The 57671-nt window shown below is 71.8% G+C and carries 46 protein-coding genes and 1 pseudogene (2 of these 47 running past the window's edge); 32 read left to right on the top strand and 15 right to left on the bottom strand.

All coding sequences use genetic code 11. The features are described 5' to 3' along the window. The 6 genes from dxr to KME66_RS07050 all read left to right on the top strand — a co-directional run. Positions 1 to 608 carry the end of a 1-deoxy-D-xylulose-5-phosphate reductoisomerase gene (gene dxr, locus KME66_RS07075; RefSeq protein WP_073213721.1) on the top strand. 646 nt of this gene lie to the left of the window's left edge, so the window shows 608 of its 1254 coding nt (coding positions 647–1254); its start codon lies off the left edge, out of view; its stop codon occupies positions 606 to 608. Then, complete coding sequence (locus tag KME66_RS07070; RefSeq protein ID WP_073213719.1) at positions 605 to 1915, top strand: RIP metalloprotease; 1311 nt, start codon at positions 605 to 607, stop codon at positions 1913 to 1915. Before dxr ends, KME66_RS07070 begins: the two co-directional genes overlap by 4 nt. A 191-nt stretch (positions 1916 to 2106) precedes the next feature. Continuing rightward, complete coding sequence (ispG, locus tag KME66_RS07065; protein WP_073213717.1) at positions 2107 to 3264, top strand: flavodoxin-dependent (E)-4-hydroxy-3-methylbut-2-enyl-diphosphate synthase; 1158 nt, start codon at positions 2107 to 2109, stop codon at positions 3262 to 3264. Positions 3265 to 3551: 287 nt separating this feature from the next. Next, positions 3552 to 4397, top strand: coding sequence for a GNAT family N-acetyltransferase (locus tag KME66_RS07060; RefSeq protein WP_073213715.1), 846 nt, complete (start codon positions 3552 to 3554; stop codon positions 4395 to 4397). A 46-nt stretch (positions 4398 to 4443) separates the two neighbouring features. Continuing rightward, the gene (locus KME66_RS07055; RefSeq protein WP_216320217.1) at positions 4444 to 5043 is read left to right on the top strand and encodes a GNAT family N-acetyltransferase; all 600 of its coding nucleotides are present in this window, start codon (positions 4444 to 4446) and stop codon (positions 5041 to 5043) included. Positions 5044 to 5079: 36 nt separating this feature from the next. Next, on the top strand, positions 5080 to 6783 hold the full coding sequence (locus tag KME66_RS07050) for a proline--tRNA ligase (protein ID WP_073213709.1): 1704 nt from the start codon (positions 5080 to 5082) through the stop codon (positions 6781 to 6783). A 244-nt stretch (positions 6784 to 7027) separates the two neighbouring features. Here KME66_RS07050 and KME66_RS07045 read toward each other — a convergent pair whose 3' ends face one another. The 3 genes from KME66_RS07045 to KME66_RS07035 are packed head-to-tail and all read right to left on the bottom strand — an operon-like array spanning position 7028 to position 9056. Next, positions 7028 to 7957, bottom strand: coding sequence for an aminoglycoside phosphotransferase family protein (locus KME66_RS07045; protein ID WP_216320215.1), 930 nt, complete (start codon positions 7955 to 7957; stop codon positions 7028 to 7030). A 32-nt stretch (positions 7958 to 7989) separates the two neighbouring features. After that, positions 7990 to 8508, bottom strand: coding sequence for a ferritin-like domain-containing protein (locus KME66_RS07040; protein ID WP_216320213.1), 519 nt, complete (start codon positions 8506 to 8508; stop codon positions 7990 to 7992). Next, positions 8505 to 9056 carry a hypothetical protein gene (locus KME66_RS07035; RefSeq protein WP_073213699.1) on the bottom strand — a complete coding sequence of 184 codons (552 nt, stop codon included), beginning with the start codon at positions 9054 to 9056 and terminating at the stop codon, positions 8505 to 8507. The genes KME66_RS07040 and KME66_RS07035 overlap by 4 nt, the downstream gene beginning before the upstream one ends. A 176-nt stretch (positions 9057 to 9232) precedes the next feature. On the opposite strand from KME66_RS07035, the gene rimP reads away from it, so the two are divergent. From rimP to KME66_RS06985, 10 genes and pseudogenes are all read left to right on the top strand, one after another. Beyond that, the gene (gene rimP / locus KME66_RS07030) at positions 9233 to 9736 is read left to right on the top strand and encodes a ribosome maturation factor RimP (RefSeq protein WP_073213696.1); all 504 of its coding nucleotides are present in this window, start codon (positions 9233 to 9235) and stop codon (positions 9734 to 9736) included. 2 nt (positions 9737 to 9738) lie between these two features. Further along, a complete protein-coding gene (nusA, locus tag KME66_RS07025; RefSeq protein ID WP_073213693.1) occupies positions 9739 to 10779 on the top strand; it encodes a transcription termination factor NusA in 1041 nt (346 codons plus the stop codon). Positions 10780 to 10892: 113 nt separating this feature from the next. Beyond that, a complete protein-coding gene (locus KME66_RS07020) occupies positions 10893 to 11171 on the top strand; it encodes a YlxR family protein (protein ID WP_178378903.1) in 279 nt (92 codons plus the stop codon). Between the two features lie 148 nt (positions 11172 to 11319). Further along, positions 11320 to 14407 (top strand): annotated as a pseudogene (infB, locus tag KME66_RS07015) (translation initiation factor IF-2). A 177-nt stretch (positions 14408 to 14584) separates the two neighbouring features. After that, positions 14585 to 14878, top strand: a complete 294-nt coding sequence (locus KME66_RS07010; RefSeq protein ID WP_030588044.1) for a DUF503 domain-containing protein — start codon at positions 14585 to 14587, stop codon at positions 14876 to 14878. A gap of 36 nt (positions 14879 to 14914) precedes the next feature. Continuing rightward, the gene (rbfA, locus tag KME66_RS07005; protein WP_073213685.1) at positions 14915 to 15397 is read left to right on the top strand and encodes a 30S ribosome-binding factor RbfA; all 483 of its coding nucleotides are present in this window, start codon (positions 14915 to 14917) and stop codon (positions 15395 to 15397) included. After that, a complete protein-coding gene (gene truB, locus KME66_RS07000) occupies positions 15394 to 16350 on the top strand; it encodes a tRNA pseudouridine(55) synthase TruB (RefSeq protein WP_253208251.1) in 957 nt (318 codons plus the stop codon). The genes rbfA and truB overlap by 4 nt, the downstream gene beginning before the upstream one ends. Positions 16351 to 16618: 268 nt before the next feature. Next, positions 16619 to 20170, top strand: coding sequence for a serine protease (locus KME66_RS06995; protein WP_216320211.1), 3552 nt, complete (start codon positions 16619 to 16621; stop codon positions 20168 to 20170). A gap of 43 nt (positions 20171 to 20213) precedes the next feature. Next, positions 20214 to 21170, top strand: coding sequence for a bifunctional riboflavin kinase/FAD synthetase (locus KME66_RS06990; RefSeq protein WP_216320209.1), 957 nt, complete (start codon positions 20214 to 20216; stop codon positions 21168 to 21170). Positions 21171 to 21218: 48 nt separating this feature from the next. Next, complete coding sequence (locus KME66_RS06985; RefSeq protein ID WP_216320208.1) at positions 21219 to 22349, top strand: XdhC/CoxI family protein; 1131 nt, start codon at positions 21219 to 21221, stop codon at positions 22347 to 22349. Positions 22350 to 22481: 132 nt separating this feature from the next. Here the strand turns inward: KME66_RS06985 and KME66_RS06980 are convergent, their stop codons facing one another. From KME66_RS06980 to eccE, 9 genes are all read right to left on the bottom strand, one after another. Then, positions 22482 to 23552 (bottom strand): ABC transporter ATP-binding protein, encoded by a 1071-nt coding sequence (locus KME66_RS06980; protein WP_253208250.1) that lies wholly within the window; start codon positions 23550 to 23552, stop codon positions 22482 to 22484. Continuing rightward, positions 23549 to 24628: an ABC transporter ATP-binding protein gene (locus KME66_RS06975; RefSeq protein ID WP_216320205.1), complete on the bottom strand. Its 1080-nt coding sequence runs from the start codon at positions 24626 to 24628 to the stop codon at positions 23549 to 23551. Before KME66_RS06975 ends, KME66_RS06980 begins: the two co-directional genes overlap by 4 nt. Then, complete coding sequence (locus tag KME66_RS06970) at positions 24625 to 25590, bottom strand: ABC transporter permease (RefSeq protein WP_216320203.1); 966 nt, start codon at positions 25588 to 25590, stop codon at positions 24625 to 24627. Before KME66_RS06970 ends, KME66_RS06975 begins: the two co-directional genes overlap by 4 nt. Continuing rightward, a complete protein-coding gene (locus tag KME66_RS06965; protein WP_216320200.1) occupies positions 25587 to 26678 on the bottom strand; it encodes an ABC transporter permease in 1092 nt (363 codons plus the stop codon). The genes KME66_RS06970 and KME66_RS06965 overlap by 4 nt, the downstream gene beginning before the upstream one ends. A 3-nt stretch (positions 26679 to 26681) precedes the next feature. After that, positions 26682 to 28559, bottom strand: coding sequence for an ABC transporter substrate-binding protein (locus KME66_RS06960; protein ID WP_216320196.1), 1878 nt, complete (start codon positions 28557 to 28559; stop codon positions 26682 to 26684). Positions 28560 to 28774: 215 nt separating this feature from the next. Continuing rightward, positions 28775 to 31966: an SCO5717 family growth-regulating ATPase gene (locus KME66_RS06955; RefSeq protein WP_216320194.1), complete on the bottom strand. Its 3192-nt coding sequence runs from the start codon at positions 31964 to 31966 to the stop codon at positions 28775 to 28777. Between the two features lie 380 nt (positions 31967 to 32346). Further along, entirely contained in the window at positions 32347 to 32580 is a 234-nt protein-coding gene (locus KME66_RS06950; RefSeq protein WP_010061864.1) for a DUF397 domain-containing protein, read from the bottom strand. Positions 32581 to 32684: 104 nt separating this feature from the next. Continuing rightward, positions 32685 to 33395 carry a hypothetical protein gene (locus KME66_RS06945; RefSeq protein WP_216320192.1) on the bottom strand — a complete coding sequence of 237 codons (711 nt, stop codon included), beginning with the start codon at positions 33393 to 33395 and terminating at the stop codon, positions 32685 to 32687. Next, a complete protein-coding gene (eccE, locus tag KME66_RS06940; protein WP_216320177.1) occupies positions 33392 to 34756 on the bottom strand; it encodes a type VII secretion protein EccE in 1365 nt (454 codons plus the stop codon). The genes KME66_RS06945 and eccE overlap by 4 nt, the downstream gene beginning before the upstream one ends. Before the next feature lie 195 nt (positions 34757 to 34951). On the opposite strand from eccE, the gene eccB reads away from it, so the two are divergent. The 7 genes from eccB (at position 34952) to KME66_RS06905 (ending at position 42042) form a co-directional block, all read left to right on the top strand. Continuing rightward, positions 34952 to 36478, top strand: a complete 1527-nt coding sequence (eccB, locus tag KME66_RS06935) for a type VII secretion protein EccB (protein WP_216320174.1) — start codon at positions 34952 to 34954, stop codon at positions 36476 to 36478. 2 nt (positions 36479 to 36480) lie between these two features. Further along, on the top strand, positions 36481 to 37755 hold the full coding sequence (mycP, locus tag KME66_RS06930) for a type VII secretion-associated serine protease mycosin (protein WP_216320171.1): 1275 nt from the start codon (positions 36481 to 36483) through the stop codon (positions 37753 to 37755). 169 nt (positions 37756 to 37924) lie between these two features. Next, a complete protein-coding gene (locus tag KME66_RS06925) occupies positions 37925 to 38380 on the top strand; it encodes a hypothetical protein (RefSeq protein WP_073213647.1) in 456 nt (151 codons plus the stop codon). Then, positions 38377 to 40023 (top strand): hypothetical protein, encoded by a 1647-nt coding sequence (locus KME66_RS06920; protein WP_216320168.1) that lies wholly within the window; start codon positions 38377 to 38379, stop codon positions 40021 to 40023. Before KME66_RS06925 ends, KME66_RS06920 begins: the two co-directional genes overlap by 4 nt. A 28-nt stretch (positions 40024 to 40051) precedes the next feature. Then, a complete protein-coding gene (locus KME66_RS06915; protein WP_216320165.1) occupies positions 40052 to 41293 on the top strand; it encodes a S8 family serine peptidase in 1242 nt (413 codons plus the stop codon). 74 nt (positions 41294 to 41367) lie between these two features. After that, positions 41368 to 41709, top strand: a complete 342-nt coding sequence (locus tag KME66_RS06910) for a WXG100 family type VII secretion target (RefSeq protein WP_073213642.1) — start codon at positions 41368 to 41370, stop codon at positions 41707 to 41709. A gap of 36 nt (positions 41710 to 41745) precedes the next feature. Continuing rightward, positions 41746 to 42042, top strand: a complete 297-nt coding sequence (locus tag KME66_RS06905) for a WXG100 family type VII secretion target (protein WP_216320162.1) — start codon at positions 41746 to 41748, stop codon at positions 42040 to 42042. A 425-nt stretch (positions 42043 to 42467) separates the two neighbouring features. Here the strand turns inward: KME66_RS06905 and eccCa are convergent, their stop codons facing one another. Continuing rightward, complete coding sequence (gene eccCa, locus KME66_RS06900) at positions 42468 to 46433, bottom strand: type VII secretion protein EccCa (protein WP_073213636.1); 3966 nt, start codon at positions 46431 to 46433, stop codon at positions 42468 to 42470. A 343-nt stretch (positions 46434 to 46776) separates the two neighbouring features. On the opposite strand from eccCa, the gene eccD reads away from it, so the two are divergent. From eccD to KME66_RS06870, 6 genes are all read left to right on the top strand, one after another. After that, positions 46777 to 48279: a type VII secretion integral membrane protein EccD gene (gene eccD, locus KME66_RS06895; protein WP_216320161.1), complete on the top strand. Its 1503-nt coding sequence runs from the start codon at positions 46777 to 46779 to the stop codon at positions 48277 to 48279. Positions 48280 to 48577: 298 nt separating this feature from the next. Next, positions 48578 to 48868, top strand: a complete 291-nt coding sequence (gene rpsO / locus KME66_RS06890) for a 30S ribosomal protein S15 (RefSeq protein WP_073213633.1) — start codon at positions 48578 to 48580, stop codon at positions 48866 to 48868. A 335-nt stretch (positions 48869 to 49203) separates the two neighbouring features. Continuing rightward, positions 49204 to 51417, top strand: coding sequence for a polyribonucleotide nucleotidyltransferase (locus KME66_RS06885; RefSeq protein WP_216329129.1), 2214 nt, complete (start codon positions 49204 to 49206; stop codon positions 51415 to 51417). Continuing rightward, complete coding sequence (locus KME66_RS06880) at positions 51414 to 52793, top strand: pitrilysin family protein (protein WP_216320159.1); 1380 nt, start codon at positions 51414 to 51416, stop codon at positions 52791 to 52793. The genes KME66_RS06885 and KME66_RS06880 overlap by 4 nt, the downstream gene beginning before the upstream one ends. A gap of 35 nt (positions 52794 to 52828) precedes the next feature. Beyond that, positions 52829 to 53581, top strand: coding sequence for a 4-hydroxy-tetrahydrodipicolinate reductase (gene dapB, locus KME66_RS06875; protein WP_073213624.1), 753 nt, complete (start codon positions 52829 to 52831; stop codon positions 53579 to 53581). An 11-nt stretch (positions 53582 to 53592) separates the two neighbouring features. Further along, entirely contained in the window at positions 53593 to 54066 is a 474-nt protein-coding gene (locus tag KME66_RS06870) for a tetratricopeptide repeat protein (RefSeq protein ID WP_216320157.1), read from the top strand. A gap of 114 nt (positions 54067 to 54180) precedes the next feature. Here KME66_RS06870 and KME66_RS06865 read toward each other — a convergent pair whose 3' ends face one another. Continuing rightward, the gene (locus KME66_RS06865) at positions 54181 to 54732 is read right to left on the bottom strand and encodes a hypothetical protein (protein WP_073213617.1); all 552 of its coding nucleotides are present in this window, start codon (positions 54730 to 54732) and stop codon (positions 54181 to 54183) included. 109 nt (positions 54733 to 54841) lie between these two features. Next, positions 54842 to 55081, bottom strand: a complete 240-nt coding sequence (locus KME66_RS06860) for a hypothetical protein (protein WP_073213614.1) — start codon at positions 55079 to 55081, stop codon at positions 54842 to 54844. Positions 55082 to 55288: 207 nt separating this feature from the next. Here KME66_RS06860 and thyX point away from each other — a divergent pair, with 207 nt between their 5' ends. From thyX to KME66_RS06845, 3 genes are all read left to right on the top strand, one after another. Continuing rightward, a complete protein-coding gene (gene thyX, locus KME66_RS06855) occupies positions 55289 to 56026 on the top strand; it encodes an FAD-dependent thymidylate synthase (RefSeq protein ID WP_006128002.1) in 738 nt (245 codons plus the stop codon). 151 nt (positions 56027 to 56177) lie between these two features. Then, the gene (gene dapA / locus KME66_RS06850) at positions 56178 to 57077 is read left to right on the top strand and encodes a 4-hydroxy-tetrahydrodipicolinate synthase (RefSeq protein WP_216320155.1); all 900 of its coding nucleotides are present in this window, start codon (positions 56178 to 56180) and stop codon (positions 57075 to 57077) included. A gap of 139 nt (positions 57078 to 57216) precedes the next feature. Next, on the top strand, positions 57217 to 57671 hold the 5' portion of the coding sequence (locus KME66_RS06845; protein ID WP_073213608.1) for a ribonuclease J. It continues 1231 nt past the right edge of the window; 455 of the gene's 1686 nt are visible here — the first part of the coding sequence; it begins with the start codon at positions 57217 to 57219; its stop codon lies beyond the right edge, outside the window.

The raw sequence follows: 57671 nt of genomic DNA, 5'->3' as shown, positions 1-57671 counted from the left end.
AGCAGGCACTCGCCCACCCGACCTGGGCCATGGGACCGGTCATCACGATCAACTCCGCGACCCTGGTCAACAAGGGCCTGGAGGTCATCGAGGCACATCTCCTCTACGACATCCCGTTCGACCGGATCGAGGTGGTCGTCCACCCGCAGTCCTACGTCCACTCGATGGTGGAATTCAGCGACGGCTCCACGCTCGCCCAGGCCACCCCGCCGGACATGCGCGGCCCCATCGCCATCGGCCTCGGCTGGCCCGAGCGGGTCCCGGACGCGGCCCCCGCCTTCGACTGGTCGAAGGCCTCCACCTGGGAGTTCTTCCCCCTGGACACCGACGCCTTCCCGTCCGTCGGTCTCGCCCGGCACGTCGGCGGGCTCGGCGGCACCGCACCCGCCGTCTTCAACGCGGCCAACGAGGAATGCGTCGACGCGTTCCTGGCCGGACAGCTGCCCTTCAACGGAATCATGGATACGGTCACGGCTGTGGTGTCCGAACACGGCACCCCCGCCCCGGGAACCTCGCTCAGCGTCGCGGACGTCCTCGAAGCGGAAACGTGGGCCCGCGCGCGGGCCCGGGAACTCTCGGCGAAAGCGACAGCGGAGGCGCACGCATGAGTCTGACCTCGATCCTGCTGACGGTCCTGGGGATCGCCGTCTTCGTCGTGGGCCTGCTCTTCTCCATCGCCTGGCACGAGCTGGGCCACCTCTCCACGGCCAAGATGTTCGGCATCCGGGTCCCGCAGTACATGGTCGGCTTCGGCCCGACGCTCTGGTCGAAGAAGAAGGGCGACACGGAGTACGGCATCAAGGCCATCCCGGCCGGCGGCTACATCCGCATGATCGGGATGTTCCCGCCGGGCCCCGACGGCCGTCTCGAAGCCCGCTCCACCTCCCCGTGGCGCGGCATGATCGAGGACGCCCGCTCCGCCGCCTTCGAGGAGCTGCAGCCCGGCGACGAGAAGCGCCTCTTCTACACGCGCAAGCCGTGGAAGCGCGTCATCGTCATGTTCGCCGGTCCCTTCATGAACCTGATCCTCGCGGTCGCCATCTTCATGGGCGTCGCGATGACCTTCGGCTTCCAGACCCAGACCACCGAGGTCGGCGGTGTCCAGCAGTGCGTGATCGCGCAGAGCGAGAAGCGCGACACCTGCCGGAGCGGCGACCCCGTCTCGCCCGCCAAGGCCGCCGGGCTCCAGGAGGGTGACCGGATCGTCGCCTTCGACGGTACGAAGGTCGACGACTGGGCGACGCTCTCGGACCGCATCCGCCAGACCATCGGCCCCGCCACCATCGTCGTCGAGCGCGGTGGCGAGGAGGTCACGCTCAACGCGGTGCTGCGCGAGAACGCCGTCGCCAAGAAGGACGGCGACGGCGAGGTCGTCCCGGACGAGTTCGTCAAGGCCGGCTACCTCGGCTTCGCCGCCCGGACCGAGATCGTGCCGCTCTCCTTCGGCGACTCCGTCGTCCGCATGGGCGACATGATCGAGAACGGCGTCGACTCCATCATCGCCCTGCCCTCCAAGATCCCCGCCCTCTGGGACGCCGCCTTCAGCGACGGCGAACGGGCCGACGACTCGCCGGTCGGCGTGGTCGGCGCGGCCCGGATCGGCGGCGAGGTGATGAACCTCGACATCCCCGCGCAGAACCAGGTCGCGATGATGCTGTTCCTGCTCGCCGGGTTCAACCTCTCGCTCTTCCTGTTCAACATGCTCCCGCTGCTCCCGCTGGACGGCGGGCACATCGCGGGCGCGCTGTGGGAGTCGCTGCGGCGCAATGTGGCCAAGGTCTTCCGGCGCCCCGACCCCGGGCCGTTCGACGTGGCCCGGCTGATGCCGGTCGCCTATGTGGTCGCCGGACTCTTCATCTGCTTCACGCTGCTGGTCCTGGTGGCCGACATCGTGAACCCGGTGAAAATCAGCTGACCGTCCCACGCACCCCTTCGGCCCCCGCTGTCCCACCGGTGCCGGCCGGGCACACACGTCGTGTCCGGCCGGTCACCGATGGGTGGACATGTCGACACGGGTGCGTCCCTCCGGCCTCCGGTGCCGTAACCTCGAAGCCTGGAGCCCGCCGATCTCGGGACCTTGATCCACACCTTGGGGATGCACAGCGCATGACTGCGATTTCTCTCGGAATGCCGGCCGTTCCGACCAAGCTCGCCGACCGCAGGGTCAGCCGACAGATCCAGGTCGGCACGGTCGCGGTCGGCGGCGACGCACCCGTTTCCGTGCAGTCGATGACGACGACCCGTACGTCGGACATCGGTGCCACGCTCCAGCAGATCGCCGAGCTGACGGCGTCCGGCTGCCAGATCGTCCGCGTCGCCTGTCCCACGCAGGACGACGCCGACGCGCTCGCCACCATCGCGAAGAAGTCGCAGATCCCGGTGATCGCCGACATCCACTTCCAGCCGAAGTACGTCTTCGCCGCGATCGACGCCGGCTGCGCGGCCGTCCGGGTCAACCCGGGCAACATCAAGCAGTTCGACGACAAGGTCAAGGAGATCGCCAAGGCGGCCTCCGAGACCCGCACCCCGATCCGGATCGGCGTCAACGCCGGCTCCCTGGACGCGCGGCTCCTGAAGAAGTACGGCAAGGCCACCCCCGAGGCCCTCGTCGAGTCCGCCCTGTGGGAGGCGTCCCTCTTCGAGGAGCACGGCTTCGGCGACATCAAGATCTCGGTCAAGCACAACGACCCGGTCGTCATGGTCAACGCCTACCGCCAGCTCGCCGCCCAGAGCGACTACCCGCTCCACCTCGGCGTCACCGAGGCCGGACCGGCCTTCCAGGGCACCATCAAGTCCGCCGTCGCGTTCGGCGCCCTGCTCTCCGAGGGCATCGGCGACACCATCCGCGTCTCCCTCTCGGCCCCGCCGGCCGAGGAGGTCAAGGTCGGCCTGCAGATCCTGGAGGCGCTGAACCTCAAGCAGCGCCGCCTGGAGATCGTCTCCTGCCCGTCCTGCGGCCGCGCCCAGGTCGACGTCTACAAGCTCGCCGACCAGGTCAGTGCCGGCCTGGAGGGCATGGAGGTCCCGCTGCGCGTCGCGGTCATGGGCTGCGTCGTCAACGGCCCCGGCGAAGCCCGCGAGGCAGACCTCGGCGTCGCCTCCGGCAACGGCAAGGGCCAGATCTTCGTGAAGGGCGAGGTCATCAAGACCGTGCCCGAGTCGAAGATCGTCGAGACCCTCATCGAAGAGGCACTGAAGATCGCCGAGCAGATGGAGAAGGACGGCATCACGTCCGGCGAACCCCAGGTGTCCATCGGCGCCTGACCGGACCCCGGGCGCCCATCCGCGCCCTACCGGACCCCAGGTGTCCATCCGCGCCCTACCGGACCCCTGGCGTCCATCGGCGCCCGAGCCGCGCCCTTCCGCACCTCCGCCGCCCCGCCGGGCTCCACCGGGCTTCTCGTCACACCGCCGCCTGACGGCACGTGACGACAGGCCCGGCCCGGCGGGGCGGCGGCGTCCGCCGAGACCGTCTCCCGGACCCGAGCGGTGTTCGAGGGGTTTGTCGGTTACAGTGCGGAAATCAGCAGACCGTATGGTGAGGCCCCCTCGTGTTGACGCACACCACCACCCGGGTCCTCGAACCCAGCGACCTCGGCGCCGCACTCGCCCTCCTCGAGAGCGAGCCCGTCGCCAACGCCTTCGTGACCTCCCGCGTGCAGGTCGCGGGGCTCGACCCCTGGCGCCTCGGCGGCGAGATGTGGGGCTGGTACGCCGACGGCAGGCTCCGCTCCCTGTGCTACTCCGGCGCCAACCTCGTCCCCATCTGCGCCGGACCCGAAGCCGTCCGCGCCTTCGCCGAGCGGGCCCGCAGGGCCGGCCGCCGGTGCTCCTCCATCGTCGGCCCCGCCGAACCCACCACCCAGCTGTGGCGGCTCCTGGAACCCAGCTGGGGCCCCGCCCGCGAGGTCCGGGGCAACCAGCCCCTGATGGTCACCGAGAGCCTGCCCGCCGACATCACGCCCGATCCGCTCGTCCGCCGCATCCGCAAGGACGAGATGGAGGTCCTGATGCCGGCCTGCGTCGCGATGTTCACCGAAGAGGTCGGCGTCTCCCCGCTCGCCGGCGACGGCGGCCTCCTCTACCAGGCCCGCGTCGCCGAACTCGTCAGCACCGGCCGCTCCTTCGCCCGCATCGACGACGGCAAGGTCGTCTTCAAGGCGGAGATCGGCGCGGCCACCCCCCAGGCATGCCAGATCCAGGGCGTCTGGGTCGCCCCCGAACACCGCGGCAAGGGCCTCTCCGAAACGGGCATGGCCGCCGTCCTGCGCTACGCCCTGGCGGACGTCGCCCCCGTCGTCAGCCTGTACGTGAACGACTACAACACCCCCGCCCGCAAGGCCTACCACCGCGTCGGCTTCCGCGAGGTCGGGGCGTTCATGAGCGTCCTGTTCTGAACCGCCGCGCGTACCCGGCGCCCACCCCGGCCAGTAGGGTTCCGGCATGGCAGCCCCCGCAGAAGGCCCCCCAGCACCCGACACCGAGATCGGTCCCGTCGACCTCGCCGCCCGCGTCGACGAGGCCCTGAACGTCCAGGCGGCCGCCTTCGGACTCAGCCAGGACGAGATCGACGTACGCCGCCACATCGTCCTCAGGCACCTGGAGCACCCCCGTGCCCGGGCGCTCGGCGCCACCACTCCCGACGGGCGGCTCGTCGGCTTCGTCTACGGGCTGCCCAACGACCGCACCCAGTGGTGGTCCACCGTCGTCGAGCCCTGTCTGCGGGCCAACGGGACCGACGGCTGGCTCGACGACTCCTTCGTCATCACCGAACTCCACGTCCACCCCGACCACCAGCAGCGCGGCATCGGCCGCACCCTGATCACCACCATCACCGACGCCGTCGACCACCCCCGGTCGATCCTCTCGGCGATCGACCGGGACAGCCCGGCCCGCGCCCTGTACCGCTCGCTCGGCTACCGGGACCTGGCCCGCCAGGTGGTCTTTCCGAGCGCCCCGCTCCCGTACGCGGTCATGGGAGCGCCCCTGCCGCTGCTGCGCCCGGGCCGAATGGATTTCCGCCCGCCCGCGCCGCCCGGTTAACCTCGGGCTCACCACTTTCGCGAGCAGGAGTTCACCATGGCCCAGGTCCAGCGCATGTCCCGATTGATGATCAAGACACTGCGCGACGACCCGGCGGACGCCGAGACGCTCAGCCACAAGCTGCTGGTCCGCGCCGGATACGTACGCCGCAACGCGGCCGGCATCTGGAGCTGGCTGCCGCTCGGCAAGAAGGTCCTGGACAACATCTCCCACGTGGTCCGCGAGGAGATGGACGCCATCGGCGCCCAGGAGGTCCTGCTCCCCGCCCTGCTGCCCAAGGAGCCCTACGAGGCGTCCGGCCGCTGGGAGGAGTACGGCGACCTGCTCTTCCGCCTCAAGGACCGCAAGGGCGGCGACTACCTCCTCGGCCCGACCCACGAGGAGATCTTCACGCAGACCGTCAAGGACCAGTGCACGTCCTACAAGGACCTGCCGGTGATGCTCTACCAGATCCAGACGAAGTACCGCGACGAGGCCCGCCCCCGCTCCGGCGTGCTCCGCGGCCGCGAGTTCCAGATGAAGGACTCGTACAGCTTCGACACCACCGACGAGGGCCTCGCGCACTCCTACGCCCTGCACCGGGCCGCGTACATCAAGATCTTCGAGCGCCTGGGCCTGGACCACCGCGTCGTCTCCGCCGTCTCCGGCGCGATGGGCGGCTCCGCCTCCGAGGAGTTCCTCGCCCCCGCCGCCGCCGGTGAGGACACCTTCGCCGACTGCCCGAACTGCGACTACGCGGCCAACACCGAGGCCGTGACCTTCGCGCTCGCCCCGGTCGACGGCTCGGCGCACGGCGCGGTCGAGGAGCTGGACACCCCCGACACCCCGACCATCGAGACCCTCGCCGAGCACCTGGGCGTCCCCGCCTCCGCCACCCTGAAGAACCTGCTGGTCAAGGTGGACGGCGAGATCGTCGCCGTCGGCGTTCCCGGCCACCGCGAGGTCGACCTCGGCAAGCTGGGCGAGCACCTGGCCCCCGCCGTCGTCGAGCTGGTCACCGCCGAGGACTTCGTCGGCCGCGACGACCTCGTCCGCGGTTACGTCGGCCCCCAGGGCCTGGAGAAGGTCCGCTACCTCGCCGACCCCCGCGTCGCCCCCGGAACCTCCTGGATCACCGGGGCCAACAAGGAGGGCAAGCACGCGAGGAACGTCGTCGCGGGCCGCGATTTCGAGGTCGACGAGTACCTGGACGTCGTCGTCGTCGAGGAGGGCGACCCCTGCCCCACGTGCGGCACCGGCCTCGTCCTGGACCGCGCCATCGAGATCGGCCACATCTTCCAGCTCGGCCGCAAGTACGCCGACACTTTCCAGCTCGACGTGCTCGGCCAGCAGGGCAAGCCCGTCCGCGTCACGATGGGCTCGTACGGCATCGGCGTCTCCCGCGCCGTGGCCGCCCTCACCGAGCAGACCGCCGACGACAAGGGCCTGTGCTGGCCCCGCGAGATCGCCCCGGCCGACGTCCACGTCGTCGCCGCGGGCAAGGCCCTCCAGACCGAGCTGGCCCTCGACGTCGCGGAGAAGCTCAACGCGGCGGGCCTGCGGGTCCTGGTGGACGACCGCCCCGGCGTCTCGCCCGGCGTGAAGTTCACCGACTCCGAGCTGATCGGCGTGCCGAAGATCCTGGTCGCCGGGCGCCGCTCCGCCGACGGCGTCCTGGAGCTGAAGGACCGCCGCACCGGCGAGCGCGAGGAACTGACCGTCGACGAGGCGATCGCCCGGCTGACGGCCGACCTGGCCTGATCACCCGACGGCGAAGGCCCCCGCGCACGGGTTGCGCGGGGGCCTTCGGCTCACCGGTGAGCCGGCAGCCGGCCGACGCGGTGCCGCGCCGGGCACCTGAGCAGATCCGCGCTGTGCTGGGGGTTCCGGCCGGTCCGCGCCGCATCGGAGGGCTTCGGCCGGTCCGCCCCGGGCGGGGGTTCCATGCCCGGCCGGGGCTGTGCGGTGCCGGAGGGGCGTAGCCCGTCCCGCCGTGCCGGAGGGCCTACAGCCAGCCCGCGAACTCCAGGTTCACTTCGCCCATCTGGCGTCGCCCCTCGGCCAGTGCCCGCGTGCCCGACTCGACCGCCCGGAACAGCGTCCAGCCGTGCAGCCGCGCCTGCTCCACCTCCAGCGACTCCGCCAGCTTCTTGACCCGCCGCCGCGCCGTCGCCGGGCCGCCGGGGGAGGCGATGAGATCCTCCGCCCGGTCCCGCACCAGCCGCGCCAGGTCGTAGGCGCGCTCGCCCACCAGCGGCTCGGGGCCCACCGTCAGCCACGGCGCCCGCTCACCGGACAGCACCTTGCTCTGCCGGAAGTTGCCGTGCAGCAGAAGGCGCTCGGGCTCGCCCCCGACCAGCTCCGCCCGGACCGCGAGCGCCGCGTCCACCAGCGCTGCCACCTCCGGGTCGGCCGCGGCCGCCGACCGCATCCCGTCGCTCTGCGCCCCGGTCCGCTCCGCCACGGTCGCGAAGCCGTGCCCGGCGGGCGGCTCCACCCACAGCCGGCGCAGCGTGCCCGCCGCCTCCAGCTGGGCCTTCGCCTCCGGCAGCGAGCGCAGCGACATCTCGGGGTGCAGCCGCTCCAGCAGCAGCGCCCCGGACGCGCCGAGCTGCTCGCCGGCCGGCTCCGGGGTGTCCAGCGGCTTCACCGCGCCCCAGCCGTTCCAGTGCTCCAACGCCGCACGCTCCAGATCCGGTCCGGCGACGGGCGGGGCGATCTTCAGGGCGGCCGGCGTTCCGTCGGCCCGCCGCACCAGGACCACCAGGGAACTGCGCCCGCCGGGGGCGGCCACCCGCTCCACCGTGAGGCCGTCCCCGGCGGCGAGCGCCCGCTCGGTCAGCGCGGGGAGCCCGGCCAGCCAGTCGGCCGCCGCGGCGTCCCCGTACATCTCACCGAGTGCGCGCACCAGGCGCTGCGGCGGTTCGCAACCCATACGTCGTGTGTTCCCTTTCCCGATCCTCCGGATCAGCGCGTTCCGTCCGCGCCCGCGGCCTCCACCGGGCCCGTCGCGGCCGTGTCCGCACCGGTGGCCCGCTCGGCGAGCCCCGGAAAGGCTACGTTGCCGCCCCGCCACCGGGCCGACCGCACCGCGGCCTCCCGCAGCGCGCCCGCCGCGTCCTTGCGCCGAGCGCCCTCGGTGGCCCGTACGAGATCGGCGTAGGCACCCGCGACCCGGTCCTCCAGGACCGCGGCGAGCCGCACCGCCGCCGGCCCGTCCGGCACGGCGAACGGCAGGGCGTACGCGGCGTTCGAGGCGACCGGGCGCCCGCCCAGGTCCCGTGCGGTGCGCGCCAGCGCGTCCCGGCGGGCCCGGTGGGCGTCGTACGCCGCGCGGGCCTCGGAGCCCGGCTTCCCGTCGAGCCGGCCGCCGAGCACGCCGTACCCGTACACCGCCGCGTGCTCGGCGGCCAGGGCGGCCTGGACGGCGGTCAGCTCGGGGGGGTCGGCGTCGTCCTCGGCCGGGCGCACGGAACGGGTGCTCATACGGCTGTCTCCTCGGCCAGTTCGGTCAGCAGGTAGGCGTGCGCCGCCGCGGCAGCCGCCACCGAGGCCAGCAGCCGGGCCAGCTCCGGGCCGGCGGTCAGGAGGGCCTCGGCGTACCCGTCGGCCCGCCGTCGCTCGGCCGCGGCCAGCTCCCGCACCGCGGCCTTCGGGTCGGCGGACACCGGACCGGGGGGCGCCGGCGGGGCGTCGCTCCTCGGCGCCCCCTTCTTCGGATCGTCCTTCGCGTGCGGCGGTGCCAGCGCCTTCCCGTGCTCGGCCACGGCGGCCCGCAGCGGCATGAGACCCGCCGCCGTGGCCGGATGCGCCTCGGCCACCAGGTCGTACCGGGCGAGCAGCCGGGCGCCGTCGCGTACGGCCTTCTCGCGCAGCGCCGACTCGGCCTTCGTGCCTGCGGCCCGCGCGCCGGACTGCGCGGGCTTCCCCCCGGTGCCTTCGTCGTCGCCCCCGCAGCCGGTCAGCACCGCACCCAGGGTGAGGGCTCCCGTCGCGGTGAGCGCCCCCCTGCGCGTCGTCCCCGTGCGCCGCACGTTTCTCCTTCGGGCCTGGACCGGTCCTGACAGGATCTGTCCTGATGTGATCACCGCAGGCGAGCGTACCCGTGGCCGAGCGGCAGGCGGACGGCAACACCCCTGGCGACCGGATACCCTTTGACCTGACGCACGACGATCCCCACAACAGCACACGCGGCCGAGGAGTCACCCGGATGAGCACCACCCAGAGCGAAAGGCTGCGCGGGCTGCTGGAACCGCTCGTCAGCGCGCAGCAACTGGACCTCGAGGAGATCGAGGTGTCCCGGGCCGGCCGCCGAGGAGTGCTGCGGGTCATCGTGGACTCCGACGAGGGCGTGGAGCTGGACGCCTGTGCGGAGCTGAGCCGCGTGATCTCCCAGAAGCTGGACGAGACCGACGCGATGGGCGAGGGCGAGTACGTCCTCGAAGTCAGCTCCCCCGGCGCGGACCGCCCGCTGACCGAGCACCGCCACTACGTACGCGCCACCGGCCGGCTGGCCAGATTCCACCTGACGGGCGGCGGCTCCGGTGAGCTGGTCGCCCGCATCCTCGCCGTCGACGAGGACGGGCTCGACCTCGAAGTGCCCGGAGTCAAGGGCCGCAAGCCCACCGCCCGCCGCCTCGCCTTCGACGAGATCGCCAAGGCGCGCGTGGAGATCGAATTCAACCGCAAGGACAAGAAGGAAGAGGAGGCGTAGCCGTGGACATCGATGTGAAGCTTCTGAAGGGCTTGGCGCAGGACAAGGAGATCCCCTTCGACGTGCTCGTCGGGGCGATCGAGTCGGCCCTCCTCATCGCGTACCACCGCACCGACGGCAGCTACCGCCGCGCGCGCGTGAAGCTCGACGAGAACGGCCACGTCACCGTGTGGGCCATGGAGGACCCGGCCGACCTCGAAGAGGGCCAGGAGCCCAAGGAGTTCGACGACACCCCCTCCGGATTCGGCCGTATCGCCGCGACCACCGCCAAGCAGGTCATCCTGCAGCGGCTGCGCGACGCCGAGGACGACAAGACCTTCGGTGAGTACGCCGGCCACGAGGGCGACGTCGTCACCGGCGTCGTCCAGCAGGGCAAGGACCCCAAGAACGTCCTGGTCGACATCGGCAAGCTGGAAGCCATCCTTCCGGTCCAGGAGCAGGTCCCGGGCGAGGAGTACACGCACGGCCTGCGCCTGCGGACGTATGTCGTCCGGGTCGCCAAGGGCGTCCGCGGCCCGTCGGTGACGCTCTCGCGCACCCACCCGAACCTGGTGAAGAAGCTCTTCGCGCTGGAGGTCCCGGAGATCGCGGACGGCTCGGTGGTCATCGAGGCCATCGCCCGCGAGGCCGGCCACCGGACCAAGATCGCCGTCCGGTCCGCGCGGGCCGGCCTGAACCCCAAGGGCGCCTGCATCGGTCCGATGGGCAGCCGGGTGCGCAACGTGATGGCCGAGCTGCACGGCGAGAAGATCGACATCGTGGACTGGTCCGACGACCCGGCCGAGATGGTCGCCAACGCGCTCTCGCCCGCCCGGGTGAGCAAGGTCGAGATCGTCGACCTCGGCGCGCGCTCGGCCCGGGTCACCGTGCCGGACTACCAGCTGTCCCTGGCGATCGGCAAGGAGGGGCAGAACGCCCGCCTCGCCGCCCGTCTCACCGGCTGGCGGATCGACATCCGGCCGGACACCGAGACGGACGAGGAGCGGGAGAACGCCGACCGCGAGCGGGCCGAGCGGGCCCGGGAGCGCTCGGAAAGGCGTTGACCCGGAGCCGCTCCAGGGAATAGATCTTGGACGTACGCCGCTGAGATCACGACAACATCCGTTCGATTTTTGCCCCCCAGGGGTGAGGTCGGTACGGGGAGGTAGACTTGAGCGTGTCTGGCCGGACGCGAGCCCGCGCTTGCCCCGAGCGAACCTGTGTGGGATGCCGGGAGCGAGCGGCCAAGAGCGAGCTGCTGCGCATCGTGGTGGACGAGGGCGCCTGCGCCCCTGATCCACGCGGTACGCTGCCCGGCCGGGGTGCTTACGTGCACCCCACCTCTGTCTGTCTCGACCTGGCGGTTCGCCGCCGGGCATTCCCCCGGGCCTTCAAGGCCAAGGGGCCGTTCGACACCGCGGCACTCACGCGGTTCGTCGAACGGGTGACATCGTAAGAAAGTGAACGGCACGGGACCCCGTGCGGTCAGGTACCTCGCGAGTTGGAAGTAGGTCGAGATTGCGATGAGCACTCGATGAGTACGCGATGAGTACGCCCATGAAGTAGCGACGGTCCGGCGGTAACCCGGACCTAAAAGGAGCGAAGTGGCTAAGGTCCGGGTATACGAACTCGCCAAGGAGTTCGGCGTCGAGAGCAAGGTCGTCATGGCCAAGCTCCAAGAACTCGGTGAATTCGTCCGTTCGGCGTCCTCGACGATCGAGGCGCCGGTTGTACGCAAGTTGACCGACGCACTGCAGGGGCCCGGCGGCAACGCCGGCAAGCCCGCTGCCAAGCCTGGCGCGCCCCGCAAGGCGTCGCCCGCGAAGCCCGCAGCGCCCTCCCCGGCCGCTGCGGCACGTCCCGCTGCCCCGAAGCCCGGCGCCCCCCCCAAGCCGGCCGCCCCGAGGCCCCAGCAGCACCCCGGCAGCGCCCTCCGCGCCGTCGGCGGGCCCCGTCCGGGCCCGAAGCCCGCGCCGAAGGCGGCCCCGGCCGCCCCGGTCCCGGCCGCCGAGTTCTCGGCTCCGGCGCCCGAGCGCCCGGCTGCCCCGCAGCCCCGCGCCCCTCCGGTGCCACCCCGGCCCCGTCCCACGCCCGCCCGTCCGGCTCCGGCCGGCGGTCAGCGCGACGGTGGCCAGCGTGACGGCGGCCGCGGCGGCGAGCGTGGCGGCGACCGCCCCGCGCGTCCCTCGGGCCAGGGCGCCCCGCGCCCCGGCGGCGCCCGTCCGGCCGGTCCCCGTCCGGGCAACAACCCCTTCACCTCCGGCGGCTCCACCGGCATGGCGCGCCCCTCGGCGCCGCGTCCCGGCGGTGCCCGCGCCCCGGCGGCGGCCAGGAGCGCCCCGGCGCCCCGCGTCCGCAGGGCGGCGGCGGCCCCGGTGGCGCCCCGCGCCCCAGGGCGGTCAGGGCCAGGGCGGTGCCCGTCCCACTCCGGGCGGTATGCCCCGTCCGCAGGCTCCGCGTCCCGGCGGCGGTCCCGCCGGTAACCGCCCGAACCCGGGCATGATGCCGCAGCGTCCGGCTGCCGGCCCGCGCCCCGGTCCCGGCGGCGGTGGCCGCGGTCCCGGTGGCGGCGGTCGTCCCGGTGGCGGTGGCGGTCGTCCCGGTGGCGGCGGCTTCGCCGGTCGTCCCGGTGGCGGCGGCGGCTTCGCCGGCCGTCCGGCCGGTCCCGGCGGCGGTGGCGGCGCCGGTCGTCCCGGTGGTGGCGGCGGCTTCGGCGGTCGTCCCGGCTTCGGTGGCCGTCCGGGTGGTCCCGGTGGCCGCGGTGGCACGCAGGGTGCGTTCGGCCGTCCCGGCGGTCCGGCCCGTCGTGGCCGCAAGTCGAAGCGGCAGAGGCGCCAGGAGTACGAGGCCATGCAGGCCCCGTCGGTCGGCGGCGTCATGCTGCCCCGCGGCAACGGACAGGCCGTCCGGCTGTCGCGCGGCGCCTCGCTCACCGACTTCGCGGAGAAGATCAACGCCAACCCGGCGTCGCTCGTCGCCGTGATGATGAACCTCGGCGAGATGGTCACCGCCACGCAGTCCGTTTCCGACGAGACGCTCCGGCTTCTCGCCGAGGAGATGAACTACGTCCTGGAGATCGTCAGCCCGGAGGAGGAGGACCGCGAGCTGCTCGAGTCCTTCGACATCGAGTTCGGCGAGGACGAGGGCGGCGAAGAGGCCCTGGTCTCCCGTCCGCCGGTCGTGACCGTCATGGGTCACGTCGACCACGGTAAGACCCGCCTCCTCGACGCGATCCGCAAGACCAACGTGGTCGCGGGCGAGGCCGGTGGCATCACCCAGCACATCGGTGCCTACCAGGTCTCCTCCGAGGTCAACGGCGAGGACCGCAAGATCACCTTCATCGACACCCCGGGTCACGAGGCGTTCACCGCCATGCGTGCCCGTGGTGCGAAGTCGACCGACATCGCGATCCTCGTGGTGGCGGCCAACGACGGTGTGATGCCCCAGACGATCGAGGCGCTGAACCACGCCAAGGCGGCCGAGGTGCCGATCGTGGTCGCGGTCAACAAGATCGACGTCGAGGGCGCCGACCCGACCAAGGTGCGCGGTCAGCTCACCGAGTTCGGTCTGGTGGCCGAGGAGTACGGCGGCGACACCATGTTCGTCGACATCTCCGCCAAGCAGGGCCTCAACATCGAGTCCCTCCTGGAGGCCGTCGTCCTCACCGCCGACGCCTCGCTCGACCTGCGGGCCAACCCCGGCCAGGACGCGCAGGGCATTGCGATCGAGTCCCACCTCGACCGCGGTCGCGGTGCCGTCTCGACCGTCCTGGTCCAGCGCGGAACGCTGCGCATCGGTGACACGGTGGTCGTCGGCGACGCCTACGGCCGCGTCCGGGCCATGCTCGACGACAACGGTCAGAACGTGCAGGAAGCGGGTCCCTCGACCCCGGTCCTGGTGCTCGGTCTCACCAACGTCCCGGGTGCCGGCGACAACCTCCTGGTCGTCGACGAGGACCGTACGGCCCGTCAGATCGCGGAGAAGCGTGCCGCCCGCGAGCGCAACGCCAACTTCGCCCGCAAGGGCGTCCGGTTCTCCCTGGAGAACCTGGACGAGGCGCTCAAGGCCGGTCTGGTCCAGGAGCTCAACCTCATCATCAAGGGCGACGCGTCCGGTTCGGTGGAGGCCCTCGAGTCCTCGCTGCTCCAGCTCGACGTCGGTGAAGAGGTCGACATCCGGATCCTGCACCGCGGTGTGGGTGCGGTCACCGAGTCGGACATCAACCTGGCGACCGGCTCCGACGCCATCGTGATCGGCTTCAACGTGCGCGCCGCGGGGCGTGCCGAGCAGATGGCCGAGCGCGAGGGCGTGGACGTCCGGTACTACTCGGTCATCTACCAGGCGATCGAGGAGATCGAAGCGGCCCTCAAGGGTCTGCTCAAGCCGGAGTACGAAGAGGTCGAGCTCGGCACGGCGGAGATCCGCGAGATCTTCCGCTCGTCCAAGCTGGGCAACATCGCCGGTGTGCTGGTCCGCTCCGGCGAGGTCAAGCGCAACACCAAGGCGCGCCTGCTGCGCGATGGCAAGGTCATCGCGGAGAACCTCAACATCTCCGGTCTGCGCCGCTTCAAGGACGACGTCACCGAGATCCGCGAAGGCTTCGAGGGCGGTATCAACCTCGGAAACTTCAACGACATCAAGATCGACGACGTCATCGCGACGTACGAGATGCGCGAGAAGCCGCGAGGCTGATCCGCGGGGATGCGGCGGGGTTCCGGGCGCTTGCTCCCGGAACCCGGCCACCACGGTCGGGGCCGGTCGACGGGTCGTATTTCCGTCGATCGGCTCCGGCCGTTCCGGTACGGTTTGGATGTCCCCGGCAAGCTCTGGCGGGGCACGAACCCGAACCGGCGGGACATCCGGACACACATGTATGTGGGGACCCTGTCCTTCGATCTGCTCCTCGGCGACGTACGGTCGTTGAAGGAGAAGCGTTCCGTCGTCCGCCCGATCGTCGCCGAACTCCAACGCAAGTTCGCGGTGAGCGCGGCCGAGACCGGCGGGCAGAATCTCCACCGCAGGGCCGAGATCGGCCTTGCCGTGGTCTCCGGTGACACCGGACACCTCACGGACGTGCTGGACCGCTGCGAGCGGCTGGTCGCGGGACGCCCCGAGGTGGAGCTGCTGTCGGTCAGACGGCGGCTGCACAGTGACGAAGACTGACAGTCGAGCGAAATCAGAAGGAAGAGTGACGGACCGGTGACCGACAACGCGCGGGCCCGCAAGCTGGCCGATCGCATCCAGGTCGTGGTCGCGGAGACCCTGGACCGGCGAATCAAGGATCCGCGGCTGGGATTCGTGACGATCACGGACGCCCGGGTCACCGGCGACCTGCGGGAGGCCACGGTCTTCTACACGGTCTACGGCGACGACGAGGAGCGCGCGGCCTCCGCGGCCGCGCTGGAGAGCGCCAAGGGCGTGCTGCGCTCCGAGGTCGGCCGGCAGACCGGGGTCCGGTTCACGCCGACCCTGGCCTTCGTGCCGGACGCCCTCCCGGACAACGCCCGCACCATCGAGGATCTCCTCGACAAGGCGCGGGCCAGGGACGCGGAGGTGCGCCAGGTCTCCACCGGAGCGACGTACGCCGGTGAGGCCGACCCGTACCGCAAGCCCGAGGACGAGGACGACGAGGCGGACACCCCCGGCTCGACCGACAAGAACGAGGGCCCCGCCTCCGCATGACCGAGCAGACCACCACTCCGCATGATGACAGTGGGAGCGAAGTGACCTCGGACAAGGGCGGTGGCGGGCGACGGGAGGACGGACTTGTCATCGTCGACAAGCCGTCCGGCTTCACTTCGCACGACGTCGTCGCCAAGATGCGCGGCATCGCCCGTACGCGACGCGTCGGCCACGCCGGCACGCTGGACCCGATGGCCACCGGAGTCCTGGTGCTCGGGGTCCAGCGGGCCACCAAGCTCCTGGGCCACCTCGCCCTGACCGAGAAGGAGTATCTCGGCACGATCCGGCTCGGCCAGGACACGGTCACCGACGACGCCGAGGGCGAGATCACCTCGTCGACCGACGCCTCCCGGGTGACCCGGGAGGGCATCGACGCCGGGGTGGCCGCGCTGACCGGCGCGATCATGCAGGTACCGTCCAAGGTCAGCGCCATCAAGATCGACGGCAAGCGGTCCTACGCGCGGGTGCGCGGCGGCGAGGAGTTCGAGATCCCGGCACGCCCGGTGACCGTGTCCTCCTTCCGCGTCTACGACGTCCGCGAGGCGGTCGCCGAGGACGGCACCCCCGTCCTCGACCTGGTCGTCTCCGTCGTCTGCTCCTCGGGGACGTACATCCGGGCGCTGGCCCGCGACCTCGGCGCCGGGCTCGGCGTGGGCGGCCATCTGACCGCGCTGCGCCGTACCCGGGTCGGCCCCTACGGCCTGGACGCGGCCCGCACCCTGGACCAGCACCAGGAGGAGCTGACCGTGATGCCGGTCGCCGAAGCGGCGAACGCGGCCTTCCCCCGCTGGGACGTCGACGAGAAGCGCGCCAGGCTGCTGCTCAACGGCGTACGGCTGGACATGCCGGCCCACCCGCCGGGGCCGGTCGCGGTCTTCGGGCCCGACGGCGCGTTCCTCGTGCTCGTCGAGGAGGAGAAGGGCAAGGCCAAGAGCCTCGCCGTCTTCGCCTGACCGGGGGCGCGTCCGCCGGACGCGCCGACCAGCGGTTTCCGACGCGCCGACAGCCTGCTGCCGGCGCGTCGGCCGTCCGTCGTGGAGCGGGCACCACCCCCCATCGGCGCCCGCTCCACCCTTTCCCCTCCCCGGCACCATCCCTGCTCCCGGGAGGACACGCCTATTCACCCCATTGGACGGGCGCTCGGAGTGAACAACGGGGGCGCGGGGGGCGCTTTCCCCGTCCGCGCGCTCCGGGCGATCACCGGCGGCCTACGGTCGGACCATGGGCAGTGGGGACCGGTCGAAGCTGGTGAAGATCTGCGATCAGGCCGGCCGGCCGCGAGGGACGGGATTCGTCGCGGACGGGCGCGGCACGGTCGTCACCGCCCATCAGGCCGTCATCGCCCCGGGCCCGCTCCTCCTGCACGGCACCGGCGGGCGCACCTGCCGTGTCGTCCCCGACGACATCACCGCCCTGCCCGCCCTCGGCCTCGCCCTCCTGCGCACCGGGGGACCCGACGCCCTCGACGCCGAACCGCTGCCCATCGCCGGGCGCGACCGCGCCGAGCCCGGCGGCTACGTGGACATCGCCGCCCACGGACGGCGCGAGGCCCGCGTGCTCGGCACCACCCCCGCCACGTACACCGCACCGGACGGCGTCGGCCACCCGGTCCCCGCGGCCCTGGATCTCGCCCTGGGCACCGACGGGCGCGACGCCCTGCGCTCCGGCGGCGCGGCCATCGGCGGCCCGGTCACCGACCCGGCCACCGGCGCGGTCCTCGGCATCCTCAGCACCGCCCTCACGGCCCCCCACGAGGCCGCCGGCCTGGCCCTCCCGATCCCCCGGGGCACGGACGACACCCTGGACGCCCTGCTCCGGCGCAACGCCGCCGTCGCCCCCGCCTACGGCCCCCACCTCAACCTCGCCGGGGCCCTCCAGCTCACCGCCACCTCCGTCGGCTCCGCGGACGGCCCCGAGGCCCGCACCGAACCGGTCGAGCGCACGGACGTCCACGCCGAGCTGGCCGCCTTCGCCGCCGGTACGGGCCTGGTCCTCGGCCTCGTCGGCGCCCCCGGCACCGGCCGCACCACCGAGCTGGCCGCCCTCGCAGCCCGCCGGGCCGACGGCGCAGCGCCCGCCCCCACGCTCTGGCTGCGCGGCGCGGACCTGCTGGCCGAGGACACCTCGCTCGCCGACGCCGCGGGCCGCACGCTCACCCGCTCCGCCCGGATCGTCACCGCGGCGGGAGCCCGCGGCGACATGAGCACGGCCACCCCCGAGCGCGTCGCCAAGCTCGCCGCCGACGCCGGCCGCCCGCTGCTGGTGGTCCTCGACGGCCCCGAGGAGATGCCTCCGCTGCTCGCCCACCGGCTGGCCGACTGGACGCGCGGCACCCTCGGCTGGCTCCGCGAGCACACGGCCCGGCTCGTCGTCGCCTGCCGCCCCGAGCACTGGGAGACCGCGGGCGCCCTCTGGCCCCGGGACGTGCTGCACCTCCCGCACCGCCCCGCCCGACGGCTGCCGCCCGCCCTGCGGCTCGGCGACCTCACCCCCGAGCAGGCCGAAAGCGCCAAGGAGGCCTACGGCATCCCGTCCACCGCTCTGGCCCCCGGCCACGACCGGCACCCGCTGACCCTGCGGCTCCTCGCCGAGGTCCGCGCCGCGCTGCCGCCCGGTGTGCCGGGCCGTCCCGACACCGAGGACGTCTTCGGCGCCCACCTCGACCTGCTGTGCGTGCGCGCCGCCGTCCGGATCGCGGCCGCCGCCGACGAACAGCCCCGCGGCGCGGCCGTGCGCCGGCTGGCCGCCCGGGTGGCGGGCCAGGTCCACGAGGCGGCCCGCCGCTGTCTGGGCCCGGGCCAGGGCGAGCTGGACCGGGCGGCGTTCGAGGAGATCTTCCCCTGGCGCACCGGCTGGGCCTCCGCCGTGCTCACCGAAGGACTCCTCGTCCCCGCCGGTGCGGGCTACCGCTTCGCCCACGAGGAGCTCGGCGACTGGGTACAGGGCGCCCACCTCGACCTCGACGCGGCCCTGCGCTCCCTCGTGCACCGCTGGCACCGGGGGAGCGGCGCCCCGGACCGCACCCCGCAGACGCACGCCTCCGGTGAACCCCGCAGCCTGCCCGTGCCCCGGCACCGCATCGGGCCGGTGATCCAGGCGATGGTGCTTCTCGGCCGCCGTCAGGGCACCGCCGCCCTCGCGCACCGGATGGCCGACCTCATCGAGGCGCTGGACCGGCTCTGGACCGACGAGGGCCCGCGCGACGAGGACGCCGCCTGGTGGGCGGCCCACCTGCTGGGCGGCAGCCTCCTGCGGGTGCCCGACGCCCGCCCGTACCTCGGTGTCCTGCGGGTCCTCGCCGGGCGCATCACCCGCCGCTCCGCCGCCCCCGAAGGACCCGGGGACCTCGGGGCGTACGGCGAGTTCGGGCCCTGGTTCTGGCGGCGGCTCCGGCTGCCCGAGGAGGACCGGATCGACCTGCTGCGCCGCCTGGTGCCCGCCGACGGGCTGCCCCGCACCGACGGCGACGAACGCTATCTGGACGCGGTCGCCCACCGCCTGGCCCTCGACGCACCGGCCGTCCAGCCGCTGCTGTGCCGCTGGTTCACCGACGAACGCCCGCTGCTCGTGGGCCCCGACGCGCCGGACGTACCCCTGCGCCCCACCGTCGCCGCCGCCGCGCAGGCCCTGCTGTACGCCCGCCGCGAGCTGGACCTCGACGGACTCACCGACGCGCTGATCGCCACCCCGCACACCCGCGCCGGGGAGCTGCTCGCAGCCCTCGCGGAGGACGAGCCCACCGCGCTCTGCCGCGCCGTCGAGCGCTGGGCCCGCGACGAGGACCGCCCGGCCCGCCGCTCCGCCGCCGCCCGCTACGCCGGGCTCCTCCAGCAGCGGGTCACCGCCGAGGGCGACCGGGCCCTGCTGCGCTCCGCCGCCGGGATCCTGCTGGAGCGTCCCGAGGACACCGAGCTGCACGCCGCCGCCCGCACCCTGCTCGTCCGCGACCCGAAGTCCAGACGCCGCCACCTCCCCGACACCCTGCGCGCGTTCGCCGCCGGAGACCCCCGGCTGCCCGTCGAACTGCTCGCCGAGGTGTTCCCCTCCCACCAGGAGGCGGTCCTCGCCGCCCTCCGCGCCCGCCTCGCCCGCCCCGGCGTCGGCGGGGGACCGGTGCTGCGGGCCCTGGCCGGCCTCGACACGCCCGCGCTCGCGCTGCACGTCGCCGGACTCGTACGGGAGTACATCGACGCCCACCCCGACGACGGCACGCATGCCGCCGAGTACGTCGACCTCCGCCTGGAGCACGGCCCCGCCGCCCGCGCCCTCCTGCTGCCCCTGGTCACCGGGCTGCTCCGGGACCGCCCCGCACCGCCCCCGGTCCGCGCCGCGCTCGCCGCGGTCCTCGCCGGGCCCGGCAGCGCGGACTCCCGGCCGCTGCGGGCCGAGTTGCTGGAGGTCCTGCTGGAGTTCGAGCAGACCACCGGCCGGAACCCGGACGTGCTGGAAGCCCTGCTCCGGGCCGCCGCCCGGGGTGCCGAGCGCCGCGCCGAGATCCGGACCCGCGCCCTCGTCCACCGCACCGGCATGCTGCTGGTCCGCACCCCCGAAGGCGCCGCCCGCTTCGACCGGGGCCTGGTCGAGTGCGCCCGCGACGTGCCCGGCTTCGCGGCCCTCGTCATCCGCTGGCTGGCCGAGGCCCCCGAGGAGTGGGCGGCCGTCGTGGGCCCGAGCGCCCGGCGCACGGTGGAGGCGTTGGAGACATCACGTCCGCCGATCCCGATGCCGATGCAGGCGGCGGGACGTGAGCATGGCAGTCTTAGACCTGCGTAATCGACAGACACACGTACACAGGTTCGGGCGAGGAGCGGTCACAGTGCAGCGCTGGCGTGGCTTGGAGGACATCCCCCAGGACTGGGGACGCAGCGTCGTCACCATCGGCTCCTACGACGGCGTGCACCGCGGACACCAGCTGATCATCGGCCGGGCCGTCGAGCGCGCCCGTGAGCTGGGCATCCCGTCGGTCGTCGTCACCTTCGACCCGCACCCCAGCGAGGTCGTCCGCCCCGGCAGCCACCCGCCGCTGCTCGCCCCGCACCACCGCCGCGCGGAGCTGATGGCGAAGCTGGGCGTGGACGCGGTGCTGGTCCTGCCGTTCACCGCGGAGTTCTCGAAGCTGTCGCCCGCCGACTTCATCGCGAAGGTCCTCGTCGACCGCCTGCACGCCAAGGCCGTCATCGAGGGCCCCAACTTCCGCTTCGGCCACCGGGCCGCGGGCAACGTCGCGCTGCTCACCGAGCTGGGCGCCACCTACGACTACACCGTCGAGGTCATCGACCTCTACGTCACCGGCGACGCGGGGGGCGGGCAGCCGTTCTCCTCCACGCTCACCCGCCGCCTGATCGCCGAGGGCGACGTCGCCGGGGCCGCCGAGATCCTCGGCCGCCCGCACCGGGTCGAGGGCATCGTGGTGCGCGGCGCGCAGCGCGGCCGGGAGCTGGGCTTCCCGACGGCCAACGTCGAGACCCTGCCGCACACCGCGATCCCCGCCGACGGCGTGTACGCCGGCTGGCTGGAGGTGGACGGCGAGTCGATGCCCGCCGCGATCTCGGTCGGGACGAACCCGCAGTTCGACGGCACCGAGCGGACGGTGGAGGCGTACGCCATCGACCGCGTCGGCCTCGATCTCTACGGGCTGCACGTCGCCGTCGACTTCCTCGCCTACGTCCGCGGCATGCTGAAGTTCGACTCGATCGACGAGCTGCTGGTCGCCATGGCCGCCGATGTGAAGCGCTGCAGCGAGCTGACCGCCGCGTACGATCGCACCCCCTGACGTATCCCGGGGAGTGCGCCCCGCCCCGGGACGACGGATGCTGGCAGGGTGCGCGACATCCTGCCCGACCTCCGTGCCCGGTGCGCCGACGGCGTCCCCCTCGCCCTGGCGACCGTCGTCGCCGTGCACGGCAGCGCGCCCCGCGACCCCGGCGCGGTCATGGCCGTCGACGCGGCGGGCGCGGTGGCGGGCAGCGTCTCCGGGGGCTGCGTCGAGGGCGATCTGTACGAGGTCGCCCGCGAGGTGCTCGCCGGGGCGGGGCCGCGGGTGGTGGCGTACGGGATCAGCGACGACGAGGCGTTCGGCGTCGGGCTGACGTGCGGGGGCACGATCGAGGTCCTGGTACGCGCCTACGTCTCCGCGGCCGAACTGGCGGATCTCGGCGCCCTGCTCGACCTGATCGCCGCGGACCGGCCGGTGGCCGAGGCGACCGTCCTGTCCGGTGCGGCGGAGTGCGGCGCCCGCCTGGTGGTCCGGCCTTCCCACGCCGGGCCCGTCACCGGCACGCTCGGCTCGGCCGGGCTCGACGCGGCCGTCACCGACGACGCCCGCGGACTGCTGGCCCAGGGCCACACCGCGACCCAGTGGTACGGGGCGCACGGCGAGCGCCGGATGCAGGAGGTGGCCGTCTTCGTCCGGACGTACGCCCCGCCGCCCCGCATGCTCGTCTTCGGCGCGATCGACCACGCGGCCGCCACCGCCCGCATCGGCGCGTTCCTCGGCTACCGGGTCACCGTCTGCGACGCACGCCCCGCCTTCGCCACCCGGGAACGCTTCCCCACGGCGGACGCCGTGGTCCGCGCCTGGCCGCACACCTACCTGGAGTCCACCGAGGTCGACGCCCGCACGGTGATCTGCGTGCTCACCCACGACCCGAAGTTCGACGTCCCCCTGCTCCTCGCGGCCCTGCGCACGCCCGCCGCGTACATCGGGGTGATGGGCAGCCGCCGCACCCACCACGACCGGCTCGCCCGGCTGCGCGAGGCCGGCGCGGACGAGGCCGCCCTGGCCCGCCTCGCCTCACCCGTGGGTCTCGACCTCGGTGCCCGTACGCCGGAGGAGACGGCGGTCTCCATCGCCGCCGAGATCATCCAGCACCGCTGGGGCGGCACGGGACGGCCGCTGGGGGAGCTGACGGGGGCGATCCACCACCCGGGCGGGCCCGCCGGGGCGCGCTGATCCCGGCCGCGGCGAGGAGATCAGGGCGCCCTCCCGGTCCGGCGAGAGTGCCTTCGCCCACGGGCGGGTCCCACGCCCGCCGCCCGACCCGCTGAGGGACACGGGACCGGCCCCGCGGAGGACCACCGGCCTTCAGGCCACCGGTACCCCGGCGGATCCGCCCCCGTCCCCCGCGGTCCGTGCCGCCGCCCAGTGGCAGGCCACCTGGGCCTCCCCGCCTCCGTTCAGCACCGGCAGGTCCACCGTGCGGCAGGCATCCGCCACCCCCGCCCGCTCCGCCTCGCCCGAGGCCAGGATCTGGCAGCGGACGTGGAACCGGCATCCGGCGGGGACCTTGGAGGGGTCCGGCGGCTCGCCCGCCAGCACCACCGGTTCGCCCTCCGCCTCCGGGAGGACGGACAGCAGGGCCCGGGTGTACGGGTGCTGGGGGGCCGTGAGCAGGCGCTCGACCGGGCCCGTCTCGACGATCCGGCCCAGATACATCACCGCCACCCGGTCCGCGATGTTCCACGCGAGCCCCAGGTCATGGGTCACCACCAGCGCCGAGAGCCCCAGCTCGTCCCGCAGGCGCAGCAGGAGTGCCAGGATCTCGCCCCGTACCGACGCGTCCAGCGAGGCCACCGGTTCGTCGGCCACGATCAGCTCCGGCTCCAGCACCAGCGCCCCCGCGATCACGACCCGCTGGCGCTGACCGCCCGACAGCTCGTGCGGGAAGCGCAGGAAGAACCGCTCCGGGGGGCGCAGACCGGCCCGGGAGAGGGCGCCCGAGACGGCCGCCCGCTCATCGCCCGCGTACCCGTGGATGCGCAGCCCCTCGGCCACCGCGTCGTACACCGTGTGCCGGGGGTTGAGCGAGCCGCTGGGGTCCTGGAGGACCAGCTGCACGCGTTTGCGGTACGCCTTCAGCGCCCGGCCCGCGTAGTCGAGCGGGGCGCCGCCGAAGGTCACCCGCCCCGAGGTCGGCGGGACGAGGCCGAGCAGGGAACGGGCCAGCGTCGTCTTGCCGCAGCCCGACTCGCCGACCAGCGCGACGATCTCGCCGGGCCGGATGTCCAGGTCGACCCCGTCGACGGCCCGGGCGGTGGCGGCCCCGCGCCGGCCGGGGAACGCGACCTCCAGTCTCTCGGCGCTGAGGAGGGGCGCGGAGCCGGCCGGTGCGTCGTCCGCCGGGGGAGCGGCGCCGGCCGGAGGGGCGGTGCTCATGTCGTCCTCCTCGTCTCGTCGGGCCCCGGGGAGACCGGTTCGTCCACCAGGACGCACGCCGCCCGGTGCTCCGCCCCGGCCTCCCGCAGCTCCTGGTCCTCGGTGCCGCAGACGTCCAGCGCCACCGGGCACCTCGGGTGGAACGTGCAGCCGCCCGGCAGCGCGGCCGGGTCCGGCGGGTCGCCCGGCAGCCCGCGCGGTGCGTGCCGGGACGACAGGTCCCCGATCCTCGGGAACGCGGCGGAGAGGGCCTTGCCGTACGGGTGGCGGGCATCGGCGTACACCTGCCGCGCCGGGCCCTCCTCCACGACCCGGCCCGCGTACATCACCGAGAGCCGGTCGCAGGTGTCGGCGAGCACCGCCAGGTCATGGCTGATCATGATCAGGCCGACGTTCTGGTCGGACACCAGCTGTTCGATCAGGCGCAGGATCTGCGCCTGGATCATCACGTCCAGCGCGGTCGTCGGCTCGTCCGCCACGATGAGCCGCGGATCGCAGGCGAGCGCCATCGCGATCATCACGCGCTGGCGCTGCCCCCCGGACAGCTCGTGCGGATACGCCTGCGCGCGGGCGGCGGGCAGGCCCACCTGTTCCAGCAGCTCACCGGCGCGCTTGCGGGCGGCGGCGGGGGTGGCCCGGCTGTTGTGCAGCAGGATCGGTTCGGCGATCTGGTCCCCGACCCGGTGCACGGCGTTCAGCGAGTGCATCGCGCCCTGGAAGACGATCGACGCGCCCGCCCAGCGGACCGCCCGCAGCCGGCCCCACCGCATGGTGAGGACGTCCTCGCCGTCCAGCAGGATCTCCCCCGTGAGCTTCGCCGTCGCGGGCAGGAGGCGGAGCAGGGCCAGGGCCAGGGTGGACTTCCCGCAGCCGGACTCCCCGGCGATGCCGAGCTTCTGCCCGGCCTCGACCCGCAGGTCGACCCCTCGTACGGCGGGGACGGCGTCGGCCCCGCCGCCGTAGGTGACGGTGAGGTTCCGGACCTCCAGGAGCGGGGGTTCGCCCACCGGCTCCGACAGGCCCAGCGAGCCGGACGGGTCCGGATTCGGTGGAGTGGTCGTGGTCGTGGCGGTCAACGGGACACCCCCAGCTTGGGGTTGAGCACGGACTCGACGGCACGGCCGCACAGCGTGAAGGCGAGGGCGACCACGGCGATGGCGAGTCCGGGCGGAGCGAGGTACCACCAGTTGCCGGAGCTGACCGCGCCGGCCTCCCGGGCGTCCTGGAGCAGGCCGCCCCAGGAGACGATCGTGGGATCGCTGAGCCCGAGGAAGGCGAGGGTCGCCTCGGTGAGGATGGCGGTGGAGATCACGAGGGTGGTCTGCGCCAGCACCAGCGGCATCACATTGGGCAGGACGTGACGCGACATGATGTGCCCGTGGCCGCCGCCGAGCGCCCGGGAGCGCTCGATGTACGGGCGGGACTCGACGGACAGCGTCTGGGCGCGGACCAGCCGGGCGGTCGTCGGCCAGGTCGTCACGCCGATCGCCAGGATCGTCGTCCAGACCGACCGGGAGAGGACCGTGGCCAGGGCGATGGCCAGAACGAGGGTCGGCATCACCAGGAACCAGTCCGTCACCCGCATGATGACGGTGGCGTACCAGCCCCTGAAGTGGCCCGCGGTGATCCCGATCAGGGTGCCGATCGCCACGGACAGGAAGGCGGCGAGCAGCCCGACCGTCAGCGACACGCGCGTGCCCCACAGCATCAGGGCCAGCAGGCTGCGCCCGAACTGGTCGGTCCCGAGCGGGAACTCACCGCTCGGCTCCTCCAGCGGGCCGCCCGGGGCGTTGGTGACGCTCTGCGAGTCGGCCCCGGCCAGCAGCGGGGCCGTCAGCGCCAGCAGGGCGATCACCGCGAGCACGGCGAGCCCGGCGAGGCCGGCCCGGTGGGTGCGGTACTGCCGCCAGAAGCGGGTCACCGCCTGCCTCCGGCGGGCCCGGGTCAGGGCGCGCGGACTCTGTGCCCCTGCTTCCCCGGGGGGTCGGCGGGGGTGCGGGCCCTGCGGTCCGGAGGGCTTCTCCAGCGACGTCGTCATCGGCCCACCCGGGGATCGAGCAGCGGATAGATCACATCGGCGAGCGTGTTCATCAGGATCACCGCGGCGGCGAACACGAAGAACAGCGCCTGCACCAACGGCAGGTCCGGCACGCTCAGCGCCTGGTAGAAGAGGCCGCCGAGACCCGGCCAGGAGAACACCGTCTCGACCAGGATGGCCCCCGCCACCGTCGTCCCGAGGTTCACGAAGAGCAGGGTGACGGTGGGCAGCATCGCGTTCGGCACGGCGTGCTTCCGGCGGACGAGGTCGTCGCGCAGCCCCTTGGCGCGGGCCGTCGTCAGATAGTCGCTGCCCATCTCGTCCAGCAGCGAGGAGCGCATCACCAGCAGGGTGCGCGCGTACTCCACGGCGACCAGGGTGACGACGGGCAGCACCAGGTGGTGGGCGATGTCCAGCACCCGGTCGAAGCCCTCGGTGTCCCCGGACTCCATACCGCCCGTCGGGAACAGCCCGGGGATCGGGCCGATGCCCACCGACAGGGTGATGATGAGGAGCAGACCGAGCCAGAACGAGGGCACCGAGTACAGCGTCAGCGCGAAGGCGGTGTTGGCCCGGTCCCCGGCGCCGCCGTTGCGCCACGCGGACCGGGAGCCCAGCCAGATGCCGAGCAGCGTGTAGATCACGAAGGCGGTGCCCGTCAGCAGCAGGGTGGCGGGCAGCGCCTCGGTGATCTTGTCGACGACCGGCGCGCGGAACTGGTACGACGTACCGAAGTCGCCGGTCAGCGCCTTGCCGCAGTACTGCGTGAACTGCTGCCACAGCGGCAGGTCGAGCCCGAACTCACGGCGCATCGCCGCGATCTGTTCGGTCGACACCTGGCGCCCGCCGGTCATCTGCTTGACCGGGTCGCCGGGGATCAGGCGGAAGAGGAAGAAGCTGGTGACGAGGACGGCGAACAGGGAGACGGCCGCCCCGGCGAGCTTGCCCGCCGCGTACCGGGCGTAGGCGGCCGTACTGCGGGAGCGCGGGGAGCGGGCCGGCGGCCCGGACGGGGCCGGGCCGCCGGACGGGGTGCTCTCCACGCCCGCCGCGCCCGGTCGCAGGGCGGGAGTGCTGTCTGGGCTCATGGACTATTCACGGTCTTCCGCGGTGGAGCGGCGACGCATGGCGAACAGCAGTCCGCCACCGGCGAGGACGACGACGGCGACCCCGACCCCGATCAGCACCCCGGTGGAGGAGCCACCGGAGCTGGAGGAACCGGACGAGGAGGCCCCGGCGGCCGGGACCGCCGACCACCAGCTCCAGTAGCCGTCCTGGCCGTAGATGTTGCCCGCGGCCGACGGCATGGTGGTGATGGACTCGATGTGGTCGGTGCGGTAGGCCTCGACGGCATTCGGGTACGCCATGACGTTCATGTACCCGGTGTCGTACAGCCGCGACTCCAGTTGCTTGACCAGATCCGCCCGCTTGGCGGGGTCGTACTCCGCCAGTTGCCTCTTGTAGAGCTCGTCGTACCGCTTGTCGCAGATGAAGTTGTCGGTCGCGGCCGACTCCTTCGCCTTGGCCGGCAGGGCGGCGCAGGTGTGGATGGAAAGGACGAAGTCGGGGTCGGGGTTGACGGACCAGCCGTCGAAGGCGAGGTCGTACTCCCCGGCGTACCAGGGGTCGGAAACGTTGTCGAGGCAGTCGACCTTCAGTCCGATGCCCTGCTCGCCCCACCACTCCTGGAGGTACTTGCCGATCGCCTTGTCGTTGGGGTCGGTGGCGTGGCAGAGGATGCGGAAGTCCAGCGGCCTGCCGTCCTTGCCGACGCGCTTGCCCGCGCCGTTCTTCTCGTACCCGGCCTCGTCGAGGAGGGCGGCGGCCTTCTCCGGGTCGTAGGCAAGCTTCTGATCCGCCGACGGCTTCCAGAAGTAGTCGCCGAAGCGCGGCGGGATGTAGCCCTCGCCCTCGACGGCGTGGCCCTGGAAGACCTTGTCGATGATGGTCTTGCGGTCCACCGCCATGAACAGCGCGTGCCGCACCTTCTGGTCCAGCAGGGCCGGGTGGCCGTCGCCGAACGTCTCCCCGTCCTTGGTCCGTGCCCCGGGGTTGACGGCGAGCGCGAAGAAGCGGCGGCCCGGGGCGTCGTTCACCTTGATGTCCGGCGCGGACTTCAGCGAGGCGGACTGGGCGGGGGTCAGGCTGGGGCTGCCCGCGACGAAGGACACCTCACCCTTGCGCAGGGCGGCCACGGCCGCGTCCTGGTCCTTGTAGTAGCGGAAGACCAGCTCGTCGAACTTGGGCGAACCGCGCCAGAAGTCCTTGTTGGCCTTCAGCTTCACATAGCTGTCGACCTTGTAGTCCGTCAGGATGAACGGACCGTTCCCCACGACGGGGAAGTCCTGGTCGTTGTTGAACTTCGAGAAGTCGCCGACCTTCTCCCAGACGTGCTTCGGGACGATCGGGACGTCGAGCGCGGCCATCGTGGCCTGCGGCTCCTTCAGCGTGATGACCAGCTTGTCCTTGCTGGGAGCGGTCACCTTCTCGAAGTTGCCGACGAAGCTGCCGTTGGAGGTGGCCGCGCCCTCGTCGGTCATCATCGTGTTGAACGTCCAGGCCGCGTCCTCGGCGGTGGCCTGCCGCCCGTCGGACCACGTCGAGTCCGAGCGGATCGTGTACGTCCAGGTCAGCTTGTCCGCGGAGGGCTCCCACGCGGTGGCCAGGCCGGGGACCGCCTTGTTGTCCTTCGGGTCGTAGTTCGTGAGGTAGTCGTACATCAGCCGGTGGATGGACGTGCTGAGCAGCCGCTGCGCCAGGAATGGACTGAGGGAGTCGACGCTCTGCGCGACGGCGACCGTGAGCGTCGTCCTCCCGTCGTCGGCGCGCGCCTCGGAGGGGGCGGGCGCGAGCGGGTTGCCCGGGACGACGGACCCGGCGGCGAGCGCCAGGGCGGCCGCCCCGGCGACCGGCAGGAGGCGTAGGCGTCGGCGTGGCCGGACGGAGTGGTGGGGAACGCTTGTGACCATGGACGGGACCTCGCGTCATCACTCGCTGGAGAGGCGGGCAGATCTCTGGTTCGTCAGGTGGTGATGCGAAGGTCTATCAGCGGTGGCGAGGCTCGTCAACGGTGTGTCATACCGCGTGTGGGCTGCGGGAATGCGGAAGGGCTCGCACCGCGTGAGCGATGCGAGCCCTCATTGGTCTCTACCACTTGGGCCGTTCTGGCGGCCCTGCCGGCGGACTACTGGCGGGGCGCCTGCGGCGGCTGCGGAGGCGTCTGCTGCCAGTCTGCCGGAGGCACGGGGCCCGGTGCGTCCGGCCGGCCCGCCGGGTCGGCCTGCCCGTCCTGCTGCTCCGGCTGCCCCTGCTGCGGCACACCGGCCCCGGGTGTACCGGGACCGCCCGGCGGGGGAGGCGTCTGCTGCCACCCGTTCTGCGGCCCGCCCGGTGCCGCCTGCGGCGGGTAGGAGGCCTGGGGTGCGCCCGGCTGACCGGCCGTCGGATATCCCCCGTACGGCGGCTGCCCGCCGTAGGGCTGACCGCTGTAGGGCTGACCGCCGTAGGGCTGCTGCCCCGGTTGAGGCTGGCCGGGGTACGGCTGGCCGGTGTGCTGGGGCTGCTGCGGCTGGGGGGCGTGGGGCTGGCCGGGGCCGGGCTGCTGCGGCGCGTAGGGCTGCTGTCCGGGGATGTGCTGTCCGGGGACCTGCTGTCCTGGTACCTGGTGGCCCGGCATCGGCTGGCCTGCCGCGGGCTGGCCGGGGCCGCCGGGCGGGCCGGGCATCGGCTGGCCCTGCACCGGGTGGCTCTGCTGCCCGCCGGGCATCGGCGGGGCGTACTGCGGCGGGGGATTCTGGCCGTCCGACGTCCACAGCCCCTGCTGCTGCTGGGCGCGCGCGAAGTCCTCGGCCACCAGAGCCGAGAGGGTGAAGTAGGCCTCACGGGTCTTGGGCCGCATCATGTCGAGGTCCACCTCGGCGCCCGCCGCCAGGTGCTCGTCGAACGGCACGACGACGACGCCGCGGCAGCGCGTCTCGAAGTGCTGCACGATGTCGTCCACCTTGATCATCTTGCCGGTCTCGCGGACACCGGAAATGACCGTGAGCGAACGCTGCACCAGGTCCGCGTACCCGTGCGCCGAGAGCCAGTCCAGCGTCGTGGAGGCGCTGGAGGCGCCGTCGACGGAGGGGGTCGAGATGATGATCAGCTGGTCGGCGAGGTCGAGGACCCCGCGCATCGCGCTGTAGAGCAGCCCGGTGCCGGAGTCGGTGAGGATGATCGGGTACTGCTTCCCGAGCACCTCGATCGCGCGCCGGTAGTCCTCGTCGTTGAACGTCGTCGAGACGGCCGGGTCCACGTCGTTGGCGATGATCTCCAGACCGGAGGGCGCCTGCGAGGTGAACCGGCGGATGTCCATGTAGGAGTTGAGGTACGGGATCGCCTGGACCAGGTCGCGGATGGTCGCCCCGGTCTCGCGGCGCACCCGGCGGCCGAGCGTTCCGGCGTCCGGGTTGGCGTCGATCGCGAGGATCTTGTCCTGCCGCTCGGTGGCCAGCGTCGAACCGAGGGCGGTGGTCGTGGTGGTCTTGCCCACGCCCCCCTTGAGGCTGATGACGGCGATGCGGTAGCAGGACAGCACCGGCGTACGGATCAGCTCCAGCTTGCGCTGCCGCTCGGCCTCCTCCTTCTTGCCGCCCAGCTTGAACCGGGAGGCGGCGGAGGGGGCGCGGCTGCTCTTGGCCTTCTGCTTGCCCCGCACCAGCCGGTCGGAGGAGAGCTCGACGGCCGCGGTGTACCCGAGCGGGGCACCCGGCACGGACCGCTCGCGCTGGTCGTGCGCGACGGGGGTGGGCCACGCGCCGCCCGCTCGCGGGTCGACGGGCTGCTGCGGAAGCGGCTGGGCCTGGGCCGGGGGGTGGCCCTGCGCCGGGGGCTGCTGTCCGTGCGGCTCCGGCTGCTGCGCGGCGGCGGGTGCGGGAAGGTTCGGGGTGCCCTGGGCGGGGAAGGGCGCGGGGGGCTGGGGCTGGGCTTGGGGCTGCTGGGGCGCGTTGGGTGCCTGGCCCGGCTGTCCCTGCTGCTGGGGCAGAGGCTGGGGCTGCTGCTCCGGTCGGCCGGGCTGCGGGAAGCCATAGCCGCTCTGCGGCGGGAAGCCGTAGCCACCGTGCGGCGGGAAGCCGTAGCCGCCCGCGCCCTGGGGGGACTGGGGGTGGGCCTGCGGTGGCAGCGGTGCGCCAGGTCCGGGGACCGGGTGACCGTGCTGCCCCGGGAACGGCTGCTGCTGGTGCGCGGGCTGGGGTGCCGGGGGCGTCTGCGGCGGCTGGGCCGCCGGGTCCGCCTGCGGGAAGCCGTAGCCGCCGGGCGGCTGGTTCGCCGGGGCGGCGCCGGGCCACTGCGCCGCGGGCTGGGGCCGAGGCGCCGGAGCGGCGGGCTGGAAGGCGGGCGGCAGGGGCGGCAGCGCGCCGCCCTGCGCGGGCGGCGACCACGGCACCGGTGCGGCGTCGGCCTGCGGGGCGTCGGCAGCGGGCGGCGGCGCGTCCTGGGGTGCGGCGTCCCGCGCGTCCGCGTCCGTGGTGGCGGTGGTGGTGGCGGGCGCGTGACCGGCGCCCGGCATTCCGTCGTCCGTCGCGGGCCCGGCCCCGGCCGCTTCGCCGGCCGAAGCCTCCTCCGCGGAGGCGCCGGCGGCGGAGGTTTCGGTGAGCGGGGCGGGAGCGGCCGACGGCTCGGCGGACGTACCGGACAGGGCCGCGCCCGCGGAGTTCGTACCGGACGAGGACGTATCGGACAGGGCCGCGCCCTCGGAGTCCGTACCGGACGAGGACGTACCGGCCGGGGAAGTGCCCTCGGCGCCCGTGGCGGGGGAGACCGGAGCGCCGGGCTCCGCGGCCTTCTCGTCGTGCTGCGCCCCGGCAGCGGACGCCGCCGCCTCGCGCTCCGCGATCTCCCGCGTGAGCGCGGCGGGCGAGAACCGCATCGTCGCGCCGCTCTCCACATCGCCACCGCCGAACGGACCGGCATCCGCGCTCTCCGCGACCGGAACGGCAGGAGCGGCAGGAGCGGGAGCGGCTGCAGCCGGAGCGGCCGGAATCTGGGGCTGCTGCGCCTGGGGCTGCGGTACGGCGGGGGCGGCCGGGGCCTCCTCGGCCGCGGGGACCACCGGCTCGGCGGGCGCCGGCGGAGCGGGCGCCCAGTCGGGCTCGAAGCCGCCCGGCGCCGCCGACGGGTCGGGCGACGGCAGGGGCGCCCCGACCGGCGGCGGAGGGGGAGCCAGATGAGAGCCCGCTCCCCCCGACGAGTCCCCCGCCGCGTTCTGCGTGTACCAGGCGGGAGGGGTGTAGTCGATGGTGAACTCACCCGTCATCTCGGCGGGATCCGCGTCGGACGACTCGTCGACGGGCAGGTCCCATCCGCCGCGGATCTCGTCCCGATCGCCGTTCACTTTGCCTCCTGGTGTGGTCGAGCACCCTTGTGCCGTGGTGGGTGGGGGCGACCGTTCCCGATGTGCCGGTGCGCCCGGCTCTCCCCCGTGCGACGCGCATCACCTGCTCGCAGGTTTCTTCTGCCGCGCCCCACCCACCCTAATCGCCATCCGGTGGACTCAGGCAGGGCGGAGGGCACGGCAAAACCCGCCCCACCGGCCGAGTGTCACAGCCCGGTGAACCCCGTGTGAGGGAAGGGCGGTTGCGAGCCGGGCATTACCGGCCATACGCGTACAGGGTGGAGCGGGGAAGGTCACGTCGGCAGCCGTCGGTCTCCGCGCCCCGCGCCCAGGGTCTCCGCGCCCCGCGCCCACGATGACGAAACCGCCCGGCGCCGGACCTACGTGAGGTCGAACTCACCGTCGCGAGCACCCAGGACGAACGCCGTCCACTCCGCTTCCGTGTACCGCAGGACCGTGTCCGGGTCCAGCGAGGAACGCATGGCGACACCGCCGCCCGGCAGATGCGCGATCTCGACGCGCTCCTCGGCCTCCTCGGTGCCCGGGGCGCTGAGCCAGGTCACGTCGGAGATGTCCAGAGCGTAGAGCTCGTCCTTTTCCTGCTGGGTGCCCATGACGGCGTCCCTTCGATCGAGCGGATTCGGTGCAAGGTCCATGTTCCCCGGTCACGGAGACGTCCGTGGCCCGAACAGGACAGGAAGGCGGGACGGGAGGTGAATCAGTCCATCCGGCGAGCGGTGCCCAGCAGACCGGTCTCGGCATCGGTCGGATGCGTCATCACCCAATGGTGTTCGCCCCCGGCGACCCACAGGGTGACCCCGTCCGCCAGGGTGGGCAGCGCCTCGTACTCGGCGCGCGCCAGCCCCAGGATCCGGCCGATCTGCTCGGCCTCACCGGGGGAGACCCGCTGGACGCCCACCAGAGCCGAGGACCGCATCAACCGCGGTGCGACGGGGCTCAGATAAGGGAGCAGCGTCAGCACGGACTGCCACGGCGAGGACACCACCCGGCCGCGCGGCGGCCGCATCCCGCAGTCCCGTACGACGACCACGGGGCTGCCCACGGTCGCACCCGTCGGCGGAACGCGGCCCACGTCGTACAGGGACACGCACTCCAGACCGGCGCCCGCCGCCTGGGCCAGCGTCGTCCAGGCCTGGACGCGACCGGTCTCCACCGCGACCCGGGCCCCGGTGCCCGCCGCCCGCAGCGCCAGGACCTGCGCCGTCCACAGCCCGCCGATCAGCGTGACGTCGTACGGCACCGGGCGATGGAACCCGATCAACTGCGGCTTGTCGTTGGCGTCGTTGCCGATGATCACGCCGTCGTCGCCGACCGGCAGCGACAAGGCGCCCAGATGGTCCACGGCCACGGTGTGCCCCGCGTGACGGGGGCCGCGCAGCCCGCGCCGGGGCTCGGTCCGGTTGCTCACTGTGCGCCTCCCAGCGGGAGCGTCGCCAGGACGCCCGGCAACTGCTCGCGGTCCAGCCGTACGAGACCCACCTTGGCGTGCCGGGCTGCCTGCTCCAACGTCCTTCGCACGCCGATGAGTTCGGTGTCCGAACCCCCGGTGACCCGGACATGGCCGACCACGCTCGCCGAGCCCTGGCGCGCCCCGCGGCGTACCGTCAGGCTGAACGTCGTCGCGTACGCGGGCACCGACGTCAGCAGGGCGACCAGCTGCGGCAGCGGTGTCGCGCCCCGGCCCAGCTCGGGCCAGCGGTCCACCGCGTACGTGGTGTGCCAGCGGTCGTCGCACCGCCAGACCCGCGACGTCTCCATGGTGCGCCGCTGCGGTGCGGCGTCGGGGCGGCCCGCCCGCCCCGACAGGATGGGATGGGCGCAGGCGGAGGTGGCCACCGCGGAGTTCAGCTCGTCCTGGTCCAGTACCGCGGCCTGGAAACCGGCGCCCGTCACCCGGCTCGCCACGTGGTCGGCGACCCGGACCAAGCAGCGCTGCGCCCCCTCCATACCGCCGCCGCGCGCCTCGATGGCCTCCCGGCACAGCTCCGGATCCAGCTTCACCGCCACCCACGTCATCCGCAGGGCGGGCGCCCCGGTCCGGTCCTGCAGCGGCGCGTACGAGAGCCGGGCCACCGACTGCTGCGGCAGATGCGGAGCCGGTGCGCAGCGCACCTGCTGCACCAACTGCGCCGACTCCGCCACGATGTCGTCCACCGTGAGGGCGTCACCCAGCAGCGACAGCGGGAGCGACCGGGCGCCGAACGCGGGCCGCAGCGACTCGCCGCTCGCCTCGACCCGCACCACGGCGGTCAGGAACGTACCGTCGCCGAGCATCCCCACCGTCCGGTGGTCCCGGTCGACGTAGACGTGCGGAGCGAAGCCGGGAACGTTCTCGGCGACCGGGGCCAGCATCGGCTCCGCGTCCCCGGGCGATGTGGCGGCGGCGGCCCGGCGCCGGGCCCGGAGCCCCAGAGCGCTCGACACCCAGTCCTGGAGCGCGCGGCCCCGACGGCGTACCACCGCGAGCGCGACCAGCAGACACAGCAGAACGACCGACGGGATCAGCCACACACCGCCCAACGCCGCACCCACAGCGGCGATCACGAGGCCCACCTCGACGATCACCAGCTGCCGCAGCACCGGGCGCACCCGGTCGGTCCGCGAGATCGAACGCAGGGTCGTCGCGGCGGGTGCGGCCTGCCCGGCGGCGGAGGAGGACGGGGACGTATCGGGGGCCGGTGCGGGCGACTGGTTGCTGCGTTGCCTCCGGGAAGTTCCGGCGGCTCGACGGCCGGCCCGCCCGGTACGCTCGCGCGTAGCTGAACCCATCGCCGCGTTGCCCCCTCGTGTCCGTATTCACCGCTTTTCGCGCGGGTGTTGATCGGCTCGTCACCCTACCTGAGCACGGGGAGCGGAACCCCAGCAGGCATAGTAGGGGCGCGGTACGGCAGCGGGGGCCGACGGTGCGTGCGGGACCCCGCTTCGATCACTTTCGATCACCGGGGACGAAGGGTCAGCGGACACATGGCATCACGGCGGGACGAGCTCAACGCCTATACCTTTGCGAAGCGGAGGTTGATCGCACAGTTCCTGCAGCCCAACCCCACCGGTTCCGAGGAAGGCGCCCCCCGGCCGCTGCGCGCGGTACTGCCCGGAGCCATCATCGCCGTCGTGGTGCTCGCCGTGTTCGGCGCCTGGGGCATGTTCAAACCGGTGGCCCCCCAGAAGTGGGACACCCCCAAGGAACACGTCATCATCGCCAGCAAGTCCACCACGCGGTACGTGGTGCTGGAGACCGACGGCAAGCGGCAGCTGCACCCCGTTCTGAACATGGCCTCCGCCAAGCTCCTGCTCGCCCCGGACAAGGGCACCGTCGTCAACGTCAACGAGTCCGTCCTGGACAACGGCAAGATCCCGCACGGCGCCACCCTCGGCATCCCGTACGCCCCCGACCGGTTGCCCGACTCCAAGGAAGCGGGCGCGGCCAAGCGCTGGGCGGTCTGCGAACGCCCCGGGGAGGGCGGCCGGGCCATCCAGAAGGCGACCTTCATCTTCGCCGAACGGGAAGAGAAGAAGACCGAGGGGAAGAACGCCCTGCGAGGCGGCGAGCTGATGTACGTCGAGGGCCCGGACCGGACCCGCTACATCGTCGACGCCTCGGGCAAGGCCTACCCCGTCCAGAAGGACGAACTGCTCCTGCGCACCCTGGTCGACCAGAACCCCAAGCCCCAGCGGGTCTCCGCCGCCTGGCTGGCCACGCTCCACACAGGCGACCCGATCACCTTCCCGACCCTGGATGGCACCCCCGGCGCCCCCGCCGGCGCCCCCGGCACCCTCGACGCGCAGACGAACCGCGTCGGCATGGTCCTGACCGCGACGGCGGGAACCAAGACCCAGAGCTACGTCGTCCTGCCGGGCAGGGTCGCCCCCGTCTCCGACTTCACGGCCAAGCTGCTGCTCAGCAGCCGCCAGCTGGTGCCCCTCAAGCAGGCGGGTACAGCGAAGCCGGTCAGCGCCGCCGAGCTCGAACCGGGCGCCCCCTTCGGCCAGGAGAGGGACTGGCCGGTCGACAGGCCCGAGCCCGTCAACTCCCCCGACGTCAAGAAGGGCAGCCGGAACACCGTGTGCAACGTTCTGCGAGGCGTTGACGCCGACAGCGGCGCCACCACACTGAGCACCTGGGTGGGCACGAGCTTCCCCGCGACGCTCCCCACCGGCTCCAGCAGCGCCTACGTCACTCCCGGATCGGGCGAGTTCTTCCGCCAGTTCAAGGGGTCCACCACCAGCGCGGGCTTCCTCTTCCTGGTCACCGACACCGGCCTGCGCTACGCGATGCAGTCCAACAGCGACAGCGGACAGGACGACTCCGGCATCGGCGAATCCGGCAGCAAGAAGGAACGGGAGGAGCAGCAGCAGGAGGCGCAGCAGGCGCAGAACCGCCTCGGGTACAAGGACGTCGACCCCAACCCCGTACCGGCGACCTGGTCCGCCCTCCTGCCGACCGGCCCCCGGCTCTCCACCGGCGCGGCCAGCCAGCCGCAGGGCTCGTGACGATGGCAGACACCCTCAACTCCGGCCTGGCGGCCCGAACCTCCGGCCGGGCGGCCCGCCGCCTGCTGACGGCCGCCTCGGCAACAGCGGTCCTCCTGGTCACCCTGCCGGTCGCCCCGGCGGCGGCCGAGGACTCCACCCAGTGCACGTTCCCGTCGAAGAAGTACCCGGGCCGCCCCTGGGCGTTGCAGCGCGTCCTGCTGGACGAGCTGTGGAAGCAGTCCACCGGAAAGGGTGTCCGCGTCGCGGTCATCGACACCGGCGTCGACATCAGGAACGAGCAGCTCACCAAGGCGGTCGACGTCAAGGCGGGCCGCAACTACCTGCCGAAGAACCTCAAGACCGACGACGGCATGAAGATCGAGCGCGGCAAGGAGAACGGCACCACGGACACCGTGGGCCACGGCACCAAGGTCGCCGGCATCATCGCCGCCCGCGAGGCGAAAGGCACCGGCTTCAGCGGCCTGGCCCCCGACGCGACGATCATCCCGATCCAGCAGAACGACGCCGAGGGCCACGGCAACACCGAGACCCTCGCCCGGGCCATCACCTACGCCGCCGACGAGGCGGACGCCGACATCATCAACATCTCCCAGGACACCGCCGACGCCGTGAAGCCCTCCACGGAGCTGAAACGGGCCGTCGACAGTGCCCTCGCCCGGAACATCGTGGTCGTCGCCTCGGCGGGCAACGACGGTCTCGGCGGAAACGTCAAGGAGACGTACCCGGCCTCCTTCAAGGGCGTCCTGGCCGTCGCCTCCTCGGACCGCAACAACGAACGGGCGCCCTTCTCGCAGTCCGGAGAGTTCGTCGGCATCGCCGCCCCCGGCGTGGACGTGGTCTCCACGGTCCCCGGCGGCGGACACTGCGCCGACAACGGAACCAGCTTCTCCGCCCCGTACGTCGCCGGGGTCGCCGCCCTGATCAGGGCGAAGCACCCCGACTGGACACAGGCGCAGATCGTCGCGCAGATCCAGCAGACCGCGGAACGCTCCATCGCCGGCCACGACCGCGCGGTCGGCTGGGGCGTCGTCGACCCGGTACGCGCCCTCACCGAGGACGACAAGCCGATCGACCGCCCGATCGCCAGCGAGGGCATGAGCAAGGGCAAAGCCCCCACCCCCGCCGAACTCCACCTGGGCGAAACGGCCGATGAGCGGAACGCCCGCCTGGCGACGTACGTCATGGTCGGCGGCGGCGTCCTGGTCGCGGCCATCGCGGGCACGGCGGTGGCGGTACGGGACAGGCGGCGGCGCGGGGAACGGGCGGCCGGATGAGGTGGAGCGGAGAAACGGTGAAGGTTCGTCAGGTGACCGGTCATGAGACAAGTCACGTGGCCGCCAAGTCGATTGGCGCTGTCACAGGCAATGACTAGAGTTGTCGCGATGAGATCGGATCGGACCGTGTCAGTGCGATAGCAACGCGGAACGAGCCGAGCAAACGGGGATGCAGAACAACGGGGAGGACATAACGGTGTCCGAAGGTACGGGTGACCTCAAGCGCGGAGTGGGCGCGCTGGAGAAGTTCAAGAAGAGTGTCGACGCCCTGCTGGCGGACTTCGAGGGCTCGGCGGCCAGTAAGTCGAAGGTCGCCGACCAGAAGATCACGCGGGCCTCATTGAGCGGCCAGAACGCCTGCTTCGCCGAGGCGGACGGCCTGTACACCCAGTACAACCGGGTCCACACCTCCCTCGTCTCGCTCTCCAAGTCGCTGGGTGACCAGATCGAGTACCTGAGCCTGGGGGTGCATGCGGCGGCGGTCGGTTTCGACAATGTCGAGAATGACATCAGGCAGCGCTTCCACGAGATTCAGACCCGCTTGTACGAAGAGAACGAGAAGCACGCCAAGCCTGAACCGACCAACAAGGACAAGCAGGTCGACTCCGGGTGGGGAGCGGAATGAGCGACGAGACGCAGGAGAACCTGACGCCCGCCGAGCAGCGGAAGCAGGACGATGCGCGGGTCAAGATCCAGATGGCACAGACGGACATCTCCGAGGCTGTCCGCAGCATGCCATTTGGCAGCGCACCCGCCGGCCGTACCTCCTTCGAGGGATTTCAGCTCAACTCCATGATCGATCTGGTGGAGAACACGAAGCCGGAAGACCTGGAGAACGCGGGCAAGTCGCTGTGGGACGCCAGGGACGCCATCAAGAAGGCGGCTCAGGAGCTGGAAGACAACATGAAGGGGGTCGACTGGCAGGGCGAGTCCGGTACGGCTTTCCGCGCCTTCGGTAAGGGCCTGGTGGCCCACGCCCGGAAGCTGGGCGACTTCGCGGACGTGGCCGGTACGCAGATCACGGTCGCTGGCACCGGCCTGGCCTCCGTGCGCAGCGCCATGCCGCCCCGCGACAGCCGTCAGGTACGGAAGAGCCCGGACGACATCGAACTGCCGGGCCGGGTCCCGGACAACCCGGAGTACCAGGCCGCCCTGAAGGTGGAGAAGGACCGCCAGGAGGCCATCAACCAGATCAACCGACTGGCTTCCTACTACTCGGTCTCGGGGGAGCGGCTTGAGGGGGAAGAGCCGCCGCGGTTCGATAAGGACCTGAATATCCAAGTGCCGTTGCCGGATCAAGGTGGTGGGGGCGGGGGCGTTCTTCCGCCCCGCAGTGTTACGGGCGGTTCTGAGGCTCTCGGTAGCAGCACTGTGTCAGGACCTGTAGGACGTTCGGTCACGGATGGCTCCGCTCCAGTAGCAACAGCCAGTCGCCCACCGGCCGAGGTTTTCGGGCCGACGCCCCTACCGGACAGAACCGTTAGCACGGAGATCAACTCAGTCGCGCCTCCGCAAGCTCCGACAACGATCACCACCACGCCACCGCAACCGTCACCGACGCCTACGACGGGGCCGCCCGGAGTTGCGCCGACGTTGATGCCGCCCGGCCCCACGAACCCTGTGCAGGGCGGCGCGAAGCGTTTGACGGGGCCGACAGGCATGCCGCGACCGGTCAGTCAGGCGGGCCAAGGGCTGGGCAGAGCTCAGTCCACCGGGGTAGGTCCTGTCGCCAGGGGCCAGGGCGGTCCCTCGATCGGTCGTCCCGGCCCGATGGGGGGCGGGGGAACGTTCAACGGTCGTCCGCCGGTCGGACCGCAGTCGCAGGTGCCGACTGCCGGTCGGCCCACCGTTGGCCCCGGTGGTACGTCTACCGGCGCCGGTCCCCGTGCCGGAGGCAGGAACGGCATCGTCGGCGGAACCCCTCAGCATGCGCCGCCTCAGGGCAGAGCCGTCGCCGGGGGCACCGGTCAGCGCGGAGTGATCGGGGGACCCGGAGCAGCTGCTGCTTCCTCTCGTCCAGGTGGGCGAGCCGCTCCTGCTTCTGGTGCCAACGGAGTCGTCGGCGCACCCCGCAAGGCTGCTGGAACGGGCTCAAACACCAAGGGCTTCACAGCCGGTGGCGCAGGCCTCGTCCGAGGTCCCGCAGGCCGTCGGGACAAGGGTCGGGAGGACGAGGCCAACGGGTCGACCCGCCCCGATTACTTGACAGAAGACGAAGAGACGTGGAATGCCGGACGGCGCGGGGCCGTGCCGCCGGTGGTCGAGTAGCAGCCCCAGGGAAGGTTCGGAAGCCGGGATGACAGCAGGAATGGGCCGAGCTCGGAGGCGTGTGCGGGTTCTAGGTGCGCTGGCTGTGGCAGCTTCGTGGAGTGTGTTGTTCGTCGGGGCGGCGCAGCCTGCCGCAGCCGACACACAGTCGAAGCAGTGGTATCTCGCCGCGATGCAGGCCGAGGACATGTGGAAGGTCACGACCGGCGAAGGCATCAAGGTCGCTGTCGTTGACACGGGGGTGAACTCATCCACACCGTCGCTGAAGGGACAGATTCTCAAGGGCTTCGACGTCACCGGGGCATCGGGCGACGAGACCGATGACTACCACGGTCACGGTACGACGATGGCTGAGTTGATCGCCGGGACAGGCAAGGGGGGCGGTCTGAAGGGACTTGCCCCGGGAGCCAAGATCATCCCCGTGCGTATGAGTGACGTCCATTTTATGGCCAAGCGCAACACCGTCATCAGTGACTCAGCGGATGCCATCAGAGCTGCGGCCGATAGTGATGCACAGATCATCAGCATGTCTTTCGGTAGTAAGTCTCCTACGCGCCAGGAGAGTGAAGCGGCCAAGTATGCTGAAAGTAAAGGAAAGCTATTTCTCGCTTCCGTCGGAAACGATGGAGACAAGGAGAATGCCCGGGGCTATCCGGCCTCATACCCCTCGGTCGTGGGTGTTGCCTCAGCGGACCGTAGTGGAAAAGTCTCGGGCTACTCGCAGCACTCGGACTCAGTAGATGTCGCGTCTCCCGGGAGCGATGTTCCCCGTTGGTGCGACAACTCCTTCAAGAGCTACTGCGACGGAGACGGCGGCACCAGCGCCGCCACCGCCATCGCCTCCGCCTCCGCCGCCCTCGTCTGGTCCCTCCACCCCGACTGGACCGCCAACCAAGTGCTCAACGTCCTCTTCGACACGGCCGCCCGTGACTGGGAAGACGACGAGCGCAGCGAGTACCTCGGCCACGGCCTGATCCGCCCCTCCATGAACATCCTCAAGGGCAAGGGCGACCCCGGTGCCCCGGACGTCAGCCCGCTCACCAAGGAGAAGACGACCGACGCCGCCGAGTCGTCCGACCCTTCCGCCTCCACCTCAGCCTCGCCCCAGCCCGCCAAGAACGGCGCGGAAGGCGACAAGGCAGCGGCGGTGAAGGAGTCCGACTCCTCCGAGGACGGGACCCCGTTGGGCCTCATCCTCGGTCTGGCCGCAGCCGTGGCCGTCATCGGGGGAGTGGCCTACGCCGTGGTCCGCAGGCGTAAGACCGCCTGACCTCACGTTCCGCATGTGCACCGGCCGGCGGCCCACGCCGGTCCTGCAGAACCAACCGAAAGGGAAAGACAACCATGGCAGACCAGAAGGTCTCAGATGCCGCGCTCCTGAAGCTGGAGGGCGATCTCACCATTAAGTTCGAAGCGGTCAAGGGGCAGGTCAAGAAGCTCCACGCGACCATCGACAACCTCGAAGGCAAGTGGCAGGGCATCGGTGCCAACCACTTCAACCTGAAGCAGAACGAGATCAACAACCGCATGGTCGAACTGGCCAAGCAGCTCACGCATTTCCAGGAGGCCATCAAGGCCGCTCGTACCATCTCGGGCGACAACGAGGACGAGATCCGCAAGGCGCTCAGTGGCGTGGATGTTGTTCCGGGCCACACCGGTTCCAAGAGCAGCCTGAACGACTTCTGACCTCAATCTCTCAACCAGAACTCAGCGGAGGACCACATGGGCACGAACGACGGTACGACGGTCGTCACTTACGCGAGCCTGGACCTCGCGGCCGGCGAGATCAAGAAGCAGGCCGGGGAACTCGCGAAGGACCTCGAAGAGATCAGGGTCATGATCGCGAACGTTTCGGAGCTGTGGGAGGGTGAGGCCAAGCAGGCCTACACCACCGCGCAGAACAAGTGGAAGGCGGATGCCAACGCCATCCGCGCCAACCTTGACGACATCGCCAAGAAGGTCCTGGAGGCGTCGCCCACCTACCGCGCCGGTGACAAGCGCGCGGCGGCGAACTTCTGACCGAGGTCGCACAGCACGACACAGCAGGACATCAGGGTGGACATGCGCGGGAGATGTCCACCCTGAGTCGTTGCAGGACGTGCCCCGACCATCGAGGGACGCGCCCTGAACCGTCGCGAGCGAGACGGAGCCGGGACGGATCCGGGAAAGGAACCGCGAAGTAAACGGAGAGGGTGCGGAGCCCAACGGCCCCGCACCTTCTCCGTCTTCGCGATCCGGCCTGATCGGGACCCGACGGGCCGCCCCCCGGGCCCCGAGGGCGGTCAACTCCGCCCCTGGTCCGGCCCGATCCCTGGCCCCGAGGGCGGACCAGCTCGACATCGGCCCGGCCGAGCCCGCCCCCAGGAGCGGATTGCCCCCGGGGAGCCGACCGCCCCGCCCCCGCCACCAGGCCCCCGCCCTACCACTCCCAGCCCATCAACCCATCAGCCCATCAACCCCGTCTGCACCAACGGGTTCCCGCGCCGTCGCGTCACGAAGATGCCCCGGCCCGCCGGCATCGGCCGCGGTCGTACGTTGCCCATGATGTCGCCCTCGCCCGGGTCGCCCGACAGCATCAGACCCTGGGCGCCCAGCTCGATCATCCGCTGGAGGAAGGGTTCGTACAGCGCGCGGCTGGCCCCCGCCGAGTTGCGGGCGATGATGAAGCGGACGCCCACGTCGCGGGCGAACGGCAGCATCTCCGTGATCGGTGCCAGCGGGTTGCCGCTGGACGTGGCGACCAGGTCGAAGTCGTCGATGACGACGTACACCGTGGGGCCCTGCCACCAGCTCTGGTCGCGCAGCTCCTGGGCCGTGACGTCGGCCGACGGCGTGCGGCGCTTCATCAGGTCGTACAGCGCCGTCATGTGATGTTCCATGTTGTTGGACATCGGGATGTACTCCGCCAGGTGCGAGCGCGGAGTCACGTCCAGCAGCGAGCGCCGGTTGTCGATGACGAACAGCTTGCAGGAATCACCCTCGTACCGCTCGGTGAGCTGCTTGATGATCAACCGCAGCAGGTTGGACTTCCCGGACTCGCTCTCGCCGAACGCCAGGAAGAACGGGTCCTGCTCGAAGTTCAGGTACACCGGCTCCAGGTTGTTCTCGTCGATGCCGAAGGCGATACCGCGCTCCGGAACCGCGTGACCGGCCGGGAGTTCGACCGCCGGGAGATTCCGCGGCAGCAGACGTACCGCGGGGGCGGGCGCCGTCGTCCAGTGGCGGGTGACCTCCTGGTTCATCGCAGCGGTGGCCTCGGAGAGGTCGCTGTCGGAGTTGATGCCGTCGATGCGCGGCACCGCCACCATGAAGTGCAGCTTCTCCGGCGTCTGGCCGCGCCCCGGCACCCCGGCGGGCACATTGGCGGCCACCTTGCGGTCCAGCTCGGAGTCCATGGGATCACCCAGCCGCAGCTCCAGGCGGTTCATCAGCTGGTCCTTGAGGCTGGCCCGCACCTCCATCGAGCGCGACGCCGTGATGATCAGGTGGATGCCGTAGCCCAGTCCGCGGGCGGCGATGTCCGTGACCGCGTCCTCCAGACCCTCGTAGTCCGTGCGGAAGTTCCCCCACCCGTCGATGACCAGGAAGACATCGCCCCACGGCTGGTCCGCCACCGAGATGTCACCGCGCGCCCGCAGCCGGCGGAACGTGGCGATGGAGTCGATCCCGGCGCTGCGGAAGTACTCCTCGCGCCGCGCCATGACGCCGTACACCTCGGCGACCGTACGGCGGACCCGCTCCGGGTCGAGACGGGACGCGACACCGCCCACATGCGGCAGACCCGCGATCGAGGACATGCCGCCACCGCCGAAGTCGAGCCCGTAGAACTGGACCTCCGCCGGCGTGTGCGTGAGCGCGAAACCGGCGATGATCGTCCGCAGCAGCGTCGACTTCCCCGACTGCGGACCACCGGTGATCTGCATGTGACCGGCCGCACCGGAGAAGTCCCGGTAGAGGGTGTCGCGCCGCTGCTCGAACGGCTTGTCGATGACGCCGATCGGCGCGACCAGCCGGCCCGCGCCCTCGAAACCGGGCTGTGTCAGCCCCCGGCCCTGCACCGGCGAGAGCCCCGGCAGCAGCTCGTCCAGCGACGGCGGATTGTCCAGCGGCGGCAGCCACACCTGGTGGGCGGAGGCCCCGCGGCCCTCCAGTCGGCGCACGATCACATCGAGCACCGTGTCCGCCAGCGCGTCGTCCTCCGCCGGCCGCTGCTCCGGTACGCCCCCGGCGGGCGTCGCCGGCTGGACGTACCGCACCGGAACCGGGGCGGCCGTGAACGGAACCGGCCTGCGGTCCACCGGCAGCGGAGCACCCGGCGCCGCCGCCCGGTGCGCGCCCGAGCGGTACACCCCGGAGACGTACGCGGCCTTGAACCGGACCATCTCCTCCGTACCGAACTTGAGCAGCCCGGAACCGGGCACGTTCGGCAGGTGGTACGCGTCGGGCACCCCGATCGCCGCCCGCGACTCCGCCGCCGAGAACGTCCGCAGACCCACCCGGTACGACAGATACGTCTCCAGACCGCGCAGCCGCCCCTCCTCCAGCCGCTGCGACGCCAGCAGCAGATGCACGCCCAGCGAACGGCCGATCCGGCCGATCTGGACGAACATCTCGATGAAGTCGGGCTTCGCGGTGAGCAGTTCGCTGAACTCGTCGATGACCAGAACGAGCGAGGGAATGGGCTGGAGCGGCGCACCGGCCGCCCGCGCCTTCTCGTAGTCGTGGATGTTGGCGTAGTTGCCCGCGTCGCGCAGCATCTCCTGCCGGCGGTTGAGCTCACCGCTGATGGAGTCGCCCATGCGGTCGACCAGCGTCAGGTCGTCCGCGAGGTTGGTGATCACGGCCGCGACGTGCGGCATCTGCGCCATACCGGCGAAGGTCGCACCGCCCTTGAAGTCGGCGAGGACGAAGTTCAGCGTCTCCGAGGTGTGGGTGACGGCCAGGCCGAGCACCAGCGTGCGCAGCAGCTCGGACTTGCCGGAACCGGTGGCGCCCACGCACAGGCCGTGCGGGCCCATGCCCTCCTGCGCCGCCTCCTTCAGGTCCAGCATCACCGGCGAGCCGTCCTCGCCCACCCCGATCGGCACCCGCAGCCGCTCCGCCTGCGACCGCGGCCGCCAGGTCCGGCTGACCTCGATCGAGGCGGCGTCCCCCAGATTCAGCAGATCGGTGAACTCCAGGTTGGCCAGCAGGGGTTCGTCGTCGTCCCCGCCCGTCGCCATGTGCAGCGGGGCCAGTTGCCGGGCGAGCGCCTCGGCCGCCTCGTAACTGAGCAGGTCCGGAACGCCGTCGTAGACCAGCCCCTGGCCCGACTCCAGCTGCAACGTCTTCGGCTGCACCACGACGGAGAGGCCGCCGCGGGCCCCGGTCACCTCGCCCGGCACCACCTCGATGACCGTCACACCCTGCAGGCCCTCCGCCGACGCCAGCACCGACATGGGCGCCACCGACTCGCCGTCCAGGACCACGACGACGTGCGGCTGCTCCACGAGCGGCTGCCCGCCGGGCTGGAAACGCGGCCTGCCCTCCAGCCGGCCGGCCAGCAGATCCTCCAGGGCCGGCAGACTCGTGGTGATCAGCCGCCTGCTCCCCGCCCCGTCCGCGGGCCCCGGCGCCTGTGCGTGCGGCAGCCACTTCGTCCACTCCCACTGCGGTGCCGCCTCCGGGCCCGTCGCGACCGCGATCACCAGGTCCTCGGGGGAGTGCAGGGAGGCCAGTCCGCCGACCATCGCCCGCGCCGCGGAGCGCGCCGACTCGGCGTGTCCGCTGATCGTCAGGTGGTAGAAGGCCCGCAACGAGACGGCCATGGGCAGGCCGTCCAGTGTGGAGTGCGTCGCCAGGAACTGCTGCATCGCCCCGGCGGCCAGCGGCTCCAGCTCGTCCACGGGCGCCGTCTCGGGCGCGATGAGCGGCGTCGCCAGCTCCTGACTGCCCAGCCCGATACGCACCTGCGCGAAGTCCGCGTCACCCGCGCGCCGCTCCCACACCCGGCTGCCCTCGGCGACGAGGGCCCACAACTGCTCGGGCGACGGGTGGAGGTAGAACTGCGCGTCGCGCTGCTTGCGGGCCGTCTTCAGCACCGCCCGCCGGGTCTGCGTCAGGTACTTCAGGTAGTCGCGGCGCAGATCCGCCAGCTCCCCCTGGGTGCCCCGCCGGTACCGTACGAGCATCGCGATCGCCATACCGATCGTCGAGGCAATCATGATCATGCCCATGATGCGCATGACCGGGTTCGGCGTCATGAAGAAGAAGACGACGGAACCACCCATGCCCAGCATCGGCAGGAGCTGCATCAGCGCCCCCTCCTGCTGGCCTCGGGGGAGTTCCGGCGGAGGTTGCAACTGCACCTGCTCGACCGGAACTTCGGTGGGCAGGGCCCGCGGTGGGCGCTTGACGACGATCTGGCTCACAGCTCACCAATTCCCTTGCCGGACGGAAGTGTTCCTATCGGCGCCCCCGTGGCGACGGGCTCCATCCGCGGGAAGGATCCTACTGGCGCACCGCCACCCCCATGGCGGTAGGGTGTCGCGACGCGTGTACGCATCCGCTAACGGTCGCGCGAAGGCGGTCATTCGGGACGAACGCGGAAGCCGCAGCGCGGAACGGAGCGGGAACGACGCGGGCGAGCGCGGTTCACGCTCACCGCGAGCACGGCACGGGCCGCCAGGCCGCAGACGTCACACGTCACACGTCAGTAGTTCAGCAGGTTCAGCAGGTTCAGCAGTTCAGTAGCAGGGGGAGCACCAGGTGACCATGACGGCCCAAGCGGCAGCCACCGGACCCGGCCGGCAGAGCCACGGGACCCCGTCCGGCAGCAGCACCGGATTCTGCCGGGTCACGGTCGTCGCGCCCGACGGCCGGGTCGACGTGGCCCTGCCCGAGGACATTCCCGTCGCCGACCTGTACCCCGAGATCCTGCGGCTGTCGGGACAGAGCCCCGCCCCCGGCGCACCGGTCGGCTACCACCTGGTCCGCCGCGACGGCACCGTCCTGGACAGCGCCCGGACGCTCGCCGGCCACCGCATCCTCGACGGCGAGCTGCTGTCGATGCGACCGTTCTCCGCGTCACTGCCCCCCGCGGTCTTCGACGACGTCTCCGACGCCGTCGCCTCCGCCGTGGCGAAGGACCGCACACTGTGGGGCGACGGCCTCATGCGCGGCGCCGGTCTCTTCGGCGGCTCCGTCCTGCTGTCCCTCCTCGGCTTCGTGCTGTGGACCGCCGACCCGCGCCACGACATGCACGGCCTGCCCGGAATCCTGGCGGCCGTCGTCGCCGTGCTCCTCCTCGCCTTCGCCTGCGTGCGCGCGCGGATCTACGAGGACCGGGCCTCGTCGGTCGCCCTCGGCATCGGCGCCCTGGTGAACGCGGCCGTGGCCGGTTCCGGCCTGCTGTCCCTGAGCGCCGGGCAGGGCATCGGGCGCCTCCAGTTCCTGCTCGCCTGCGCGGCCGTGCTCGTCGTCGCGGTCATCCTGATGATCGTCGCGCCCGGCGGGGACGGCCCGTTCGTCGCGTTCGTCTTCGCGAGCGCCGTCGGCCTCCTCGTCACCTTCACCGCGATCATGACCGGCATGCGGCCGATCGAGGCCGCCGCCGTGTGCTCCCCGCTCGCCGTCGGGGCCCTCGCCTTCCTGCCGGGACTCTCCACCCGCTTCGCCCGGATTCCCATCGGATTCGAGCCGCCCCGCACCACGGTCGGCGACTACGGGACCTCCGAGCCCGCGCCCACCGGGCCGGTGGACGCCGTCCGTCTCGCCGCCCAGGCGCGGCGCGGTCACGAACTGCTCCTCGGCCTGGTCGGCGGCTGCGCCCTGGTGGCCGTCGCGGCCGCCGCCGTGCTCGGCTTCTCGGACAACGTCTGGGGCCAGCTGCTCGCCCTGGCCACCGGCGTCGCCATGCTGATGCGCGCCCACCTCTTCCGCTACACCGCCCAGGTCAGCTGCGCGCTCGCCGCGGGCCTCGCCTCCCTGGTGCTGCTGGGCCTCGGGCTGTCCCTGAACCCGCCGGTCGCCATCGTGCGCGACGCGCTGCGGGGCGACGGGACCGCACTCGACATCCGTACGGTGTGGCTGGCCGCGGCGGTCGCCGGCGTCGCCGCCCTGATCACCGCCATCGGCCTCATCGTGCCGAGCAAGGGCGTCACCCCGTTCTGGGGCCGCTTCCTGGAGATCGCCGAGACGGTCGTCCTGCTGACGCTGCTCCCGCTCTGCCTCGCGGTCTTCGACGTCTACCACTCGATCCGGGCCCTCACCAGCTAGTGCGATCGCCTCCTGGTGGCCGGCGGACGGACCCTGCGGCCGTCCACGACCGCACCCCGCGGCCGCTCACCCGCTGCCCCCTGCCTCGGTCACCAGGTGCCGCCGCCGCTCACCCGCCGATCGCCCGGCGGGGCCCGGCCCGAACGGCTGGTAGTCTGACCCGTGGCCGTTTGTGTACGCGCCCTCGGATCATCCTGGGGGCTGCGCTCATCGGACCTTCGCCTCCGAGTCACGGAAGCTCCCCTGAGACCAAGACCAGGGGCACTCGTGGGCGCTTCGAACATCAAGAGGAGTACGCGTGCCGCTCGACGCCGCTACGAAGAAGCAGATCATGGCCGAGTTCGCCCAGAAGGAGGGTGACACCGGATCCCCCGAGGTCCAGGTCGCCATGCTCTCCCGCCGGATCTCGGACCTGACCGAGCACCTCCGGACGCACAAGCACGACCACCACTCCCGTCGTGGTCTGCTGATCCTGGTCGGCCAGCGCCGCCGCCTCCTGCAGTACCTGGCCAAGAAGGACATCCAGCGCTTCCGTACGCTCGTCGACCGCCTCGGCATCCGCCGTGGCGCGGCCGGCGGCGCCAAGTAAGGACGCTGTGGAGAGGGAGCGGTTCCCGCGTTTGAGGGGACCGCTCCCTTTGCCGTACGTGCAGGACCGGTGTCAAGCTCAGTAACCTGGGTGCAGCGACACCCGCACGACCCGTAGGACCCGCGCGGCCAGCACGCGCGACCGCGGGAACGAGCAGGAACGCAAAACGAGGGAGAGGCGCTACGACGCCGCCGCCGGTCCTCGGTAGTGGCCCCCGGGAACACGCCCGGGAGCTTCGATCGAAGACCGGCCCGCATCCACGGTGCGCCTCTCCCGCACCGTCCCACGCCACACGGGCGCGCGGACGAAAGACGACGAGTATGGAGAAATCACTAGTGGAGAACGAGACCCACTACGCCGAGGCCGTCATCGACAACGGCACCTTCGGCACCCGCACCATCCGCTTCGAGACGGGCCGCCTGGCCAAGCAGGCCGCCGGCTCCGCCGTCGCGTACCTGGACGACGACACCATGGTGCTGTCGGCCACCACCGCTTCCAAGCGGCCCAAGGACAACCTCGACTTCTTCCCCCTCACGGTGGACGTCGAGGAGCGGCAGTACGCGGCCGGCAAGATCCCCGGCTCCTTCTTCCGCCGCGAGGGCCGCCCCTCCGAGGACGCGATCCTCACCTGCCGTCTGATCGACCGCCCGCTGCGCCCGTCCTTCAAGAAGGGCCTGCGCAACGAGATCCAGATCGTCGAGACGGTCATGGCGCTCAACCCCGACCACCTGTACGACGTGGTCGCGATCAACGCCGCCTCCTGCTCCACCCAGCTCGCGGGCCTGCCCTTCTCCGGCCCGATCGGCGCCACCCGCGTCGCCCTGATCAAGGGCCAGTGGGTCGCCTTCCCGACGCACACCGAGCTCGAGGACGCCGTCTTCGACATGGTCGTCGCCGGCCGCGTCCTGGAGGACGGCGACGTCGCGATCATGATGGTCGAGGCCGAGGCCACCGAGAAGACCATCCAGCTCGTCAAGGACGGCGCCGAGGCTCCCACCGAGGAGATCGTCGCCGCCGGTCTGGAAGCGGCGAAGCCCTTCATCAAGACCCTCTGCAAGGCGCAGTCGGACCTGGCGTCCAAAGCCGCCAAGCCCGAGGGCGACTTCCCGGTCTTCCTGGACTACCAGGACGACGTCCTGGACGCCCTCGCCAAGGCCGTCACGCCGCAGCTGAAGCAGGCGCTCACCATCGCCGGCAAGCAGGAGCGCGAGACCGAGCTGGACCGCGTCAAGGAGATCGCCGCCGAGAAGCTCCTCCCGGAGTTCGAGGGCCGCGAGAAGGAGATCTCCGCCGCCTACCGCGCGCTGACCAAGAAGCTGGTCCGCGAGCGCGTCATCAAGGACAAGGTCCGTATCGACGGCCGCGGCGTCACGGACATCCGTACGCTCGCCGCCGAGGTCGAGGCCATCCCGCGCGTGCACGGCTCGGCGCTGTTCGAGCGTGGCGAGACCCAGATCCTGGGCGTCACCACCCTCAACATGCTCCGCATGGAGCAGCAGCTGGACACCCTCTCCCCGGTGACCCGCAAGCGCTACATGCACAACTACAACTTCCCGCCGTACTCCGTCGGTGAGACCGGCCGCGTGGGCTCGCCCAAGCGCCGCGAGATCGGCCACGGAGCGCTCGCCGAGCGCGCCATCGTGCCGGTCCTGCCGACCCGCGAGGAGTTCCCCTACGCGATCCGCCAGGTCTCCGAGGCGCTGGGCTCCAACGGCTCGACGTCCATGGGCTCGGTCTGCGCCTCCACCATGTCGCTGCTGAACGCCGGTGTGCCGCTCAAGGCCGCCGTCGCCGGTATCGCCATGGGCCTGATCTCGCAGGAGATCGACGGCAAGACCCACTACGTCGCCCTCACCGACATCCTCGGTGCGGAGGACGCCTTCGGCGACATGGACTTCAAGGTCGCCGGTACGAAGCAGTTCGTGACCGCGCTCCAGCTCGACACCAAGCTCGACGGCATCCCCGCCTCGGTCCTGGCCGCCGCGCTGAAGCAGGCCCGTGACGCGCGTCTGCACATCCTGGACGTCATGAACGAGGCCATCGACGTCCCGGACGAGATGTCCCCGAACGCCCCGCGGATCATCACCGTCAAGATCCCGGTGGACAAGATCGGTGAGGTCATCGGCCCCAAGGGCAAGATGATCAACCAGATCCAGGAGGACACCGGCGCCGACATCACGATCGAGGACGACGGCACGATCTACATCGGCGCGCAGCAGGGCTCGCAGGCCGAGGCCGCCCGCGCCACGATCAACGCCATCGCCAACCCGACCATGCCGGAGGTCGGCGAGCGCTACCTGGGTACGGTCGTCAAGACCACCACCTTCGGCGCGTTCGTCTCGCTCATGCCCGGCAAGGACGGTCTGCTGCACATCTCGCAGATCCGCAAGCTCGCCGGTGGCAAGCGCGTGGAGAACGTCGAGGACGTGCTCGCCGTCGGCGCCAAGGTCCAGGTCGAGATCGCCGAGATCGACTCCCGCGGCAAGCTCTCCCTCATCCCCGTCATCGAGGGTGAAGAGGACGAGAAGAAGGACGACGCCGACAAGTGACGTCCCGTAGTTCCGCGACGACGGCCCGCCCCTCCTCGGAGGGGCGGGCCGTCGCCCGTACCCAAACGCTCCTCAAGGGCAGCAACGGCATCGGAACCGTCCGCCGGACCGTCCTCCCCGGCGGTCTGCGGATCGTCACCGAGACCCTGCCCTCCGTCCGGTCCGCCACCTTCGGCATCTGGGCGAACGTCGGCTCCCGCGACGAGACGCCCACCCTGAACGGCGCGACCCACTACCTCGAACACCTCCTCTTCAAGGGCACCACCCGGCGCACCGCCCTCGACATCTCCTCCGCGCTCGACGCGGTCGGCGGAGAGATGAACGCCTTCACGGCGAAGGAGTACACCTGCTACTACGCGCGGGTCCTGGACACCGACCTGCCGCTGGCCATCGACGTCGTCTGCGACATGCTGACCGGCTCGCTGATCGCCCCCGAGGACGTCGACGCCGAGCGCGGCGTCATCCTCGAAGAGATCGCGATGACGGAGGACGACCCGGGCGACTGCGTGCACGACCTGTTCGCGCACACCATGCTCGGTGACACCCCCCTCGGCCGCCCGGTCCTCGGCACCGTCGACACGATCAACGCCCTGAACCGCGGCCAGATCGCCCGCTTCTACAAGAAGCACTACGACCCCACGCACCTCGTCGTCGCCGCTGCGGGCAACGTCGACCACGCCACGGTCGTGCGCCAGGTCCGCCGCGCCTTCGAGAAGGCCGGCGCCCTCTCCCGTACGGACGCGGTGCCCATGGCACCCCGCGAGGGCTCCCGCACCCTGCGCTCCGCCGGCAAGGTCGAGCTGCTGAACCGCAAGACCGAACAGGCCCACGTGGTCCTCGGCATGCCCGGCCTCGCCCGCACCGACGACCGCCGCTGGGCCCTCGGCGTCCTCAACACGGCCCTCGGCGGCGGAATGAGCTCGCGCCTCTTCCAGGAGGTGCGGGAGAAGCGCGGCCTGGCCTACAGCGTCTACTCGTACACCTCCGGCTTCGCCGACTGCGGCCTCTTCGGCGTCTACGCGGGCTGCCGGCCCAGCCAGGTCCACGACGTCCTGAAGATCTGCCGCGACGAACTGGACCGGGTCGCCACGCACGGCCTGGACGACGACGAGATCACCCGCGCCATCGGCCAGCTCTCCGGCTCCACCGTCCTCGGCCTGGAGGACACCGGCGCGCTGATGAACCGTATCGGCAAGAGCGAGCTGTGCTGGGGCGAGCAGATGTCGGTCGACGACATGCTGGCCCGTATCGCCGCGGTCACCCCCGACGACGTACGGGACGTGGCGGGCGAGCTCCTCACCCACCGCCCCTCGCTCTCGGCCATCGGCCCGCTCAAGGACAAGCAGGCGGACCGCCTCCACGAAGCGGTCTCCTGACCTCCCACGTGCTCGCACCCCCTTAAGGAATGATGATGAGCAAGCTGCGCGTAGCCGTTCTCGGCGCTCAGGGCCGGATCGGCTCCGAGGCCGTACGGGCCGTCGAGGCCGCCGAGGACCTGGAGCTGGTGGCGGCCCTGGGCCGCGGCGACAAGCTGGAGGCCCTCGCCGAGGCGGGCGCCCAGGTCGCCGTCGAGCTGACCACCCCCGCATCGGTGATGGGCAACCTCGATTTCTGCGTCCGGCACGGCATCCATGCCGTCGTCGGCACCACGGGCTGGACCGACGAACGGCTCGCGCAGCTGAACAGCCTGCTGGACGACTCCCCGGAGACCGGCGTCCTCATCGCCCCGAACTTCTCCATCGGCGCGGTCCTGACCATGAAGTTCGCGGAGCGGGCCGCCCGCTACTTCGAATCCGTCGAGGTCGTCGAGCTCCACCACCCCAACAAGGCCGACGCCCCCTCCGGCACCGCCACCCGCACCGCCCAGCTCATCGCGGCGGCCCGCGCCGAGGCGGGCAGCGCCCCCCAGCCGGACGCCACCGTCACCGCCCTGGACGGGGCCCGCGGCGCCGACGTCGACGGAGTCCCGGTCCACGCGATCCGGCTGCGTGGCCTGCTGGCCCACCAGGAAGTGCTGCTCGGCGGCGAGGGCGAGACCCTCACCATCCGCCACGACTCCCTCCACCACAGCAGCTTCATGCCGGGCATCCTGCTCGGCGTCCGCCGCGTGGTGACCACTCCCGGCCTCACGTTCGGCCTGGAACACTTCCTCGACCTGGACTGACTGGGCCCACCATGCGCGCAAAGATCACCTACATCGTCACGGCCGCCGTCCTGGTCTTCTACTTCTTCCTGGTCGGCAGCCGCGGCGTCATGCTCATCCGGCACGGCACACCGGTCACCGTCACCTTCGGCGTCGCCGTGCTGGTCCTGCCGGTGATCGGCGTCTGGTTCCTGTGGAAGAACACCCAGTTCGTCCGCCGCGCCAACGCACTCGCCGCCGAGCTGGACGCCGAGGGCGGCCTCCCGGTCGACGACCTGCCCCGCACCCCGTCGGGGCGCATCGAGCGGGACGCCGCCGACGCGGTCTTCACCCAGCGCCGCGAGGAGACCGAGGACGCCCCGGACGACTGGCGCACCTGGTTCAGGCTGGCGGTCGCCTACCAGGACGCGCGGGACACTCCGAGAGCACGCAAGGCCATGCAGCGAGCCATCGCCCTGCACAGGTCCGCCCCGGCGGCCGCTCCCACCGGCCCGTCCGGCGCCTGAGGACCGAACCAGACCCCTCCGGCGCCTGCGGGTCTCCTCCCGCCGTACGCACGTGAGCCCGGGACCCACCAGGGCCCCGGGCTCACGCACGTCCGGACGACGAGCGCCAGGCGCTCAGCCGGGCCGGTACTCACCCGCCCAGGCCTCCACCGCATCCGTGGCCCGCTCGAACGCCTCCGCACGCCCGAGGAAATCCGCGTTGTGGTCGGTGGCCAGCGGCGCCGGCGTCTCGCCGCTCCGCCGGACCACGACGAGCGCCTGGCCCTGGACCGTACGGGGAAGGCCCATCCACTTCACGGGCTGCTGGACCGTACGCACCGCGGACGTGTCGCTCCAGGCCACCGTGACGGTCCGGAAGAAGCCGACGCGCCGCACACCGTGCCGGCTGACCCAGGCACCGACCCGGAGCAGCCGCAGGGCGGCGGCGATCACGGCACCGGCCAGCAGCAGACACACCGTGGCGCCGGACGGCGCTCCGGTCATGCCGATGATCATGGCCGCGAGCAGAACGAACGAGGCCAGCAACAACAGGGTGGCCGCCGCCGCGACCCGCCACGGACCGGGGCGGTAGGGCCGCCGCCAGCTGTCGTGGTCGTCGAACGGCAGCGCGACGTCCTCCGCGCTCGCGTCGAATGCGCGGTCGGCCGTCAGAAAGGGCAGGGGCACGACTCATCCTCACTCACCAGCACGCTTGATTGCTGTGCCCGGTGAGGCTACCGAGGCAGCCCCCGGCCCGACCACCCCAGGGGGTCCGTACGAGTCAGCCGTCCCCGGCTCAGCGGCCCTGAGACGCGGTGGACTGCTTGCCGTGCCCCGCGGGCTGCCCGGAGTCGAGCGCCGGGAGGCCCAGCAGCAGGGAGCCGACGAGACCGGCGACCACGGTCAGCCCGACGAGGGACCGCCCCAGCAGCTCGGGAACGGTGGCGCGAGCGGCGGGCGGAGGAGTGACATTACTGCGGAACCGGTCGGACTCGGCGACGAACGAGAACGGGACGGCTTCACGCCGGCGGAACATGAGGAAACTCTCCTTGATCTGCATGACGGGTGCTGCTAATGAGTCAGACGTACGACAGCCCGAATCGGTGCCCGAATCGCCGCACTTGTTGGGGGAACTCCACGAACGGCTGCCCGGGACCACGCCGGGCATGCGCGGCGGACGCACCGGATCGACCCCCGTAAAGTGGTCGCCGCCCGAGCGAAGCCCCTGGAAGGACCCCCGTCGGTGACCGACACCCCCGAACCCGCCAAGCCCCACTTCCGCAGTGACGTCACCGTCGAGCTGGTGAAGAGCGACGCGCGCGACGCGGACGTTCTGTTCGCCGCGCGGGTCTCCACCGCGGGCGAGCAGTCGCTCGAAGAGGTCACCAAGGACCCCGAGCGCTCCAAGGGGCTCATCAACTACCTCATGCGGGACCGGCACGGCAGCCCGTTCGAGCACAACTCGATGACCTTCTTCATCAGCGCCCCGATCTTCGTGTTCCGCGAGTTCATGCGGCACCGCGTCGGCTGGTCGTACAACGAGGAATCGGGTCGCTACAGGGAGCTGGAGCCGGTCTTCTACGTCCCGGGAACCTCCCGCAAGCTGGTCCAGCAGGGCCGCCCCGGCAAGTACGAGTTCGTCCAGGGCACCGAGGAGCAGTACGACGTCACGACCCGCGCCATGGAGGAGTCCTACCGGGCCTCGTACGAGGCCTACCAGGAGATGCTGGCGAAGGGCGTGGCCCGCGAGGTCGCCCGCGCGGTCCTCCCCGTCGGCCTCTTCTCCTCGATGTACGCCACCTGCAACGCGCGCTCGCTGATGCACTTCCTCGGTCTGCGCACCCAGCACGAGCTGGCGAAGGTGCCGTCCTTCCCGCAGCGCGAGATCGAGATGGTCGGTGAGCAGATGGAAACCCACTGGCAGCAGCTCATGCCGCTCACTCATGCCGCCTTCAACAAAAATGGACGGGTCGCCCCGTAGGCGGTGTCCGTATTGCGACGTTTCGAGAAGTTCATCTAGGCTGATCAAACGGACCCGGCACTGCTTGAACCCCCGAGCAGGCAGTGCCGGGCTCCACTTCCCCGTCCCCCGAGGGGACCCCGCGCGCTGAGCAGCGAGTAGCGTGTTACCCATGGCTCCGATCTCCACTCCGCAGACCCCCTTCGGGCGGGTCCTCACCGCTATGGTCACGCCCTTCACGGCGGACGGTGCTCTCGACCTCGACGGCGCCCAGCGGCTCGCCGCCCACCTGGTGGACGCAGGCAATGACGGCCTGATCGTCAACGGCACCACCGGTGAGTCCCCGACCACCAGTGATTCGGAGAAAGACCAGCTCGTACGAGCGGTCCTCGAAGCCGTAGGAGACCGGGCCCACGTGGTCGCCGGCATCGGCACCAACGACACCCGCCACAGCGTCGAGCTCGCCCGGACGGCCGAGCGCTCCGGTGCCCACGGGCTGCTCGCGGTGACGCCGTACTACAACAAGCCGCCGCAGGAGGGCCTCCTCCGCCACTTCACGGCCATCGCCGACTCCACCGGCCTTCCCGTGATGCTGTACGACATCCCCGGCCGGAGCGGCGTGCCGATCGACACGGAGACCCTCGTCCGGCTGGCCGAACACCCGCGCATCGTCGCCAACAAGGACGCCAAGGGCGACCTGGGCCGCGCCAGCTGGGCCATCGCGGAATCCGGCCTCGCCTGGTACTCCGGCGACGACATGCTCAACCTGCCGCTCCTCTCCGTCGGCGCGGTCGGCTTCGTCTCCGTCGTCGGCCATGTGGTCTCCCCCGACCTGCGGTCCCTGATCGAGGCGCACCTGAGCGGAGACGTCCAGAAAGCCACCGAGATCCACCAGAAGCTGCTCCCGGTCTTCACCGGCATGTTCCGCACCCAGGGCGTCATCACCACGAAGGCCGCCCTGACCCTCCAGGGCCTCCCGGCCGGACCGCTGCGCCTGCCGCTGGTGGAGCTCAGCGCGCACGAGACGGCCCAGCTCAAGATCGATCTCGCCGCCGGCGGGGTAGATCTCTGATCACGGACTTCACAACTGAACAGCAGGACGACAGGCGAGGCGACTCGCCAGGGCACCACCCAAGACAACAGCAAGTGCACGAATGACATGCGCGCCACGTGCCTCAGCGGTACGTGGCGCGCGTGGTAAGGAGAGTCTTTTGAGTCATCCGCACCCTGAACTCGGTACCCCGCCGAAGCTCCCGAAGGGCGCCCTGCGGGTCACACCGCTCGGCGGCCTCGGCGAGATCGGCCGCAACATGACGGTCTTCGAGTACGGCGGACGCCTGCTCATCGTCGACTGCGGCGTCCTCTTCCCCGAGGAGGAGCAGCCGGGCATCGATCTGATCCTGCCGGACTTCACCACGATCCGGGACCGCCTGGACGACATCGAGGGCATCGTCCTCACGCACGGCCACGAGGACCACATCGGTGGTGTCCCGTACCTGCTGCGCCTCAAGCCGGACATCCCCCTCATCGGCTCGAAGCTGACCCTCGCGCTCATCGAGGCGAAGCTCCAGGAGCACCGCATCCGCCCCTACACCCTCGAGGTGCAGGAAGGACAGCGCGAGCGCATCGGCGTCTTCGACTGCGAGTTCATCGCGGTCAACCACTC

The sequence above is a fragment of the Streptomyces sp. YPW6 genome (genome assembly GCF_018866325.1).
Classification (GTDB): domain Bacteria; phylum Actinomycetota; class Actinomycetes; order Streptomycetales; family Streptomycetaceae; genus Streptomyces.
The sequence above is the reverse complement of the archived record's forward strand: the minus strand, read 5'-3'. Positions and strand labels throughout refer to the sequence as shown.

Excerpts from the sequence above, each read along its gene's own strand:
- KME66_RS07070 (WP_073213719.1), top strand. The coding sequence starts at position 605 with ATGAGTCTGACCTCGATCCTGCTGACGGTCCTGGGGATCGCCGTCTTC.
- ispG (WP_073213717.1), top strand. The coding sequence starts at position 2,107 with ATGACTGCGATTTCTCTCGGAATGCCGGCCGTTCCGACCAAGCTCGCC.
- KME66_RS07055 (WP_216320217.1), top strand. The coding sequence starts at position 4,444 with ATGGCAGCCCCCGCAGAAGGCCCCCCAGCACCCGACACCGAGATCGGT.
- KME66_RS07050 (WP_073213709.1), top strand. The coding sequence starts at position 5,080 with ATGGCCCAGGTCCAGCGCATGTCCCGATTGATGATCAAGACACTGCGC.
- KME66_RS07045 (WP_216320215.1), bottom strand. The coding sequence starts at position 7,957 with ATGGGTTGCGAACCGCCGCAGCGCCTGGTGCGCGCACTCGGTGAGATG.
- KME66_RS07040 (WP_216320213.1), bottom strand. The coding sequence starts at position 8,508 with ATGAGCACCCGTTCCGTGCGCCCGGCCGAGGACGACGCCGACCCCCCC.
- rimP (WP_073213696.1), top strand. The coding sequence starts at position 9,233 with ATGAGCACCACCCAGAGCGAAAGGCTGCGCGGGCTGCTGGAACCGCTC.
- KME66_RS07010 (WP_030588044.1), top strand. The coding sequence starts at position 14,585 with ATGTATGTGGGGACCCTGTCCTTCGATCTGCTCCTCGGCGACGTACGG.
- truB (WP_253208251.1), top strand. The coding sequence starts at position 15,394 with ATGACCGAGCAGACCACCACTCCGCATGATGACAGTGGGAGCGAAGTG.
- KME66_RS06995 (WP_216320211.1), top strand. The coding sequence starts at position 16,619 with ATGGGCAGTGGGGACCGGTCGAAGCTGGTGAAGATCTGCGATCAGGCC.
- KME66_RS06980 (WP_253208250.1), bottom strand. The coding sequence starts at position 23,552 with ATGAGCACCGCCCCTCCGGCCGGCGCCGCTCCCCCGGCGGACGACGCA.
- KME66_RS06970 (WP_216320203.1), bottom strand. The coding sequence starts at position 25,590 with ATGACGACGTCGCTGGAGAAGCCCTCCGGACCGCAGGGCCCGCACCCC.
- KME66_RS06965 (WP_216320200.1), bottom strand. The coding sequence starts at position 26,678 with ATGAGCCCAGACAGCACTCCCGCCCTGCGACCGGGCGCGGCGGGCGTG.
- KME66_RS06960 (WP_216320196.1), bottom strand. The coding sequence starts at position 28,559 with ATGGTCACAAGCGTTCCCCACCACTCCGTCCGGCCACGCCGACGCCTA.
- KME66_RS06950 (WP_010061864.1), bottom strand. The coding sequence starts at position 32,580 with ATGGGCACCCAGCAGGAAAAGGACGAGCTCTACGCTCTGGACATCTCC.
- eccE (WP_216320177.1), bottom strand. The coding sequence starts at position 34,756 with ATGGGTTCAGCTACGCGCGAGCGTACCGGGCGGGCCGGCCGTCGAGCC.
- eccB (WP_216320174.1), top strand. The coding sequence starts at position 34,952 with ATGGCATCACGGCGGGACGAGCTCAACGCCTATACCTTTGCGAAGCGG.
- mycP (WP_216320171.1), top strand. The coding sequence starts at position 36,481 with ATGGCAGACACCCTCAACTCCGGCCTGGCGGCCCGAACCTCCGGCCGG.
- KME66_RS06925 (WP_073213647.1), top strand. The coding sequence starts at position 37,925 with ATGCAGAACAACGGGGAGGACATAACGGTGTCCGAAGGTACGGGTGAC.
- KME66_RS06920 (WP_216320168.1), top strand. The coding sequence starts at position 38,377 with ATGAGCGACGAGACGCAGGAGAACCTGACGCCCGCCGAGCAGCGGAAG.
- KME66_RS06915 (WP_216320165.1), top strand. The coding sequence starts at position 40,052 with ATGACAGCAGGAATGGGCCGAGCTCGGAGGCGTGTGCGGGTTCTAGGT.
- KME66_RS06910 (WP_073213642.1), top strand. The coding sequence starts at position 41,368 with ATGGCAGACCAGAAGGTCTCAGATGCCGCGCTCCTGAAGCTGGAGGGC.
- KME66_RS06905 (WP_216320162.1), top strand. The coding sequence starts at position 41,746 with ATGGGCACGAACGACGGTACGACGGTCGTCACTTACGCGAGCCTGGAC.
- eccD (WP_216320161.1), top strand. The coding sequence starts at position 46,777 with ATGACGGCCCAAGCGGCAGCCACCGGACCCGGCCGGCAGAGCCACGGG.
- dapB (WP_073213624.1), top strand. The coding sequence starts at position 52,829 with ATGAGCAAGCTGCGCGTAGCCGTTCTCGGCGCTCAGGGCCGGATCGGC.
- KME66_RS06870 (WP_216320157.1), top strand. The coding sequence starts at position 53,593 with ATGCGCGCAAAGATCACCTACATCGTCACGGCCGCCGTCCTGGTCTTC.
- KME66_RS06860 (WP_073213614.1), bottom strand. The coding sequence starts at position 55,081 with ATGTTCCGCCGGCGTGAAGCCGTCCCGTTCTCGTTCGTCGCCGAGTCC.
- dapA (WP_216320155.1), top strand. The coding sequence starts at position 56,178 with ATGGCTCCGATCTCCACTCCGCAGACCCCCTTCGGGCGGGTCCTCACC.